At 69.6% G+C, this 56,960-nt stretch carries 50 protein-coding genes and 1 tRNA gene (1 of these 51 running past the window's edge); 25 read left to right on the top strand and 26 right to left on the bottom strand.

Going from position 1 to position 56,960, the window contains the following annotated elements; translation table 11 throughout:
- Positions 1-24, bottom strand: partial view of a DNA helicase RecQ gene (gene recQ, locus ABE487_RS14140; RefSeq protein ID WP_346447237.1) — the 5' end (the start) only. It extends 1,839 nt beyond the left edge of the window; the window shows 24 of its 1,863 coding nt (coding positions 1-24); the start codon lies at positions 22-24; its stop codon lies beyond the left edge, outside the window.
- 79 nt (positions 25-103) lie between these two features.
- Between recQ and ABE487_RS14135 the strand changes: the two genes are divergently transcribed.
- Both ABE487_RS14135 and tkt read left to right on the top strand, forming a co-directional pair.
- Positions 104-1,522: a dicarboxylate/amino acid:cation symporter gene (locus ABE487_RS14135; RefSeq protein WP_346447236.1), complete on the top strand. Its 1,419-nt coding sequence runs from the start codon at positions 104-106 to the stop codon at positions 1,520-1,522.
- A 100-nt stretch (positions 1,523-1,622) separates the two neighbouring features.
- The gene (gene tkt, locus ABE487_RS14130; protein WP_346447235.1) at positions 1,623-3,611 is read left to right on the top strand and encodes a transketolase; all 1,989 of its coding nucleotides are present in this window, start codon (positions 1,623-1,625) and stop codon (positions 3,609-3,611) included.
- Between the two features lie 129 nt (positions 3,612-3,740).
- Here tkt and ABE487_RS14125 read toward each other — a convergent pair whose 3' ends face one another.
- From ABE487_RS14125 to ABE487_RS14110, 4 genes are all read right to left on the bottom strand, one after another.
- Positions 3,741-4,076: a BolA family protein gene (locus ABE487_RS14125; RefSeq protein ID WP_346447234.1), complete on the bottom strand. Its 336-nt coding sequence runs from the start codon at positions 4,074-4,076 to the stop codon at positions 3,741-3,743.
- Between the two features lie 174 nt (positions 4,077-4,250).
- Positions 4,251-6,227, bottom strand: a complete 1,977-nt coding sequence (locus ABE487_RS14120; RefSeq protein ID WP_346452300.1) for an acetyl-CoA hydrolase/transferase C-terminal domain-containing protein — start codon at positions 6,225-6,227, stop codon at positions 4,251-4,253.
- 164 nt (positions 6,228-6,391) lie between these two features.
- A complete protein-coding gene (locus tag ABE487_RS14115) occupies positions 6,392-7,381 on the bottom strand; it encodes a cation transporter (RefSeq protein ID WP_346452299.1) in 990 nt (329 codons plus the stop codon).
- Positions 7,378-7,839 carry a transporter substrate-binding domain-containing protein gene (locus ABE487_RS14110; protein WP_346444536.1) on the bottom strand — a complete coding sequence of 154 codons (462 nt, stop codon included), beginning with the start codon at positions 7,837-7,839 and terminating at the stop codon, positions 7,378-7,380. The genes ABE487_RS14115 and ABE487_RS14110 overlap by 4 nt, the downstream gene beginning before the upstream one ends.
- A gap of 215 nt (positions 7,840-8,054) precedes the next feature.
- Here ABE487_RS14110 and fhuE point away from each other — a divergent pair, with 215 nt between their 5' ends.
- Positions 8,055-10,214: a ferric-rhodotorulic acid/ferric-coprogen receptor FhuE gene (gene fhuE, locus ABE487_RS14105; RefSeq protein WP_346444538.1), complete on the top strand. Its 2,160-nt coding sequence runs from the start codon at positions 8,055-8,057 to the stop codon at positions 10,212-10,214.
- Positions 10,215-10,287: 73 nt separating this feature from the next.
- On the opposite strand, the gene ABE487_RS14100 is transcribed toward fhuE, so the two are convergent.
- The 9 genes from ABE487_RS14100 to ABE487_RS14060 all read right to left on the bottom strand — a co-directional run bounded on the left by ABE487_RS14100 (position 10,288) and on the right by ABE487_RS14060 (position 17,590).
- Positions 10,288-10,845 carry a flavin reductase family protein gene (locus ABE487_RS14100; protein ID WP_346444540.1) on the bottom strand — a complete coding sequence of 186 codons (558 nt, stop codon included), beginning with the start codon at positions 10,843-10,845 and terminating at the stop codon, positions 10,288-10,290.
- Between the two features lie 25 nt (positions 10,846-10,870).
- Complete coding sequence (locus tag ABE487_RS14095) at positions 10,871-12,364, bottom strand: nitrilase-related carbon-nitrogen hydrolase (RefSeq protein WP_346452909.1); 1,494 nt, start codon at positions 12,362-12,364, stop codon at positions 10,871-10,873.
- A 55-nt stretch (positions 12,365-12,419) separates the two neighbouring features.
- Positions 12,420-13,085, bottom strand: a complete 666-nt coding sequence (gene modC / locus ABE487_RS14090) for a molybdenum ABC transporter ATP-binding protein (protein WP_346444544.1) — start codon at positions 13,083-13,085, stop codon at positions 12,420-12,422.
- Entirely contained in the window at positions 13,082-13,789 is a 708-nt protein-coding gene (gene modB / locus ABE487_RS14085; RefSeq protein ID WP_346447229.1) for a molybdate ABC transporter permease subunit, read from the bottom strand. The genes modC and modB overlap by 4 nt, the downstream gene beginning before the upstream one ends.
- Before the next feature lie 8 nt (positions 13,790-13,797).
- Positions 13,798-14,583: a molybdate ABC transporter substrate-binding protein gene (gene modA, locus ABE487_RS14080; RefSeq protein ID WP_346447228.1), complete on the bottom strand. Its 786-nt coding sequence runs from the start codon at positions 14,581-14,583 to the stop codon at positions 13,798-13,800.
- 21 nt (positions 14,584-14,604) lie between these two features.
- Entirely contained in the window at positions 14,605-15,114 is a 510-nt protein-coding gene (locus ABE487_RS14075) for a molybdopterin-dependent oxidoreductase (RefSeq protein WP_346447227.1), read from the bottom strand.
- Positions 15,115-15,190: 76 nt separating this feature from the next.
- Positions 15,191-16,054, bottom strand: a complete 864-nt coding sequence (locus tag ABE487_RS14070; RefSeq protein WP_346447226.1) for an MBL fold metallo-hydrolase — start codon at positions 16,052-16,054, stop codon at positions 15,191-15,193.
- 65 nt (positions 16,055-16,119) lie between these two features.
- A complete protein-coding gene (locus ABE487_RS14065; RefSeq protein ID WP_346447225.1) occupies positions 16,120-16,929 on the bottom strand; it encodes a S1/P1 nuclease in 810 nt (269 codons plus the stop codon).
- Positions 16,930-16,972: 43 nt separating this feature from the next.
- A complete protein-coding gene (locus ABE487_RS14060; protein WP_346444611.1) occupies positions 16,973-17,590 on the bottom strand; it encodes an OmpW family outer membrane protein in 618 nt (205 codons plus the stop codon).
- A 226-nt stretch (positions 17,591-17,816) separates the two neighbouring features.
- Here ABE487_RS14060 and gap point away from each other — a divergent pair, with 226 nt between their 5' ends.
- The 7 genes from gap (at position 17,817) to ABE487_RS14025 (ending at position 27,806) form a co-directional block, all read left to right on the top strand.
- Positions 17,817-18,821, top strand: coding sequence for a type I glyceraldehyde-3-phosphate dehydrogenase (gene gap / locus ABE487_RS14055; RefSeq protein WP_346447224.1), 1,005 nt, complete (start codon positions 17,817-17,819; stop codon positions 18,819-18,821).
- Positions 18,822-18,936: 115 nt separating this feature from the next.
- The gene (locus ABE487_RS14050; RefSeq protein WP_346452297.1) at positions 18,937-21,666 is read left to right on the top strand and encodes a DUF2339 domain-containing protein; all 2,730 of its coding nucleotides are present in this window, start codon (positions 18,937-18,939) and stop codon (positions 21,664-21,666) included.
- Entirely contained in the window at positions 21,663-23,015 is a 1,353-nt protein-coding gene (locus ABE487_RS14045) for a DUF3999 family protein (RefSeq protein ID WP_346452296.1), read from the top strand. The genes ABE487_RS14050 and ABE487_RS14045 overlap by 4 nt, the downstream gene beginning before the upstream one ends.
- 162 nt (positions 23,016-23,177) lie before the next feature.
- On the top strand, positions 23,178-24,353 hold the full coding sequence (locus ABE487_RS14040; RefSeq protein ID WP_346444561.1) for a phosphoglycerate kinase: 1,176 nt from the start codon (positions 23,178-23,180) through the stop codon (positions 24,351-24,353).
- Positions 24,350-24,994, top strand: coding sequence for an HAD hydrolase-like protein (locus ABE487_RS14035; RefSeq protein ID WP_346444563.1), 645 nt, complete (start codon positions 24,350-24,352; stop codon positions 24,992-24,994). The genes ABE487_RS14040 and ABE487_RS14035 overlap by 4 nt, the downstream gene beginning before the upstream one ends.
- A 129-nt stretch (positions 24,995-25,123) precedes the next feature.
- The gene (pyk, locus tag ABE487_RS14030; protein ID WP_346444564.1) at positions 25,124-26,614 is read left to right on the top strand and encodes a pyruvate kinase; all 1,491 of its coding nucleotides are present in this window, start codon (positions 25,124-25,126) and stop codon (positions 26,612-26,614) included.
- Between the two features lie 184 nt (positions 26,615-26,798).
- Positions 26,799-27,806 (top strand): class I fructose-bisphosphate aldolase, encoded by a 1,008-nt coding sequence (locus ABE487_RS14025; protein WP_346444565.1) that lies wholly within the window; start codon positions 26,799-26,801, stop codon positions 27,804-27,806.
- A gap of 190 nt (positions 27,807-27,996) precedes the next feature.
- Here ABE487_RS14025 and ABE487_RS14020 read toward each other — a convergent pair whose 3' ends face one another.
- Entirely contained in the window at positions 27,997-28,515 is a 519-nt protein-coding gene (locus ABE487_RS14020; RefSeq protein WP_346452295.1) for an O-acetyl-ADP-ribose deacetylase, read from the bottom strand.
- A 90-nt stretch (positions 28,516-28,605) separates the two neighbouring features.
- Here ABE487_RS14020 and ABE487_RS14015 point away from each other — a divergent pair, with 90 nt between their 5' ends.
- Positions 28,606-29,064 carry a hypothetical protein gene (locus ABE487_RS14015; RefSeq protein WP_346452294.1) on the top strand — a complete coding sequence of 153 codons (459 nt, stop codon included), beginning with the start codon at positions 28,606-28,608 and terminating at the stop codon, positions 29,062-29,064.
- Positions 29,065-29,077: 13 nt separating this feature from the next.
- On the opposite strand, the gene cysK is transcribed toward ABE487_RS14015, so the two are convergent.
- Entirely contained in the window at positions 29,078-30,037 is a 960-nt protein-coding gene (cysK, locus tag ABE487_RS14010) for a cysteine synthase A (RefSeq protein ID WP_346444571.1), read from the bottom strand.
- 172 nt (positions 30,038-30,209) lie between these two features.
- Here cysK and ABE487_RS14005 point away from each other — a divergent pair, with 172 nt between their 5' ends.
- The 6 genes from ABE487_RS14005 (at position 30,210) to ABE487_RS13980 (ending at position 39,266) form a co-directional block, all read left to right on the top strand.
- On the top strand, positions 30,210-31,325 hold the full coding sequence (locus ABE487_RS14005; RefSeq protein WP_346452293.1) for an efflux RND transporter periplasmic adaptor subunit: 1,116 nt from the start codon (positions 30,210-30,212) through the stop codon (positions 31,323-31,325).
- A complete protein-coding gene (locus ABE487_RS14000; protein ID WP_346444574.1) occupies positions 31,322-34,456 on the top strand; it encodes an efflux RND transporter permease subunit in 3,135 nt (1,044 codons plus the stop codon). The genes ABE487_RS14005 and ABE487_RS14000 overlap by 4 nt, the downstream gene beginning before the upstream one ends.
- Positions 34,457-34,543: 87 nt before the next feature.
- Entirely contained in the window at positions 34,544-35,092 is a 549-nt protein-coding gene (locus ABE487_RS13995) for a GNAT family protein (RefSeq protein ID WP_346444575.1), read from the top strand.
- 129 nt (positions 35,093-35,221) lie between these two features.
- Complete coding sequence (locus tag ABE487_RS13990) at positions 35,222-36,712, top strand: alanine/glycine:cation symporter family protein (protein WP_346444577.1); 1,491 nt, start codon at positions 35,222-35,224, stop codon at positions 36,710-36,712.
- Positions 36,709-37,590, top strand: a complete 882-nt coding sequence (locus ABE487_RS13985; protein WP_346452292.1) for a TrmH family RNA methyltransferase — start codon at positions 36,709-36,711, stop codon at positions 37,588-37,590. Before ABE487_RS13990 ends, ABE487_RS13985 begins: the two co-directional genes overlap by 4 nt.
- Positions 37,569-39,266: a hypothetical protein gene (locus ABE487_RS13980; RefSeq protein ID WP_346452291.1), complete on the top strand. Its 1,698-nt coding sequence runs from the start codon at positions 37,569-37,571 to the stop codon at positions 39,264-39,266. Before ABE487_RS13985 ends, ABE487_RS13980 begins: the two co-directional genes overlap by 22 nt.
- Before the next feature lie 322 nt (positions 39,267-39,588).
- Here ABE487_RS13980 and ABE487_RS13975 read toward each other — a convergent pair whose 3' ends face one another.
- The 4 genes from ABE487_RS13975 to ABE487_RS13960 form a co-directional block, all read right to left on the bottom strand.
- Positions 39,589-41,031: a M28 family peptidase gene (locus tag ABE487_RS13975; RefSeq protein WP_346452290.1), complete on the bottom strand. Its 1,443-nt coding sequence runs from the start codon at positions 41,029-41,031 to the stop codon at positions 39,589-39,591.
- A 95-nt stretch (positions 41,032-41,126) separates the two neighbouring features.
- Positions 41,127-41,564 (bottom strand): large-conductance mechanosensitive channel protein MscL, encoded by a 438-nt coding sequence (mscL, locus tag ABE487_RS13970; RefSeq protein WP_346444584.1) that lies wholly within the window; start codon positions 41,562-41,564, stop codon positions 41,127-41,129.
- A gap of 36 nt (positions 41,565-41,600) precedes the next feature.
- Positions 41,601-42,326 (bottom strand): fumarylacetoacetate hydrolase family protein, encoded by a 726-nt coding sequence (locus ABE487_RS13965; RefSeq protein WP_346452289.1) that lies wholly within the window; start codon positions 42,324-42,326, stop codon positions 41,601-41,603.
- Positions 42,327-42,359: 33 nt separating this feature from the next.
- Positions 42,360-42,656, bottom strand: coding sequence for a hypothetical protein (locus ABE487_RS13960; protein ID WP_346452288.1), 297 nt, complete (start codon positions 42,654-42,656; stop codon positions 42,360-42,362).
- A gap of 78 nt (positions 42,657-42,734) precedes the next feature.
- Between ABE487_RS13960 and ABE487_RS13955 the strand changes: the two genes are divergently transcribed.
- Positions 42,735-43,085 (top strand): Rieske (2Fe-2S) protein, encoded by a 351-nt coding sequence (locus ABE487_RS13955; RefSeq protein ID WP_346452287.1) that lies wholly within the window; start codon positions 42,735-42,737, stop codon positions 43,083-43,085.
- Positions 43,086-43,117: 32 nt separating this feature from the next.
- Here ABE487_RS13955 and ABE487_RS13950 read toward each other — a convergent pair whose 3' ends face one another.
- From ABE487_RS13950 to thiS, 4 genes are all read right to left on the bottom strand, one after another.
- Complete coding sequence (locus tag ABE487_RS13950) at positions 43,118-44,968, bottom strand: SLC13 family permease (protein WP_346444590.1); 1,851 nt, start codon at positions 44,966-44,968, stop codon at positions 43,118-43,120.
- A 161-nt stretch (positions 44,969-45,129) separates the two neighbouring features.
- Positions 45,130-45,867, bottom strand: coding sequence for a tRNA (guanosine(46)-N7)-methyltransferase TrmB (gene trmB, locus ABE487_RS13945; protein WP_346447208.1), 738 nt, complete (start codon positions 45,865-45,867; stop codon positions 45,130-45,132).
- Positions 45,868-45,877: 10 nt separating this feature from the next.
- Positions 45,878-46,678, bottom strand: a complete 801-nt coding sequence (locus ABE487_RS13940) for a thiazole synthase (RefSeq protein ID WP_346447207.1) — start codon at positions 46,676-46,678, stop codon at positions 45,878-45,880.
- A gap of 375 nt (positions 46,679-47,053) precedes the next feature.
- Positions 47,054-47,254, bottom strand: coding sequence for a sulfur carrier protein ThiS (thiS, locus tag ABE487_RS13935; protein ID WP_346444594.1), 201 nt, complete (start codon positions 47,252-47,254; stop codon positions 47,054-47,056).
- A 174-nt stretch (positions 47,255-47,428) separates the two neighbouring features.
- Here thiS and ABE487_RS13930 point away from each other — a divergent pair, with 174 nt between their 5' ends.
- From ABE487_RS13930 to ABE487_RS13910, 5 genes are all read left to right on the top strand, one after another.
- Positions 47,429-49,270, top strand: a complete 1,842-nt coding sequence (locus ABE487_RS13930; RefSeq protein WP_346452286.1) for an autotransporter domain-containing protein — start codon at positions 47,429-47,431, stop codon at positions 49,268-49,270.
- Between the two features lie 79 nt (positions 49,271-49,349).
- Positions 49,350-49,423, top strand: a tRNA-Gly gene (locus tag ABE487_RS13925).
- 106 nt (positions 49,424-49,529) lie between these two features.
- Positions 49,530-50,450 carry a 30S ribosomal protein S6--L-glutamate ligase gene (rimK, locus tag ABE487_RS13920; protein WP_346444597.1) on the top strand — a complete coding sequence of 307 codons (921 nt, stop codon included), beginning with the start codon at positions 49,530-49,532 and terminating at the stop codon, positions 50,448-50,450.
- 261 nt (positions 50,451-50,711) lie between these two features.
- The gene (locus ABE487_RS13915) at positions 50,712-51,395 is read left to right on the top strand and encodes a response regulator transcription factor (protein ID WP_183426700.1); all 684 of its coding nucleotides are present in this window, start codon (positions 50,712-50,714) and stop codon (positions 51,393-51,395) included.
- Positions 51,382-52,722, top strand: a complete 1,341-nt coding sequence (locus tag ABE487_RS13910; protein ID WP_346452285.1) for a HAMP domain-containing sensor histidine kinase — start codon at positions 51,382-51,384, stop codon at positions 52,720-52,722. The genes ABE487_RS13915 and ABE487_RS13910 overlap by 14 nt, the downstream gene beginning before the upstream one ends.
- Before the next feature lie 73 nt (positions 52,723-52,795).
- On the opposite strand, the gene ABE487_RS13905 is transcribed toward ABE487_RS13910, so the two are convergent.
- Entirely contained in the window at positions 52,796-53,371 is a 576-nt protein-coding gene (locus ABE487_RS13905) for a hypothetical protein (RefSeq protein WP_346452284.1), read from the bottom strand.
- A gap of 41 nt (positions 53,372-53,412) precedes the next feature.
- Positions 53,413-54,237 (bottom strand): methylenetetrahydrofolate reductase [NAD(P)H], encoded by an 825-nt coding sequence (gene metF, locus ABE487_RS13900; RefSeq protein WP_346452283.1) that lies wholly within the window; start codon positions 54,235-54,237, stop codon positions 53,413-53,415.
- 192 nt (positions 54,238-54,429) lie between these two features.
- Between metF and mqo the strand changes: the two genes are divergently transcribed.
- Entirely contained in the window at positions 54,430-56,133 is a 1,704-nt protein-coding gene (gene mqo / locus ABE487_RS13895) for a malate dehydrogenase (quinone) (RefSeq protein WP_346452282.1), read from the top strand.
- Between the two features lie 82 nt (positions 56,134-56,215).
- Complete coding sequence (locus tag ABE487_RS13890; RefSeq protein WP_346444606.1) at positions 56,216-56,773, top strand: DUF3228 family protein; 558 nt, start codon at positions 56,216-56,218, stop codon at positions 56,771-56,773.
- The last annotated feature ends 187 nt before the right edge of the window (positions 56,774-56,960 follow it).

The raw sequence follows: 56,960 nt of genomic DNA, 5'->3' as shown, positions 1-56,960 counted from the left end.
GCCGGAATCGGGAAGCGGGAACATCCGCCTAGGATACCGGCTGGCAGGCCGGGGGCCATCGGGCCGCTTTGCTAAGCTCCTGCGTTTTGCACGGGACGGGCGGATGACCTCATCGAGCGGGCGCGGCATGGCGCTGCACACCAAGATGCTGATCGGGTTCGCGATCGGCGCGATCGCGGGACTGTCGATCAACCTGCTGAGCAGCTACGCCGTTGCCAACGACCTGTGGCTGGTGCCCGGGGCCGACGGCCAGCCGGTGCCGGCGTTCCAGCCGTGGGTCCAAGGGCTGATCGTCAATCTCACCGAGCCGGTCGGCCAGCTGTTCCTGCGCTTGTTGTTCATGCTGGTGGTGCCGCTGGTGTTCTCGGCCCTGATCCTGGGCGTGGTGGAGATCGGCGATCCGCGCGCCTTGGGGCGCCTGGGTGGCAAGACCTTGCTGTGGGTGTTCAGTACCACCTGCATCGCGGTGCTGATCGGCCTGGCGATGACCCATCTGCTGCAGCCGGGCTCCGGGATCGATCGGGCCCTCCTGGACGCCGCGATCTCCGACTCGGCGGCTGCCGGGATCGTATCGGGCGACCATAAGCCCGTTGGCGTGATCGAGATGCTGCTCAACATGGTGCCGCGCAACCCCGTGGCGGCTGCGGCCAACACCGATCTGATCGCGGTCATGTGCTTCTCGCTGCTGTTCGGTATCGCAGCTGCCGTGGTCGACTCCCCGGGCACGCGCAGCTTCGTCTCGGCGGTCCAGGGCGTCTACGACATCAGCCTGAAGCTGATCGACTGGGTGATCCGCCTGGCGCCGTACGCCGTCGCAGCCTTGCTGTTCACGCTCACCGCACGGATGGGGCTGGGCCTGATGGTGCAGTTGGGCTGGTTCGTGCTGACCGCCGCCCTGGCGCTCGGGCTGCATTTCTTCGGCGTGTACGGCTTGTTGATCGCGCTGCTGGCCCGGCGCTCGCCGCTTGACGTGCTCCGGGGCGCGCAGCCGGCGCTGCTGACTGCGTTCTCGACCTCGTCGAGCGCGGCCACGCTGCCCACCTCGCTCAAGACCGCCGAGGAGAATCTGGGCGTGCCGCGCCGCGTGGCACGCTTCGTGTGCACGCTCGGCGCCACCGTCAACGCGAACGGCACCGCACTCTACGAAGGCGTGACGGTGCTGTTCCTGGCTCAGCTGTTCGGCGTGGAGCTGACGCTGGTGCAGCAGGTGATGATCCTGGCGATGTGCATCATGGGCGGCATCGGCGCGGCCAGCGTGCCGGGCGGTTCGCTGCCGGTGATCGCGACGATCCTGGTGACCTTCGGCATTCCGGCCGAAGGCATCGCGCTGATCCTGGGCGTCGACCGGTTCCTGGACATGTGCCGGACCACGGTCAACATTGGCGGCGACATGGTGGCCTCGGTCGTGATCGGGCGCAGCGAGGCCGCGCACGACCATGACGACCTCGAAACCGGCGCCGACGGCCAACTGCATGCGCACCACGTGCACGGCGACCCCGAAGCGCGGCAGCGGCCGGGTTGAGTCCCGGCCGGTCGCCGGCGGCCGCGCGATCTGCGCACGGGCCGGCAGCGGAGCGGCGGGCATGGGACAATGGGTGCTTCCGTCCGCCGCTCCCGAGCCCATGACCACGCCGACCCGTCGCGAACTCGCCAACGCCATCCGCTTCCTTGCCATCGACGCGGTCGATGCCGCCAAGTCGGGCCACCCCGGCATGCCGATGGGCATGGCCGACATCGCCGAAGTGCTGTGGAACGACCACCTCAGCCACAACCCGGGCAATCCGGGCTGGATCGACCGCGACCGCTTCGTGCTGTCCAACGGCCACGGTTCGATGCTGCAGTACGCGCTGCTGCACCTGTCGGGCTACGACCTGCCGATCGAGGAGCTGAAGAACTTCCGGCAGCTGCACAGCCGCACCGCCGGCCACCCCGAGCGCTACGAGACGCCGGGCGTCGAGACGACCACCGGGCCGCTGGGGCAGGGATTTGCCAATGCGGTCGGTTTCGCGCTCGCCGAGCGGCTGCTCGCTCAGCAGTTCAACCGCGATGGCTTCGACATCGTTGACCACCGCACCTGGGTGTTCCTGGGCGACGGCTGCTTGATGGAAGGCATCTCGCACGAGGCCGCGTCCCTGGCCGGCACCCTCGGTCTGGGCAAGCTGGTCGCGTTCTGGGATGACAACCGCATCTCGATCGACGGCAACACCGCCGGTTGGTTCACCGACGACACCCCGGCGCGCTTCGAAGCCTACGGCTGGCGCGTGATCCGCGACGTCGACGGCCACGACGCCGAGGCGATCTCGCGCGCGATCGGCGAGGCCGTTGCGCAGGACGACCGTCCGGTGCTGGTGTGCTGCCGTACGACGATCGGCTTCGGCTCGCCGAACCGCGGTGGCAAGGAGTCCTCACACGGCGCGCCGCTCGGCAAGGAAGAGTCGGACGCCACGCGCGCCGCGCTCGGCTGGACGCACGGCCCGTTCGAGATCCCCGAGGCGATCCGCGATGCCTGGCGCGCGAATGCGGCCGGCCAGGCTCGCGAGGACGCCTGGAACCAGCGCTTCGAGGCCTACCAAGCCGCGCATCCCGAACTGGCGGCTGAGCTGCTGCGCCGCACCCGCGGTGAGCTGCCTGCCGATTTCGCCAAGGCCGCGGACGCATTCGTCGCCAAGCTGCAGGCCGATGGCCCGACGATCGCCTCGCGCAAGGCTTCGCAGATGACGATCGAGGCGTTCGCGCCGCTGCTGCCCGAACTCGTCGGCGGCTCGGCCGACCTTGCGCACTCGAACCTGACGCTGTGGAAGGGCTGCAAGACTGCGGCCAGCCACGACGCCGATGCGAACTACGTCTACTACGGCGTGCGCGAGTTCGGCATGAGCGCGATCGCCAACGGCCTGGCGCTGCACGGCGGCTTCGTGCCGTTCGATGCCACCTTCCTGGTGTTCAGCGACTACGCCCGCAACGCGGTGCGCATGAGCGCGCTGATCCCGGCGCATGCGATCCACGTCTACACCCACGATTCGATCGGCCTGGGCGAAGACGGCCCGACGCACCAGCCGGTCGAGCACCTGGCGAGCCTGCGCTACATCCCCAACAACGACGTCTGGCGCCCCTGCGATGCGGTCGAGTCGGCGGTGGCCTGGAAGTCGGCGGTGCTGCGTAGCGACGGCCCGAGTTGCCTGGTGTTCTCCCGTCAGAACCTGCCGCACCAGGCGCGCGAGGCGGCGCAGGTCGCCGATATCGCGCGGGGCGGCTACGTGCTCAAGGACGCCGCCGGCACACCAGAGCTGATCCTGATCGCGACCGGCTCGGAAGTCGGGCTGGCGATGGAGGCGGCCGCGCAGCTCGGCGACGGCGTGCGCGTGGTGTCGATGCCCTCGACCGACGTGTTCGAGCGCCAGGACGCGGCCTATCGCGAATCGGTGCTGCCCAATGCGGTGCGTCGCCGCGTCGCGATCGAGGCCGGCGTCACCGGCTTCTGGCGGGCGTATGTCGGCCTCGACGGCGCGGTCATCGGCATCGACCGCTTCGGCGCCTCGGCCCCGGCGGACAAGCTCTACCCGTACTTCGGCATCACCGTCGAAAAGATCGTCGAGGCAGCCAAGGCGCTCTGAGCGCCGCGGCCGTCCCGATACCCGAAGGCCCGCGCAAGCGGGCCTTTTTTGCGCTCAAAACCGGGGTCAGCGTGCAATTTCGTCCAGTGAAATTGCACTCTGACCCCGGTTTTTGGCCTGCGCCGTGCGTCAGGAGGCTTTGGGCGCGGTTGCGTTCTTCAGGTCGTGCTTGCTGCCGCCACGGCAGGTCGGCGAGTCGGGCACCTGCGCCTCGGCTGCCCACTCCTCGGGTGTGAACGTGTGCAGCGCCAGGGCGTGGATGCGTTGCATCTGCTCGCCCAGCGTGCGGTAGACGAGCTGGTGGCGCTGGATCGCGCGCTTGCCCGTGAACGCCTCGCTGACGACCACCGCCTTGTAGTGCGTCTCAAGCCCGCGGCTGTGCATGTGGCTCTCGTCGTGCACTTCCAGGTGGCTGGGTTGCAAGGCGGCGAGGGCATCGCGCAGGTGGTCGGCTCGCGTGGTCATGGCATCGGCAGGGCAAGGAGGCAATGGTCATGATGGCGGCGATGGGCGGCATTGCAATCCCTGGCGGACTGCACCTCGTCGTCGGAGCGGCGGGCAGTTGGCGTGTTCGGTGCCGGCAGGCCGCATGCCAGCACGGCACCTGTCCGGGGGCGCATGGAGGCTTGCCGGGGCAGGTCAGTCGCCCGACGAGGGGGGCGCGCTGTCGGCCGTCGCGGTGCGGCGCAGCCCCAGTGCGAGCAGGCGCGCGAGCAGGCGCTCTTGCAGCCCGTGAGGCGCATCGAGGGCCATGCGTTGCAGCGCGGCGGTGTCGTCGGTCCTGCCCTCACGTAGCGCCGCGAGCACGGTGCGCAGCTTGCCGGCACGGGTCGCGGAGGCCGATTTGAGCCAGGCCAACGCCTGCAGCAGGCGCTGTTCGACGGCGTCGAAGTCACTGCCCAGCGGATAAGCCGGCAGGGTGCCATCGCGGCGCAGCGGTGCCAGGGCGTCACGCAGGCGTACGGCGGTGTTCCGGTTCCAGGCCGGTGGCCGGACGAAGCGGGGATCGAGCTTGCCGGCCGCACGGGCGCGTTCGAGCAGCGCGGGCTGGTGCTCGGCATCGGCTATGCGCACCATCGCCCGCACGCAGTCCTCGTCGGTCGCGCCGCGCACGTCGGCGATGCCGTACTCGGTGATGTAGAGGTCGCGCAGGTGTCTTGGGATCGTCGTGTGCCCGTACTGCCAGCGGATGTTCGATTCATAGCGGCCGCCGGCCTCGCGCGTGGCGCGCAACAGCAGCGCCGAGCGCGCGTCGGGCAGCGCGTGTGACATCGCGACGAAGTTGTACTGCCCGCCCACGCCCGAGACCACGCGGCCGTCGTCGAGGGCATCGGAGACCGCGGCGCCGAGCGCGGTCGCCATCATGCAACTGTTGAAGAAACGCGCATCGCGGCGCTGCAGGCGCTCGAGCCCTTCGTCGAGTCCGTAGAGCTCGTTGACCTCGCCCACGCGTTTCATGCCGATGCCGCGCCGGGTGTCGTCGTCGAGCCCGCGCAGCCAGGCGTAGAAGTCCGGCGAACCGAGGTAAAACGCGCCGTGCAGAAACTCCCCGTCGCGCTCGATCAGCTCCCGGTCCAGCGCGCTGGCGGTGCCGTCGTTGGCCCGCCGCATCAATGCGGCCTTGTCGACGACCTTGCGGCGGATCACGCCGACCTCGACCAGGCGCTTGAACCCCTCGTTGATCATTTCGCTGCAGCCGTACAGGCCGGTCTCGAACGGGTCGAGTCCACCGCAGGCCACGACGGTGGGATGCGCGATCAGGTCGGGATCGATCGCCTGCAGCACCCGGCGGTAGGCGGCGTTGTCGATGTGGCGCAACGCCAGCGCGTGGCACAGCGCGTCGGCCAGCGCGCCGATGCCGATCTGCAGCGTACCGCCGTCGCGGACCAGCGTGCTGGCGTAGAACCCGATCGCGTAGTCGGCATCGGACACCGGCTGCCGCGGCAGGCCGAACAGGCGCGGGTACGGGGGCGGCGGCGTCACGACGAGGTCGAAGAAACCGGCATCGACCGCGGCCGTCCCGCCGAGCCACGGCAGTTCGGGGTCGATTTCGGCCACCAGCAGCGGCCGCGGGTGACCGGCCTGGACGAGGGCGTCGATGGTGTCGAAGGTCAGGTCGGTGTTCGACGACAGCGACAGGCGGCTGCCGTCCTCGTTGGCCGCAACCTTCTGCACCAGCACGTTGACGCCTCGGTCGACGAGCGCGCGCGCCACGTGCGTGTAGTTGAGGCTGGCGTAGCGGCGCTGCGCCTGGGACGAGCCCAGCATCGCGCCGGACTGCATGTAGAACTCCTCGACGCTGATATGCGGCGGCAGGGCGTCGCGCATCAACGCCTTCACGTAGTCGAGCCGGATGAAGTCCTCGCCGAAGTGGCGTCGCGCGAATGGGCCGAGGAAGCGGCCCTGCAGGTCGCCCCCGCCCGAAGGCGGGTCGAGCGACAGAGCAGTGTAGAGGGTGAGCGGGCGCGACGGGTCCGCGACTGCAGCGGCGTACAGGGCGTTGAGCAGCCGGTGCGGTTTGCCAATGCCCAGCGGGGCCCCGATGTGCAGCGGGCCGTCGACGTGGGCGCGGATGCGGGCAACGGCGGCGTCGAAGTCTTGGAGATGGGACGTCATGCCGGCAAGCCTACCGGACGTGCGCCTGGTCGCGCAGGCGGGCGGCGCTGCGTGTGGTTCGTGATGACGCATTCCCAAACCGGGGGCAGCGTGCTTGATTTCTTTATTCGGTGTGATGGGTTGGGTGATGGTGCTCGAAATTACACTCTGACCCCGGTTTTGGCTCAGGCGGCCGGGGTGCGCGGCGATTGCGCGGCGGTCGCGGTGACGTCATCGATCCGCCAGTGGACGGCGCGGGCGGTCTCGCGCACGGCCTGCGCCATCGCGGTGCTGAGGGTGCCATCTTCGGTCTCCACGAACACCACGCCCGACAGGCGTAGGCCTTCTTCATGGAAGCGCACGCGGCACGTGCGGACGCCGTCGAGGGCGCGAACGGCTTCGCCGACCCGGGCGGGCAGGGGATCGTGATCGCTGCGGTCGGCGTGCTGCGGGCGGGCGTCGTGCATGTCGCGCACGGCGTTGCGCAGGTTGCGCACCCCATCGCGCAGCACCTCGATGGCGATGAAGATCGCGGCCGCGGCGTCTGCCCACCACAGGCCGAAGCCGATGCCGAGCACGCCGGCGATGCCCGCAAGCGCGGTCATCCAGTCGGCCTTGTTCATGTCGGCGTCGGTGTAGAGCGGCTTGGACGACAGTTCGAGCGCCACCTTGAGCTTCAGGCGGCCCAGGATCACCGGCGGGATTGCCGAGACGGCGAGCGCGGCGATCATCAACCAGCCCTGCCAGACCACCGTGTCGCCGATGACGACGGTTCCCACGACCGGACGCGCCCGGGTGATCAGTACGTGCAGGCCGTCGAGCACGAGCAGGGCGCCCATGCCAGTCAGCGCGACCGAGGACGCGAGGAAGGTGATGTCGAACGCGCGCTCGCGACCGTTGATGTAGGTGCGATCGATGCCGCGAGCGCGAAAGCGCAGCGCGATCAGGAACGCGGCCGGCGGCAACAGGCTCAGCAGGTCCTCGACCAGCGCGGTCTGCATCGCCTTCGAGCCGCCCATCGCGACGTACATCACCACCGACACCGCGCCCAGCAGTCCCAGCGACCACCAGCACAAGTGGGCGGCGCGCTGAAGTTCGCGCTGCTGCGCCGGCCCGAGCGGGTCGGGCGTGCGTTCGACGGGCGGCGGTTGCGGACGGTGGGCGTCGGCGCTCATCGCAGCGTCCGCTCGCGGGCGTGGAGATAGCGGTCGATCGACAACTGCCAGGCGTTCTCGGCGGGTGGCAGCGCGAACCGGCGTCGGGCGAAGCCGCCGCCGGGGGCGCGCAGTACGAACGCGCGCGACCAGCCGACATCCGTCCAGGGAGAGTCCGTGCCATGACCGCCGACGACCAAGTGCAAGCGGTTGCCGAGCAGGGCCGTCATCAATGGCTCGTGCCCGTCCTCGACCCACTCGACCGTGTAGCCGTGGTCGCGCGCGAAGGCTTGGATGAGCTCGATCTCACGGCCGGTCGGCGCCTGACCGGCATGCACCTCGACGAACGGCGGGTCGTGACTGACCCCGACGCGCAGGGTCTGGCGCGCGCGCTCGGTACTGCCCTGGGCATCGCGTGGGTAGCCGTCGCAAGCGCTCAGCGACAGCAGAAGCAGGGCGAACCAGGCGCGGATGAACATGGAGGGCGTTATCGGCCAGCCGATGTGCAGGCACGGTGGATGCCAGACCGTCCAGAACCGGGGTCAGAGTGCAATTTCTGGTTCCGATTGCGGGGAAATTGCACTCTGACCCCGGTTTGGCTGGCAGGATTGATTGAGAATCGTTAACATTCGCGTATCGGCGCGATGCGGCTGTGTCGCGCGGTTCCCCTCCCCGCCACAACCAGAAGATCCCCATGCGCCGTCGTCCTTTGCATGTCGCCCCCGTCCGGCGGGCACCGCTCGCCTGTGCGACCTTGGTCGCGCTGTCCACCCTGGGATTCGCGTCGGGCGCGATCGCCGACGACGCCGCGGACCGGGTCACCACCCTCGACGGCCTTCAGGTCAAGGGCGAGCGCGCCGAGGGCTACTCGGTGCGCCGGACGTCGGCCGGTACGCGCTTCGACCTGACTGCGCGCGAGATCCCGCAGTCGGTCAGCATCATCAGCCACGAGCGCATTGCCGACCAGAATCTCGATGACATCATCGACGTGCTGGCCAACACCACCGGTGTCAGCAGCACGCAGTCCGACAGCGAGCGCACCGAGTTCTATGCGCGCGGGTTCTACATCGACAGCTACCAGTTCGACGGGCTGCCGACCCAGATGGTGCAGAACTGGAGCTATGGCGACTCGGGGCTCGACCTGGCGCTGTACGACCGTGTCGAGATCGTGCGTGGGGCGACCGGCCTGCTGAGCGGCGCGGGCAATCCGTCGGCCTCGGTCAATCTGGTCCGCAAGCATGCCGACAGCGCCGAGCTGACGGGTAGCGTGTCGCTCAACATCGGCGAGTGGGGCCGTAACCGCACGACTGTCGACGTGACGACGCCGCTCAACGCCAGCGGCACCGTGCGCGCTCGCGCGATCGGCAGCTATCTCGAGACCGATGCCCAGATGGAGCGCTACAGCCAGCGCAAGCAGTTGGGCTACGTGGTGATCGATGCCGATCTCACGCCCGACACCCAGCTCAGCGTGGGCTACGACTACCAGCACAAGCGCGCCGACGGGGCGACGTGGGGCGGCTTCCCGATGCTGTATTCGGACGGTACTCGAACCCCGTACGGCCCATCGTTCAACGCCAACCCCGAGTGGACCTACTGGGACACCACCAGCAAGCGCGCGTTCGCGACCCTCACGCATGCCTTCGCCAGCGGCTGGAACCTGCGCGTGGGCGCCACCCACGACCGCACCAAGGCCAACGACAAGCTGTTCTACCCGGCATACAACGACTGGGTCACCGGCGGCTCGCTGCTCGACCGCGACACCGGTGCGGGCGTGACGCCGTCGGCGGGCCTGTACAACACCGAGCGCCAGGTCGACGCGGTGGACGGCTATGTCGAAGGCCCCTTCCAGCTGTTCGGCCGCGAGCATCAAGTGATGGGCGGCCTGAGCTACAACAAGCGCGACTTCGCCAACTACGGTGATTACCAGGGCGGCTGGGCACCGATCGTCTATCCGGACGACCTCCGGAACTTCCCGCAGCCGATCTGGAACCCGCTGAGCCTGGCCAGCAAGGGCACCATCACCCAGAAGGCGGCCTACGCGGCCACGCGCCTGTCGCTGGCCGATCCGTTGAAGCTGATCGTCGGCGCGCGCTACACCGAGTGGGAGAGCGAGGGCGAACTGGCCGATCGCAGCCACACCTCGACCACGCCGTATGCCGGCCTGGTGTTCGAGATCAACGACACGTATTCGACCTACGCCAGCTACACCGAAATCTTCCAGCCGCAGGTCGCGCGCGACATCAACTACAACTATCTGGATCCGGTCGACGGCAAGAGTTACGAAGTGGGTGTCAAGGGTGCGTGGTTCGACAACCGCTTGAATGCATCGTTCGCTGTATTCCGGATCGAGCAGGACAACGTGGCCCAGATCACGACCACACCGATTCCGGGCCATCCGAACGAGTTCGCCTCCATCGCCGCGCGCGGCACCGTCAGCCGTGGCTTCGAGTTCGAGGTGAACGGCCAACTGGCACCGGGCTGGAACGCGACGTTCGGTGCATCGCGCTACGTGGCCAAGGACATCAACGGCGCCGACATCAACACGCGCCTGCCGCAGTCCACGCTCAAGGCGTTCACCAGCTACACCCCGCGCAGCCTGCCGGCGCTGACCGTCGGCGGCGGTGTGAACTGGCAGAACCGTATCTACTACCCGGTGCCGGCCTACGACCTGCAGCTCGAGCAGAGCGGCTATGCGCTGGTCAACGCCTTCGTGCGCTATCAGCTGGGTTCGGAGTGGACCGTGCAGGCCAACCTCAACAATCTGCTGGACAAGGAATACTTGGCGCAGGTCAACGGTTACGGCGCCTACGGCGAGAAGCGCAACGGCCAGCTGACCTTCACCTACAGCTTCTGAGCCTGCCCGCAGGCACCCTGCCTGCGGTTGCGCACGGGGCGTCGCGACGACCGCGACGCCCCGTGCGGGTACTTCACTGGTCGAGCATCTCCGGCCGAAACAGCGCGCGCAGCGAGCGCGTCGGGCCGGCGATCATGAAGCGACCGTCGCCCCGGTAGTGCACGGTCCGCGGCCATACCGGCCGCGCCGCGACGTGTGCGCGGACCACGCGCCAGACGAACAGCGGATAGTCGGCGGTGATCCGGGTCTCGTGCAGCCGGCATTCGAAGTTCGCATGGCACTCGGCGATCCGTGGCGCCCCGACGTCGGTCGCCGCCTGCGCGGTCAGCCCGAAACGTTCGAACTTGTCGCCCTCACGGCCGCTGCAATTGCCGATGCCCACGACGGTGTCGAGCAGGGCATCGGTGGGAAGGTTGATCACGCATTCGCGACTGCGCTTGGCCAGTGCGTGGCTGCGATTGGCCTGCCAGATGTAGGTGCCGACCAGGTCGTCGCCCAGCATCATGTGCCAGCCCAGCGTCATGATCCCGCGCTCGCCGCGGTGGGCGGTCGACAGCAGCACGACCGGTCCCGGTTCCAGGTAGCGTCGGGTGTGTTCGACCGGAACCGACTGCTTGCGTGGACGACGCATCGGCGATGCCTTGAGGCGAGAGCGCTCAGTGTGTGCGGCGCGCCGTCGGGGAGGCGTGACCGCGGCGCCATGTCGCCAGCACCAACGTCAGGGTCGCGAGCAGGCAGAGCAGGCCGAACACGTCGCCGACCCGCGTGTAGGGCGTCATACCAGGTGAGGTGCGCGGCAACTGGGCCAGGAGCCGGGCGCCGGGCAGCGGTGCGCTTCGCGCTTCGGCGATAAGCCGGCCCCAGCCGTCGCTGACGCTCATCAGGCCTTCGCGCGCGGGACGAACAACCGCGTAGCCATTCTCCACCCCGCGTACCAGGGTCATGCGCGCGCCCATCCAGGCGTCGACATAGTCGAAGTCCCAGGCCGGCACCAGCATCAGTCCGACAGCATCGCGACCGTAGCGGCGGCCGACGCTGGCGAAGTGCATGTCTTTGCAGATCGCAAGGCCAGTCCGCAGGCCGTCGATCTCCTGCACCGCGATCTCGCTGCCGTGGCGGTAGCCCTGGCGGCGCTCGGGCGGGGCCAGCCGCAGCTTCTCGTAGTCCTGGCGCAGCCGCCCTTCGGGGTCGAACAGCCAGGCCTGGTTGCGCGGCGCGCGGCCATCGTCGATCCCGACGCCCACTTCGAGCCACACGCCGTGCTGGCGGGCGAGCGCGGCGAAGTCGCGTTGCCAGACCGTCGCGGCTGCGGGCGCCAGGATGGCGGCCTTCTCCGGCAGCACGATCAACTCGGCGCCTTCGTCGGCCAGTTGGGCCACCAGGCGGGCATAGCCCTCGCGGACTTCGGTCGCGACGGCCTCGGGCATGCGCGGCAGCACGAGGTCGTCGATCGACGCCAGACCGATGCGCAGGTGGCCGCTGGCCTCCGGGGCAGCTTGCAGTCGGGCGCTGCCGTAGCCGAACGCCGCCAGCGGCACGATTGCGGCCACGGCGAGCGCGAGGATGCGCTGCCGGGCAGGCCAGGAGGTCGCGAGCCACAAGGCGAGCCCGGACGCGGGCAGGCAGAGCACGAACAGCAGGGCCGGCGTGCCGCCCAGCGCGGTGGTCTGCAGCATCGGCAGCCACTCGCTCTGGCTGTAGGCGGCGCTGCCCCACTGGCCGTCGGGCAGCTGTCGGCCCATGACCAGGTCGATGGCGGCCCACGTCAGTGGGTAGGCCAACACGGTCCACCAGCGGGCGAAGCGCAGCACGATGCGCTGCGCCAGCATGATCGCCAGCCACCAGCCCGCTGCGAACCCGCACACGGCGAGCGCCGCGAACGGGGCCGGCATCAGCATGCGCAGATAGCTGGCATAGGTCGTGGCCGCGACCAGCGTGGCGATCAGGACCGCCAGGTGCGCCAGCCCGCGGCGGCGCAGCGACAGCGCGAGCCACAGTGTAGGTACGGGGGCGAACCAGATCAGCCAGGCATTGGGCTCCGGCCCGATGGCCGAGCGCAGCAGCAGGCCGGCCGCCACCGCAAGCAGGACAACGACGATGGGACGCTGAAGCAGCGACGGAGTGCGCGACTGGAGCATGGGTGCCGACACGAGATGCGGGAGCGGCAGGATGGCGATCCCAGGCGACGGCACGCAGTGCCGAAGGTCATCGATGTGTGAGCGCTTCGCCCTCACAGCGCGTCGTCGATGCGACCGGTCCGTCGAGCACATGCACGGTATCGGCCAGCCGCCGGACCTCGTCGGGATGGTGACTGACGTAGAGCATCGGCAGTCGGACTTCGTCGCGGACGCGCTGCAGCCAGGGAATCAATTCCTCCCGGCGCGCCTGGTCGAGCGCCGACAGCGGCTCGTCGAACAGCAGCACCGCCGGCTGCGAAAGCAGGGCGCGGCCGATCGCGACGCGCTGCGCCTCACCGCCCGACAGGTGCGCCGGTCGTCGCGCGAGCAGATGGCCGATGCCGAGCAGCTCGACCACGTCATCCAGCGCAATGGTCTGGGGGCCCGTGTGGCGTCCGTAGCGCAGGTTGCGCCGCACATCCAGGTGCGGGAACAACCGGGCGTCCTGGAACACGTAGCCCACGCGTCGCCGATGCACCGGCAGGTCGATCCGGCGTGCGCTGTCGAACAGCACGCGGCCGTCGATCTCGATGCGCCCGGCGTGGGGGCGCACCAGGCCAGCGATCGCATTGAGCACACTGGTCTTGCCTGCGCCGGATGGCCCGGTCAGCGCAACCACGCGCTGATCGGCGTCGATACGCACCGCGCGCGCGAAGCTGCCCAGGCGCAGCTGGATGTCGATCGCCAGGCTCATGCGTCACGGCCTGTGCGCTGGCGGCGAACCAGCCACTCGGAGGCCAAGAGCGCCGCCAGCGAGATCGCGACCGCGACCAGCGCAAGGCGCCAGATGCCGGCTTCGCCGCCGGGCACCTGCAGCAGGCCATAGATCGCCGAGGACATGGTCTGCGTTTCGCCAGGGATGTTGGAGACGAAGGTGATCGTCGCGCCGAACTCGCCCAGCGCCTTGGCGAATGCGAGGACGGCGCCGGCCACCACGCCCGGCCAGGCCAGCGGCAGCGTGATCGTCAGGAATACGCGCCACGGCCCGGCGCCGAGCGTCGCGGCCGCCTGCTCGAGCCGGCGGTCGACGTTCTCGATCGACAAACGGATCGTGCGCACCATCAGCGGAAAGCCCATCAGCGCGCTGGCGAGCGCGGCACCGGTCCAGCGGAACGCGACGCTGATGCCGAGGGTCTCTTCGAGCCACAGGCCCACCGGGCCGTTGCCACCGAGCATCACCAGCAATGCGTACCCCACCACGACCGGCGGCAGCACCAGCGGCAGATGCACCAGGGCGTCGAGCAGCGCCTTGCCCGGAAAGCGCCGGCGTGCCAGCAGCCAGGCGATCGCGATGCCGAGCGGCAGGCTGCCGAGCGCGGCCGCGGTCGCGACCTTGAGGCTCAGCCCGATCGCGACCAGCTCGTCCGGCGAGAAGGCGTACCAGGCGGTCGACGCCATCGTGCGGCTCAGCGGATCGTGAAGCCGTGGCGGCGGAAGATCTCCGCCGCGGCATCGCCGTCGAGCCAGTGCATGAACGCGTCGGCCTGGCGCGGTTGCGCACTGCCCGCCACCCGCGCGACCGGATAGATGATCTCCGGATGGCTGCCGGCCGGAAACGTCGCCAGCACCTTGACCCGCGGCTCGGCGCGCGCGTCGCTTGCGTAGACCACGCCCAGCGGCGCCTCGCCGCGGGCGACCAGCGCCAGCGCGGCGCGCACGCTGTCGGACTCGGCGACGCGTGGGCGCAGCACGCTCCAGGTGCCGAAGGACTCGAACGCCGCCTTGGCGTACTTGCCGGCCGGCACACTGGCGGTGAGGGCCAGCGACAGCCGGCCGCGCGGGCCCAGCAGCGGCAGCAGGTCGCTGCGCGCGTCCAGCGCGAACGGCTGCGCGGCGCTGTCGGCCGGCGCGATCAGCACCAGGCGGTTACCCAGCAGGTTGCGTCGCGATGCGGCGTCGATCATCCCGCGCTGCGCCAGCCAATCCATCCAGTCCTGGTCGGCGGAGACGAACACGTCGGCCGGCGCGCGCTGCGCGATCTGGCGCGCCAATGCCGAACTGGCCGCGTACGACACACGGACCGGCTGGCCGGTCTGGCGCGTGTACTGCGCGGCGGCGGCATCGAGCGATTCCTTGAGGCTGGCGGCCGCGAACACCGTCAGCGGGGCCTGCGCGGAGGCGGGCACGGCCGCGAACAGGAGCAGGGCGGGCAGCAGCCAGGCACGGAGATGGCTGGAGAACGAGGGGAGCATCGCAAGGCGTCCGGTTCGGGATCAGGGGGCAGCGACCACGACGATCTGCTCGACCTGGCGCACGCTGCGCGCCGCGCGCGTGTCGCCGTCGATCACCAACCGCAGTGGACCGTGGGCCGCATCCAGCGGCTGGCCATCGCAGCGGTCGGCCAGCAGGACGGTGCGGCCACCGAGCGTGGGGTCGAGCTCGGCCAGCGAGAACAGCGCACGGTAGCCGTCGCGCGCGCGCACCAGCACGTAGCGTGTCAGGTCGCCGCCACGCAGCGGGGCGACCGGCATCGCGCCGCTGGCCTGCAGCAGCGCAGCCAGCGACACGCCTTCGCAACGGCGTGCATGGCCGTGGTCGTCGAACGCGAGGTCGCGCCGTTGCAGCGTCGCGCGCGCGCCCTCGTCGAGCGGCACCACGTGCGGCGATGCGGCCACCGGTGCGGACGCGCGCCCGGCGGTCGCATGCCCGCCTGCCTCCTGCGCGCCGGCCCAGGCAGGCAGCATCAGCAACAGCGCTGGCACCAAGCGGCGGGACAGGGGCATCGTCGGACCTCGGCGTTATGTTCGTCCGAGAATAACGATGCGGCGATACCGGGTAAAGCGCGGGGGCATCGCGTCGCTACAACGTGTCGATCGGCAGCTTGAGATAGCGCACGCCGTTGGCTTCGGGCTCGGGCAGCGCCCCGGCGCGCAGATTGGTCTGCACCGCCGGCAGCAGCAGTGCCGGCATCGCCAGTGTCGCATCGCGCGCGGTGCGCATCGCGACGAACGTTGCTTCATCGATGCCCTCGCGCACGTGGATGTTCTCGCGCCGCTGGCAGCCGATCGTCGTCTCGCAGGCCACCGGGCGACCGCCCGGCCCGTAGTCGTGGCAGACGAACACGCGGGTGCTGTCGGGGAGGGCGAACAGCCGCTGGATCGAGCGGTACAGCGTCGCCGCATCGCCACCCGGGAAATCGCAGCGCGCGGTACCGCCGTCGGGCATGAACAACGAGTCGCCGGTGAACAGCGCATCGCCGATCAGATACGCACTGCTGTCGCTGGTGTGTCCGGGCACGGGGATGGCCCGTGCGGTCATCTCGCCGATGGCGAACTCGGCATTGGGCGCGAACAGTCGGTCGAACTGCGAGCCGTCCTCCAGGACGTGTTCGCCGAGGTTGAAGATCGGCCGGAAGGTCTTCTGCACTGTGCGGATGCCCTCGCCGATCGCCAGGCGGGCGGCGGGCAATTGCCGGCGCAGCCAGTCGCCTGCCGAAAGATGATCGGCATGGGCATGGGTTTCCAGGATCCACTGCACGTCGAGCTCGTGGCTGCGCACATGATCGAGCAGGTGGCCGGCCGACACCGTGGCGGTCCTGGCCGATGCGGCGTCGAAGTCGAGCACCGGGTCGATGAGCGCAGCCGCGCGCGAGCGCCGATCGCGGACGACGTAGCTCCACGTGCTGCTGGCGGCGTGGAAGAACGGGGTGACCTCGGGCGGCATGGACGGCTCCTGCGGGCGGGCCAGCGCACTGTAGGAGCCCGCCGTGACGGGAAGGTTCGCGCGATTCAGGGCGCCGCGGGCGCCAGCGCGGCATTGAGCAGGGCGCCGAGCCGGGCGCCGGCGTCGCGCAACTGCCGCTCGGCGGTCGGTAGGTGGACGCTCACATAGTCCTGGCCGAGCCGGCCGCGCGCGGGATACACGCCGGGTGCGACCGCGATGCGGCAGGCGGCTTCGGCCCAGTCCTGCGCGGGCGGTGGCAGCACGCGTGCCGCGGGTGCAGGCGGCGGCAGCGTGCTCAGATGCGCCAGCCAGTCGGCATCGCTGCGCCCGATGCTGTTGAGCATGCCGCTGTCCCAGAACGCGTGCAGGTTGGTGCCGCGTCCGCGGTGATTGATCTGGTGGGTGTTGCCGCCCTTGTCGTGGGCGTAGCCGGCGTGCATCGGCTGGTGCGCGTCGCCGACGAAGTGCACGACGAACTTCAGCGCGGTGACGCGTTGTGCGCGCGGACGCGCGGTGTCGGCCAGGATCGCGGTCTGGGCGACGATCGCCTCGACCACGCAATCGCCGTTCGGGCAGTCGCGCGTGGCCTGGTAGCGGCAGGCCGACTCGCCGATGTTGACGTAATGCCATTTCGCCGAGCGGCGGCCCAGTGCCGGGTCGTGCTCCCGCAGGGCATCGGCCCAGGAGGCGATACCACCCAGGGTTGGATCGGGTTCGCCTGCGAGCAGCGCATCGACCTGCGCCCGCGCCTGCGGCGTGAGGTCGCGCTCGGCAAGCTGGGCGACCAGCCGGTGGCCGAGTTGGCCCCAGGCGAGTGCGGACGAGGAGGTCGCCGCGAGGGCGAGCAGGCAAAACGACAGAACGAAACGGCGCATCCGATCCATTGTATCGGATGCGCCGCCTGTCGGACTCGATGGATCAGAACTTCAGGACGTACGCCGCGCCGTAGACCAGCGGGTCGATGTTCGCGGTGCCCAGCTTGACGCCATCCACGCGGACATCGCTGTCGATGTCCATCCAGCGCGCGTCGACGCGGATCGCACCGTTGCCGACCTTGAAGTCGACGCCGACGTGCGCGGCCAGACCCCAGGAGTTGCTCAGTGCCAGACGCGATCCGGCCAGCGCACCGCGAGTTTCTTCGTCGAAGAAGGTGGTGTAGTTGACGCCGACGCCAACCAGCGGCGAGACCGCGCCGGCGCTGTTGAAGTGGTACTGCAGGCTCACCGTCGGCGGCAGGTGCTTGGTGCTGCCGACCTTGCCCAGGCCCTTGATGTCGATGTCGTGGCGGAAGGGCGTGGCGGCCAGCACTTCGACGCCGAGGTTGTCGCGCACGAAGTACTCGACCGCGATCGTCGGGCGGGTGCTGCTGCCGATCGACAGCGGCAGGGTGCCGTTGGCCAGCGTGCCGTTGTCGGACTTGGGATTGACGTTGTGGGCGCCGATCGCGACGGTCCACTCGCCGGCCGACTGGGCGGCGGCGGGGAGGGCGGGAACAGCGCAGGCGAGGGCAAGCAGGGCAATGGACAGCGGACGCATCGTGGCGGTCTCTTCGTGGGAACTGGCGCCAGTCTCCGCCGCTTGCCAGGTGTGCGCCTTGATCCCGATCAACGCCATGGCGATCGTTCTGCGCTTGGGCCGCGCGACTACGCGCGATCCGGGCTCGCGGTAGAATCGGCGGTGCTGTCTCCGATGCCGGCATCGCCGGCATGGCGTTCCTTCCCTTTCACGTGCCGCACCCGCGCGGCTGCAGGAGTCCGGATTCATGGCGATCAAGGTAGGCATCAACGGCTTCGGCCGCATCGGCCGCAACGTGCTGCGCTCTGCGGTGGAGAATTTCGACGGCGAGATCGAGATCGTCGCGATCAACGATCTGCTCGAGCCCGACTACCTGGCCTACATGCTGCAGTACGACTCGGTGCATGGCCGGTTCCAGGGCGAGGTGTCGGTCGACGGCGACACGCTCGTGGTCAACGGCGCCCGGATCCGCCTGACCCAGGAACGTGACCCGGCGAACCTGAAGTGGGACGCGGTCGGCGCCGAGGTCGTGATTGAGTCCACCGGTCTGTTCCTGACCAAGGACACCGCGCAGAAGCACATCGATGCCGGCGCCAAGAAGGTCATCCTGTCGGCGCCGTCGAAGGACGACACGCCGATGTTCGTCTACGGTGTCAACCACGACAGCTACGCGGGCCAGGCGATCGTCTCCAATGCCTCGTGCACGACCAATTGCCTGGCCCCGCTGGCCAAGGTCATCCACGACAAGTGGGGCATCAAGCGTGGCCTGATGACCACCGTGCACGCGGCGACCGCGACCCAGAAGACCGTCGACGGCCCGTCCAACAAGGACTGGCGCGGCGGTCGCGGCATCCTGGAGAACATCATCCCGTCCTCGACCGGTGCGGCCAAGGCGGTCGGCGTGGTGATCCCCTCGCTCAACAAGAAGCTCACCGGCATGAGCTTCCGCGTGCCGACCTCGGACGTGTCGGTGGTCGACCTGACCGCCGAACTGGAGAAGCCGGCGACCTACGACGAGATCAAGGCCGAGATCAAGGCGCAGAGCGAAGGCGCGCTCAAGGGCGTGCTGGGCTACACCGAGGACAAGGTGGTGGCGACCGATTTCCGCGGCGATGCGCGCACCTCGATCTTCGATGCCGAGGCCGGCATCGCGCTCGACGCCACGTTCGTCAAGCTCGTGGCCTGGTACGACAACGAGTGGGGCTACTCCAACAAGTGCCTGGAACTGGCCCGGGTGGTTGCCGGCAAGTAAGCCGTCGCACGCCCATGCTCGACCCGAAGCCCCGCCTCGTGCGGGGCTTCTCGTTTTCGCGCCCGGCCGGGTAAGGTGCGCCCAGACGCGCCGTCGGCGCGGACGGATAGGCGCCATGGAAGCATTGCTCTTGCTGGGGGTCGCGCTGTTGGTGGCCGTGCCGGTCATGCTGATCGTCACGGCAGTGGCGGTCTCCGACCTGCGTCGCCGGGTGACCGGGCTCGAGTCCCAGCTCGAAGCGCTGCAGGCGCGCGCGAGCGCAACGCCGGGCGCGGCGGTCGCTGCCGCTGCGCCGGCGGCGGACGGGCAGGACGACGCGTTCGACGATGCCTCCAGCCCATGGGCTGATGACGGCCCAATCACAGACCGCAACCAGGCGTCGTCGTTGGCCAACCCCTCGCCGCCGCGGCCTGCCTCGGTGCCACCGCCGTTGCCGTCGGCACCGCCGCGCGCGGCCTGGCGCGATGCCGACCCAGGTCCCGCGCCTGTTCGGTCCGAGACGGCGCCCGGATCGCCGACGCCGCCGGCAGGTCCCGATCCGCTGTCGCGTGCGGCGCGCTGGGTGCGCAGCTGGTTCACCACCGGCAACGTACCGGTGAAGATCGGCATGCTGGTGCTGTTCGCCGGCGTCGCCGCACTGCTCAAGTACGCCAGCGACCAGGGGTACCTGTCGGTGCCGGTGGAGCTGCGGCTGGCCGCGGTCGCGGCCGCGGCGATCGGCGGCCTGGCGTTCGGCTGGCACCGCCGCGACAGCCACCGCACGTTTGCGCTGAGCCTGCAGGGCGGGATGATCGGCATCCTGCTGCTGGTCGTGTTCGCGGCGTACAAGCAGTTCGGCCTGCTGCCCGGCAGCATCGCGTTCGCCGCCAGTGTGGCGCTGGTCGCCGGTGCCGGCGTGCTGGCGGTGCTGCAGAATGCCCGCGCGTTGGCGGTGTTCGCGGTGCTGGCCGGGTTCCTGGCGCCGATCTGGCTGTCGAGCGGCGGCGGCAGCCATGTCGCGCTGTTCGCGTACTACGCGGTGCTCAATGCCGCGATCCTGGGGATCGCCTGGTTCCGGGCTTGGCGGGTGCTCAACCTGCTGGGCTTTGCCTTCACCTTCGGCATCGGCACGATCTGGGGCGTGCTGCGCTACACCCCTTCGGACTTCGCCACGACCCAGCCGTTCCTGGCGCTGTTCTTCGCGTTCTACCTCGCCATCCCACTGCTCTACGCGCGGCGCCGGCCGCCGTCGCGGCGCGATCTCGTCGACGGCTGCCTGGTGTTCGGCACCCCGCTGGTCGCGTTCTCGCTGCAGGCCGGCCTGCTGCAGGGGCGCACGTTCGCGCTCGCGCTGTGCGCGCTGGGCGTGGCCGCGGTCTACGCCGCGCTGGCCTGGGCGCTGCTGCGGCGCCGCCGTGAGGCGGTGCTCGGCCAGGCCTACGCACTGCTCGCGGTCGGCTTCGCCACGCTGGCGGTGCCGCTGGCGCTGTCGGCACGCGCGACCGCCTGCGTGTTCGCACTTGAAGGCGCCGGCTTGGTCTGGCTGGGCCTGCGCCAGCGCCGCCTGCTGCCGCAATTGTCCGGCGTGGGGCTGCAATTGGCCGCGGCGGTGGCCTATGCGCTCGGCGCCACCGCCTGGCCGCGCCCGGTCGAGCCGGTGTTCGCCAACGGCGGCTTCGTCGGTGCGTTGCTGATCGCGCTGTCGGGCCTGGCGATTGCGGCCGCCTACCGGCAGGCCGGGCGCGTGCCGGTCGCGCGCATCGCCTATGTCTGGGCGCTGGCCTGGTGGCTGGGCGCCTGGAGCCAGGAACTGGCACGCGCAGTGCTGTCGACTTGGCTGCCGGACGCGATGCTTGTGCTGGCCGCGGTCACAGGCTGGCTCGCGGCCGAGGTCCATCACCGACGGCCCGACCCGGCGCTCGGTGGGACGCTGTTCGCCGCGCTGTTGGTCGCTGCGCCGTTGGCGTTCTGGCAGATGCATGCACACGTGCAGCCGTTCGCCGGCTACGGCGCCCCCGCCTGGGCGGTGTTCGCCGTGCTTGGCTTCCGCGGCCTGGTGTGCCTGCGCGCGGGCGAGGATCGCCTGGCGCGCGCTGCGCAACTGCTGTGGTGGCTGCTTTGGCCGCTGGTGCTGTCGCTGCTGCTGGCACACGTCGCCGACATGGCCGGGCTGGCCGGCGGCTGGTTCGCGGTCGCGATCGCCTTGCCATGGCTGGTCGTCTCGGCGCTGTCGTTGTGGCGTTGGCCATGGCTGGCGCAGCCGCTGGGCGAGCGCTTCGATCCGGTGCGCACGTTGTTGCGCGGCGTGTTGTTGAGCGTGCTCGCGTTGTGGTGGCTGGTCGCGCTGGGTAATCGTGGCGACAGTGCGCCGCTGCCCTGGATTGCGTTGCTCAATCCGCTCGACCTGGCCCAAATCGCCGTTGTGCTGCTGTTGGCCCGCTGGATGTGGTCGCCCGATGGCACCGCGCCGCCGGGCGCGCCGCGCGTCCCGCTGCTGTCGCTGCTGGCGTTCGTGCTCGTCACCGCGATCACTCTGCGCGCCGCGCACCACTGGGGCGGCGCGCCGTGGAATGCGCGCCTGGCCGGCAGCAGCTTGGCCCAGACCAGCCTGACGGTGGTCTGGAGCATTCTTGGTGTGCTGGGCTGGATCATCGGTTCGCGCCGCGGCCAGCGCGCGCTTTGGCTCGCCGGTGCGGTGCTGATGGCGGTGGTGCTGGCCAAGCTGGTGCTGGTCGATCGCGGCCACCTCGGCAACCTGTGGGGCATCGGCTCGTTCATCGCCTACGGCCTGCTGTGCACGGTCGTGGGCTTCTTCGCGCCGGCGCCGCCGCGCGCCGTCGTTCCCCGCGAGGAGGCGCCCGCATGATCCGATTCCGTCCCGCCATCGCTGCCTGTCTGCTCGGCGCATCCGCGCTCGCCGCCGCGCAAGCGGACTTTGCTGTGCAGTGGCCGCTGACGCTTGAGGAGCCGTCGGCGAGTGCCTATCGCATCACGCTCACACCCGAGGTCTACGCCCAGGTCTGGTCGCCGTCGCTGCGCGACGTGATCGTGGTCGACGGTGACGGACGCCCGGTGCCGGCGGCCTTCGTCGACGCCTCGATGGCGCCGGCGACGCCGACGCGGCGCGAACTGCCGTGGTTCCCGCTGCCCGCCGACACCGGGCGCCGCGATGGCGACATCGCTGCGATCAGCGAGATCGCCGCCGACGGGAGCCTGCGGCGTGTGCAGATGCGCGCGTCGGGCGGCGAGGCCGCCGGTGCGTTCCTGGTCGATGCCAGCGCGATCGAGGGACAGGTGGACGCGCTCGCGCTGCGCTGGGACGACGCGCAGCCGCCGTTCGAGCAGGCCTACCGGATCGAGATGTCGGACGACCTGCGCCAGTGGCGCAGCGTGCACGATGAGGCCCGGGTGCTCGACCTGCGCCGCGACGCCCAGCGGCTGATCGAACGGCGCATCGCGTTGCCCACCCCGATCCATGCGCGCTATCTGCGACTCACGCCGCTGCGTGCGGCCGCCGCGCCGCTCCGGTTGCAGGCGGTCGAGGCCGAACTGGCGCCGGTGCAGGCGCCGGTGGCCTGGCACTGGCAGGTACCGGCACCGCAGCCGGCCGGCGAGCGCGGCGCGATCGTCTATCGCAGCGATGGTCGCTTCCCGGTCGAGCGGATCGAGATCGCGCTGGCCGGCAACGGCACCGGGCGCTGGACGCTCGAGCGACGCGATGCCGACGATGCCCCCTGGCGCGTCGTGGCCGCCGATCACGTGGTGTACCAGGCCGGTAGCGGCCCGGACCTGCGTCGGTCGCCGCCGTTGGCGCTACCGGCGCCGGTTCGCGATCGCCAATGGCGGTTGACGCCGACCACCGCGGCGCCGGGCGCGCCGCCGGCGCTGCGTCTGGGTTACCGGCCCGAGACGCTGGTGTTCGTCGCCGAGGGGCGTGCGCCCTATGCGTTGCAGGCCGGCAGCGCCCGTGCGGCGCGCACCGATGCGCCGGTCACGCCACTGCTCGATGCGCTGCGCGCCCAGCATGGCCCCGGCTGGCGTCCGGCGAACGCCGCGCCCGGTGCGATGGCACCGTTGGCCGGCGCGGCGGCACTGCAGGCGCCGGTGCCCACGCGCGACTGGAAGACCTGGACGCTGTGGGGGGTGCTGCTGCTCGGCGTGCTCGTCGTGGGCGGCTTCGCGCTGAGCCTGCTGCGCGGGCGCAAGGACGTCTGAGGCCACTGCGCCGCGTTTGCCTGTCCGCGACGGCTGCGCCGACAATGCCGGGTGCGCACCGCGTGCCGGGCTGCCTGTCACGCACGATTCCGAAGCCGCAATGCGGCGCCATGGAGGGCATGGCGCGACCCTTTTCCTTCTTTTCAAGCGAGTCCAGTCCCCATGACCATCGTTCGCATGACCGACCTCGACCTTTCCGGAAAGCGTGTGCTGATCCGGCAGGACCTCAATGTCCCCGTCGACGGCGGCAAGGTCACGTCCGATCAGCGCATCCTCGCCTCGCTGCCGACGCTGCGTCAGGCGCTGGCACAGAACGCGGCCGTGATGGTGACCTCGCATCTGGGCCGGCCGAAGGAGGGCAGCTGGAGCGAGGCCGATTCATTGGCGCCGGTCGCCGCGCGCCTGTCCGAGCTGCTCGGCATCGAGGTGCCGCTGGTGCGCGACTGGGTCGACGGCGTCGAGGTCGCCCCCGGCCAGCTGGTGCTGCTGGAGAACTGCCGCATGAATGTCGGCGAGAAGGCCGACGACGAGGCGCTGGCGCGCAAGTACGCAGCGCTGGCCGACGTGTTCGTCATGGACGCGTTCGGCACCGCGCATCGCGCCCAGGCCTCGACGCACGGTGTGATCCGCTTCGCGCCCCAGGCCGCCGGCGGTCCGCTGCTGATGGCCGAGCTCGACGCATTGGCCAAGGCGCTCGACGCGCCGGCGCGTCCGCTGCTGGCGATCGTGGCGGGCAGCAAGGTGTCGACCAAGCTCGAGCTGCTGTCGTCGCTGGTGGGCAAGGTCGATCAGTTGATCGTCGGCGGCGGCATCGCCAACACCTTCATCGCCGCGCTCGGGCACGGGGTGGGCAAGTCGCTGGTCGAGACCGATCTGATCGACACTGCCAAGCAGATCATGGCCGACGCCAAGGCGCGCGGCGCCGAGATTCCGGTGCCGACCGACGTCGTGGTGGCGCCCGCCTTCGCGGCCGATGCGCCGGCGACGGTCAAGGCCGTGGACGCGGTCGAGGCCGACGACATGATTCTCGACATCGGTCCGGACACCGCGAAGCGCTATGCGGCGATGATCGCCGACGCCGGCACCGTGGTCTGGAACGGCCCGGTCGGGGTCTTCGAGTTCGATGCGTTCGGCCACGGCACCGAGGCGCTGGCGCGTGCGATCGCCTCGTCGAAGGCATTCTCGATCGCTGGCGGCGGCGATACGCTGGCCGCGGTCGACAAGTACGGCATCGCCGACGAGGTGTCCTACATCTCGACCGGCGGCGGTGCGTTCCTGGAGTTCCTCGAGGGCAAGACGCTGCCGGCGGTCGCGGCGCTGGAGGCGCGCGGGGCGTGAGCGGGGATGCGCTGTTCTTCGATCTCGACGGCACGCTGATCGATTCGGAGCCCGGCATCCTGGGCGGCATCGCGCATGCGCTCGAGGTACTGGGCCATGCGCCGCTGTCGCGCGAGACGCTGCTGCCGTGGATCGGTCCGCCGCTGCGCGACAGTTTCGACGCGTTGTTTGCCGGGGATGCAGCCCGTACCGAGCGCGCCATCGCGGTCTATCGCGATCGCTACGACACGATCGGATGGCGCGAGCACGCCGTCTATCCCGGTGTGGCGGAGGCGATCGAGACGCTGCGGGCCGATGGCCGCACGCTGGCGGTGGTCACCTCGAAGAACGAACGCTTTGCGCGGCGCATCGTCGAGGGCCTGCCGTTCGGCGATGCATTCGCGACGATCGTCGGCGCAAGCGACGACGGCGTGCGCCGCTACAAACGCGAACTCATCGCCGAGGCACTGTCGCGGCTGGCGTTGTCGGCCGCGTGCTGCACGATGATCGGCGACCGGCGCATGGACATGGAGGGCGCGCGCCAGCACGCGATGCGCGCGATCGGCGTGTCGTGGGGCTTCGGTTCGGCCGACGAACTGCGCAAGGCCGGCGCCGACCAAGTGGTCGATTCGCCGGCTGCGCTGGTCGCACAGGTGGGCTGACCGTAAGCGGTCGCCATGCCGTTGCAAGCGTTTCCAAGTAAGCTCGCAGGCGGCATGCCGTTCCGGGATGCCTCGGGCGCGTCGCCCGCCAGCGCGCGCTTGACCATCGGTGGACACTAAGATCGCGGAATGACTGCCAACGAATTGACTCCCGTCCCGGCGCATCGGCGCCGTACACGTATCCTCGCCACGCTCGGACCTGCCACCGACGCGCCGGGCGTGCTCGACGCGCTGATCGCCGCCGGCGTCAATGCCGTCCGCCTCAACTTCTCGCATGGCGACCCGGCATCGCAGAAGGTGCGCGCCGAGGCTGTCCGCGCCGCGGCCGACCGGGCCGGGGTCGAGATCGGCATCCTGGCCGACCTGCCGGGCCCGAAGATCCGCATCGAAAAGTTCGCCGACGGCAAGGTGACGCTGCGCGCAGGCGCGCGCTTCGACCTGGTCGCCGACCCCGACGCGCCCTTGGGCACGGTCGACGAGGTCGGCGTCAGTTATCTCGGCTTGCCGGACGACGTGGCGGCAGGCGACGTGCTGCTGCTCGACGATGGTCTGATGCAGTTGCAGGTGACCGCGGTGGAGGGCGTGCGCATCGTCACCACCGTACTCAACGACGGCGTGCTGTCGAACCGCAAGGGTCTCAACAAGCAGGGCGGTGGCCTGTCGCTGGGCGCGTTGACCGATCACGACCGTGCGCTGATCAAGATCGCCGCGGAGATCGGTGTCGACTTCATCGCGGTGTCGTTCTGCCGCAATGCGGCCGACATGGAAGAAGCGCGTTCGATCGCGCGTGCGCATGGCAGCGATGCCGCGCTGGTGTCGAAGATCGAACGTACCGAGGCAATCGAGAATCTCGCCGAGATCATCGATGCCAGCGACGTGGTGATGGTCGCGCGCGGCGACCTGGGTGTGGAGATCGGCGACGCCGAGCTGCCGGGCCTGCAGAAGAAAATCATCCGCGAGTCGCTGGCGCGCAACAAGGTGGTGATCACCGCCACCCAGATGCTGCAGTCGATGGTCGAAAGTCCGATGCCCACGCGCGCCGAGGTGCTCGACGTGGCCAACTCGGTCATCGACGGCACCGATGCGGTGATGCTCTCGGCCGAGACTGCCGCCGGTGCGTATCCGGTGCGCGCGGTCGAGGCGATGGCGCGGGTCTGCGTCGGCGCCGAGCGCCAGTTCGCGCAGGACACCGACTTCGAGAAGGCGCAGCGCAACCTCGAACGCGCCGACCACGCGATCGCGATGGCCGCGATGTTCCTGTCCGAGCACGTCGGCGTCGGCGCGATCGTTGCGATGACCGAATCGGGCGGCACCGCGCGCTACCTGTCGCGTTTCCGCGGCGGCGCGTCGATCTACGCGTTCTCGCGCCACGCCGGCGCACGTCGGCGCATGTCACTGATGCGCGATGTGTTCCCATTCAACTACGACAGCCGCGGTCAGACCCCGCGCGAAGCCGCGCGCGGCAGCATCCGCCTGTTGGTCGACGCCGGCCTGCTGGGGCCGGGCGAACGTGTGGTGTTCACCAGTGGCGAGCACATGGAGACACACGGCGCGACCAACACCCTGCGCCTGCTGCAGGTCGGCGGCGACGGTCGGGCCGAGGGCCTGGGCGAGCTGTAGCCGGCCCGTGCGCGGGACCGCCACCGGCTGTCCCGCGCGGCCTGCGCGGATCGCGACGTGCTGTAAACGTTTTCCCCGACGTTGCACGCGATTTCGGCGCGCGGCGGCGCTGGGCGCTGGGCGCTTCGTCGAAGCCGGCGGGCTATAATGGGCGCCTTTCCCCGCCGATGGACGTCACCGCCACATGAGCATCGAACAGCTTGCAGACATCGCCCAGGCCATGGTCGCCCCGGGCAAGGGCATCATCGCGATCGACGAGTCCACCTCCACCATCGCCAAGCGGTTCGAGGGCGTGGGCATTCCGAACAACGAGGAGAACCGTCGCGCCTACCGCGAACTGCTGCTGACCACGCCCAAGCTGTCGGACCACATCAGCGGTGCGATCCTGTTCGACGAGACGATCCGTCAGTCGACCAAGGACGGGGTGCCGTTCGCCAAGTACATGAGCGATCACGGCATGATCCCGGGCATCAAGGTCGACAAGGGCACGCACGCGCTCGCCGGGTTCCCGGGCGAGGTCGTCACCGAGGGCCTGGATGGGCTGCGCGCGCGCCTGGAGGAGTACTACAAGCTTGGCGCCCGCTTCGCCAAGTGGCGCGCGGTGATCAACATCGGCGAGGACATCCCGTCCGGCACCTGCATCGAGGCCAACGCCCACGCGCTTGCCCGCTACGCGGCGCTGTGCCAGGAGCAGGGCCTGGTGCCGATGGTCGAGCCGGAAGTGCTGATGGACGGCAGCCACGACATCGAGACCTGCTATGAGGTCACCGAGGTCACGCTGCGCGCGCTGTTCGACGCGCTGTACAACCAGAACGTCATGCTCGAAGGCACGATCCTCAAGGCGTCGATGGTGCTGCCGGGCAAGGACAGCGGCGAGACTGCCGAGGTCGACGAGGTCGCCGAGGCCACGCTGATGTGCCTGAAGTCGGCGGTGCCGGCGATCCTGCCGGGCATCGTGTTCCTGTCGGGCGGGCAGAGCGACGAGCAGTCGACCGCACATCTGGATGCGATGAACCGCCTTGGGCCGAACCCCTGGCCGCTGTCGTTCTCCTATGGCCGTGCGATGCAGCAGGCCGCCTTGAAGCTGTGGTCGCAGGACCTGGCCAACAACGTCGCCAAGGCGCAGGAGACGGTGTTCGCCCGCGCCCGCGACAACGGCCTGGCCGCGCAGGGCAAGTGGAAGAAGGGCTGAGCCTGATCTCCCGTTCGCTCATCGAAACGCCGGCCTTGCGCCGGCGTTTCGCGTTGTGGGCCCGCCCGTCTGTCCGCTCGCAAAACCGCAAAACCTGGGTCAGAGTGCAATTTCGCGAGGCGAAATTGCACTCTGACCCCGGTTTTCGGGTGCGCACCTGAGTCGGCGGCCTGACCGCGGGTCGTGCGGCTCAGGCCGCCAGCGCCGCGGTGTAGCGCGCCAGCATCACGGGGTCGTGGCAGCAGAACAACACGTCCAATGGGTCCTCGGCCAGGCTGTCGCGCACTTGCGCCACGGCGATCGCGACCGCGGCATCGGGCGGGTAGCCGTAGACACCGCAGCTGATCGCCGGGAACGCGATCGATGCCAGTCCACGCGTTCGCGCCAATGCCAGCGCGTTGCGGTAGCAGGCAGCGAGCAACGCCGGCTCACCGTACTGACCGCCTTGCCAGACCGGGCCGACGGTGTGGATCACATAGCGCGCCGGCAACGCGAAGCCAGGCGTGATCCGGGCTTCGCCGGTCGGGCAACGGATACCCGGCCGCGATTCGGGCAGGGCGCGGCAGGCATGCAGCAGCGCCGGGCCGGCCGCGCGATGGATGGCGCCATCGACGCCGCCGCCGCCGAGCAAGGACGGATTGGCGGCGTTGACGATCGCGTCGACCTCACAGCGGGTGATGTCGGCATGCAGGGCGCGGAGATGGTCCATCGGCGCAGCATATCGACGGCGGCTGGATGGTGGCATCACGCCGTCTGCGCGATGCTGGCGGCCGATCCTGTCCTTGAGAGCGACTTTTCGATGAGCGATCGCGCGCCATTGCACGTCCCGTCCCCCGTCCACGATCTGCTGCGCCGCGGGCGCAAGGTGGAGGCGATCAAGATTCTGCGCGATGCCAATCCGGGGCTGTCGCTGCGGGCCGCCAAAGACTCGGTCGACGCACTTGACGGGCGCGACGACCGGTACCGCCCGTCATCGCAGGCGCGCCCCGTGAGCGAGGCGACGCTGCCCACCGAGGTCGCGGCGCGGATCGCGACGGGCAACACCGAGGACGCGGCGCGGCGCTTGCGCGAGCTCGACCCGGCACTCGACGACGAGGCGGCGCGGCAGACCGTGTCCCGGCACGCCTCGCCGCTGCTGCGCGAGGCGCGCCAGGAGACCGTGGTCGCCGGCGATAGTGGCCGCTACGGCTGGCTGCTCTGGGTGGCGCTGCTGTTGGCGCTCAGCGTCGGCCTGGCGCTGTGGATGGCGCGAGGCTAGCGCCGGGTCGCGCTCAGGGCAGGCCCGCCAGCCAGTCGTCGTCCGAGCCTTCGTTGACGTCGGCAAACAGCGGCGTGGAGAAGTAGCGCTCGCCGGTGTCGGGCAGCATCGTCAGGATCACCTCGCCGTCGCTGGCGGTCTTGGCGACCTCGAGCGCGGCGGCGGCGGTGGCGCCGGCCGAGATGCCGACGAAGATGCCTTCTTCGGCCGCGAGCCGGCGCGCGGTCTCGATCGCCAGCCCGTCGTCGACCGAGAGTACCTGCGCGGCGATGTCGCGATTGAGCACCTCGGGTACGAAGTCCGGGGTCCAGCCCTGGATCTTGTGCGGCGCCCAGTCCTTGCCTTGCAGCATGGCCGCGCCCGCAGGTTCGGCCGCGGTGACCTTGACCTCGGGCCGCGCGACCTTGAGGACCTCGCCCACGCCGGTCAGCGTGCCGCCGGTGCCCCAGCCGGTGACGAAGTGGTCGAGCCGGCGGCCGGCGAAGTCGCGCAGGATCTCGGCCGCGGTGGTGTTGCGGTGGTAGGCGGGATTGGCGGGGTTGGCGAATTGGCTGGCGAGGAACCAGCCGTGTTGCTCGGCCAGTTCCTTGGCCTTGCGGACCATGCCCGAGCCGCGCTCGGCGGCCGGGGTCAGGATCACCTTGGCGCCGTATGCGCGCATCAGCTTGCGGCGCTCGATCGAGAACGTCTCGACCATCGTGGCGACGAACTTGTAGCCGCGCGCGGCCGCGACCATCGCCAGAGCGACGCCGGTGTTGCCGGAGGTGGCCTCGACGATCGTGTCGCCAGGCTTGAGCAGGCCGCGGCGCTCGGCGTCGAGGACGATGGCCAGGGCCAAGCGGTCCTTGACCGAACCGCCAGGATTGAAGGATTCGACCTTGGCGTAGAGTGTGACGTTGGCCGGCGCCAGCCTGTTCAGCCGGACGATGGGCGTGTTGCCGACGGTGTCGAGGATGCTGTCGTACAGGGCCATGGGGAACTCGCGGGGGCAGGCGCGGTGCGCGGTCGTCCCAGACTGCGACAAAACGCACCGGCGGACCATGCGTTGACATGGAACGCTGTTTTTTCGACACCATCCGATGGCACGGTCGGCGTCACGGGCCAGCGGGTACACTCCGGCGCTTTCACCGTCTCAGGGTCCTCCCTTGTCCGAGCAAGCCCCAGGCCGCCGCGGCACCGTGTCGTGCGCGCTCGTCGCCCTCCTCGCATCGATGCTGGCCGCCTGTGGCAGCCCCGAAAGCGCGGCCCGCCCCGAGGGCGGTGCAGCGGTTCCGGTGACGACGACGGTGACCGCGCTGCGGGACTGGAACGACACGGTCGCGGCGTTGGGCACGGTCAAGGCACGCGAGTCGATCATGCTCACGGCCAAGGTCAGCGAGACCGTGCAGCGGGTGCATTTCGACAGCGGCGACGATGTCGATGCCGGCATGGTGCTGGTCACGCTGACCGGCGGCCAGCAGCAGGCGGCGCTCGAGGCGGCAGAGGCGGCGGCGATCGAGGCCGAGCAGCAGTATCGTCGCGGCGCCGGCCTGGTGGACCAGCAGTTGATCGCGCGTGCATCGCTCGACACCCTGCGGGCGACCCGCGATGCCGCCCGTGCGAACGTCGCCGAGATGCGGGCCAATGTCGGCGACCGCACCATCCGCGCGCCGTTCGCTGGCGTGCTGGGCATCCGCCAGGTCAGCCCGGGCGCGCTGGTGACGCCCGGCACCGCGATCGCGACGCTCGACGACATCTCGACGGTCTATGTCGACTTCCCCGTGCCCGAGACCCGGCTGGCGGCCATTGCGCCGGGTCAGCGGGTGTTCGGGCGCAGTGCCGCGTATCCGGCCGACGAGTTCGAGGGCGTGGTGCAGACGATCGACGCCCGCGTCGATGCCAACACCCGCGCGGTGACGGTGCGGGGCGCCTTCGGCAATCCCGATCGCCGGCTGCGGCCGGGCATGCTGATCCAGGTGCGGCTGCAGCAGCGCACGCGGCAAGCGCTGATGGTGCCGGAGATCGCGGTGATCCAGGTCGGCCGCGACACGTTCGTCTACCGTGTTCGCGAGGATGAGACGGTCGAGCAGGCGCCGGTCGAGATCGGTGTGCGCCAGGATGGCCTGGCCGAACTGGTCGAGGGTCTGACGCCAGGCGAGCGCATCGTGCTCGACGGCACGGGCAAACTGCGGCCGGGCATGAAGATCGTCGAAGGCACGGTGCAGGAGGCCAAGGCGCAGCCGGCCGAGGACGCCGACGCGCCAGGAGACGAGGTGCGATGAAACTGTCGGATGTCTCCATCCGCCGGCCGGTGTTCGCGGCCGTCATGAGCCTGTTGCTGGTGGCGCTGGGCATCATGGCCTTCACCCGGCTGACGCTGCGCGAGTTGCCGAACATCGATCCGCCGATCGTTTCGGTCGACGTCAGCTATCCCGGGGCATCGGCTGCCGTGGTCGAGACCCGCATCACGCAGATTCTCGAGGACGCGCTGTCGGGTATCGAGGGCATCCGCACGATTGAGTCGCGCAGCCGCAACGGTCGATCCGATGTCACCATCGAGTTCAACCTGAGCCGCGATATCGAGGCCGCCGCCAACGACGTGCGCGATGCGATCAGCCGGGTCATGGATCGGATGCCGGTCGAGGCCGACCCGCCCGAGATCTCCAAGGTCGAAGCCGACGCCGACGCGATCGTCTGGCTGAACCTGCGCTCGAGCACGATGAACACGCTCGAGCTGACCGACTACACCGACCGTTACATTCTCGATCGTTTGTCCTCGCTCGACGGCGTGGCGCGTGTGCATCTGAGCGGTGGGCACCGCTATGCGATGCGGATCTGGCTCGACCGCGACGAGATGGCTGCGCGCAACATCACCGCCGCCGATGTCGAGAACGCGTTGCGCACCGAGAACGTCGAACTGCCGGCCGGCCGGATCGAGTCGCAGACCCGCGACTTCACGTTGCGCGTGGAGCGGGGCTTCCGCGAGCCGTCGCAATTTGCACAGATCCCGGTGCGCCGCGGCAGCGACGGCTACGTCGTGCGTCTGGGCGATGTCGCGCAGATCGAACTGGGCTCGGCCGAGCGGCGCTCCTACATGCGCAGCAACTCGGTGCCCAATGTGGGCCTGGGCATCGTGCGCACCTCGACCGCCAATGCACTCGATGTCGCACGCGCCGCGCGCGCCGAGGCCGAGCGCATCCAGCAGACGCTGCCCGAAGGCACCGAGATTTTCGTCGCCTCCGACAACACCGTGTTCATCGACGCGGCGATCACCCGCGTCTACTGGACGCTGGGCGAGGCGATGGCGCTAGTGTTCCTGGTGATCTGGTTGTTCCTGGGCAGCCTGCGCGCGGCGTTGATCCCGGCGCTGACCGTGCCGGTGTGCTTGATCGCCGCGTTCATCGCGCTGTACGTGTTCGGCTTCTCGATCAACCTGCTCACGCTGCTGGCGCTGGTGCTGTGCATCGGCCTGGTCGTGGACGATGCGATCATCGTGCTGGAGAACGTGCAGCGCCGCGCCGATCTGGGCGAGCCGCCGCTGGTGGCCGCGCGCCGCGGCACCGCGCAAGTCGCCTTCGCGGTGATCTCCACGACCGCGGTGCTGGTCGCGGTGTTCCTGCCGGTCGGCTTCATGGAGGGCAATTCGGGGCGGCTGTTCCGCGAGTTGTCGGTCGCGCTGGCCGGCGCGGTCGCGCTGTCGGCGTTCATCGCGCTCACGCTCACGCCGATGATGTGCTCCAAGCTGGTGCGGCCGCACACCAAGCAGCGCGGCTTCAATGCGTGGATGAACCGGCAACTGGCGCGGCTGGGCAGCGGCTACGGCCGCCGCGTGGACACGCTGGTCGCGTTGCCGGCCGGGCGCCTGTTGTTGCTGCTCGTGGCGGCGATCGCGGTGTGCGTGGCGGCCGCGGTGCTGCTGTTTGCGCGCGTGCCCAGCGAACTGTCGCCGGCCGAGGACCGCGGGCGGTTCTTCGTCGGCGTCGACGGCCCCGAGGGCGCGGGCTTCGACTACACCGTCGGGCAGATGCAGCACGTCGAGGCGATCTTCGCGCCACTGGTCGGCGACGACCAGCCGATCGCCCGCGCCAACTCCCGCGTGCCGCGCGGCTGGGGCGGCAGCGAGGACATGCACACCGGCCAGGTGATCGTGTTCTTGCAGGACTGGAAGCACCGCAAGGAAAGCACGGTCGACGTCGTCGAGACGTTGCGCGCCGAGTTCGCCAAGCTGCCCGGCGTGCAGGTGCGCGCCAATGTACCGGGCGGTCTGGTCGGCAGCCGCGGTCAGCGCTACCAGTTGGTGCTCGGCGGGCCGGACTACGCGGAGATCGCGCAATGGCGCGATCGCATGCTCGCGCGCATGCGCGAGAATCCGGGCATCCAGGACCCCGACTCGGACTACAAGGAAACGCGGCCGCAGATGCGCGTGGACATCGACCGCCAGCGCGCGGCCGACCTGGGCGTGTCGGTGCAGGAGATCGGACGCACGCTCGAGACGATGATGGGCTCGCGCCAGGTCACCACGTTCGTCGACAACGGCGAGGAGTACGACGTGCTGCTGCAAGCCGGACGCAAGCGGCGCATGAATCCGGCCGATCTCGCCGACACCTATGTGCGCGGTCGCGACCAGGCGCTGGTGCCGTTGGCCAATCTGGTCACGCTCAGCGAGATCGCCGAACCGGGCAGCTTCAACCGCTTCAACCGGCTGCGTGCGATCACCATCAGTGCCGGGCTGGCGCCCGGCTATTCGATGGGCGAGGCGCTGGAGTGGACGCGTCAGGTCGCTGCCGAGGAACTGCCCGACTATGCGCAGATCGACTGGAAGGGCGAGAGCCGCGAGTTCCAGGAAGCCGGTGGCGCGGTGCTGCTGACGTTCGCGATGGCATTGATGATCGTCTACCTGGTGCTGGCCGCGCAGTTCGAGAGCTTCATCCACCCGCTGGTGATCATGTTGACCGTGCCGCTGGCGGTACTCGGTGCGTTGCTGGGCCTGTGGGCGACAGGGGGGACGCTGAACCTCTTCAGCCAGATCGGGATCGTCATGCTGATCGGCCTGGCGGCCAAGAACGGCATCCTGATCGTCGAGTTCGCCAACCAGTTGCGGGACGAGGGGCGGAGCGTCCGCGAGGCGATCGCCGAGGCCTCGGCGGTGCGCCTGCGTCCGATCCTGATGACGTCCACCGCGACGATCGTCGGCGCGATCCCGCTGGTCGTGGCCGGCGGTCCCGGTTCGGCGAGTCGGGCGACGATCGGCATCGTGATCATCTTCGGCGTCGCATTCTCGACCCTGCTGTCGCTGTTCGTGGTCCCGGCGTTCTACGCCCTGCTCGCGCCGTTCACGCGCTCCCCCGAAGCCCTGGCCCAGGAACTCGAGCGCCTGGAAGCCGAAACCCCCGCCGTCGGCGGCCACGCCTGACCCCAGAACCGGGGTCAGAGTGCATTTTTAGGTGCAATCGGGCGCGCGAAATTGCACTCTGACCCCGGTTCTGGGGGGAGGCGGGCGATGCGTTGGGACGACGTGCGGCTCGAAGGCGATGGCTTCGTGCTGCGGCGCTGGCGCGACGCCGATCTCGAGGCGTTGCTGCGCTATGCCGACGATCCGCTGGTCGTGCGCGGGCTCAGCGACCGCTTTCCCCATCCCTATACGCGCGCCGACGGCGCGGCGTTCCTGGCTGGTGAGGTCGTCGACCTGTCGGGGCCGGTGCTGGCGATCGACATTGACGGCGAGGCCTGCGGCAGCATCGATGCCCGCCAGGGCGCGGGCGAACGCGCGCATTCGGCCGAACTCGGCTACTGGCTGGCGCGCGTGCACTGGAACCGCCGCATCATGCGCCGGGTGGTCGCGGCCTATGTGCCCTGGGTGATGGACGCGCTGGACCTGAGGCGCCTGCAAGCCAACGTGCTCGACCTCAACCCGGCCTCGGCGCGGGTGCTCGTCTGCAATGGCTTCGTGGAGGAGGGCCGGCTGCGCGGCGCAGTGCGCAAGGCCGATGGGCTGCACGATCTCCGGCTGTTCGGGCTGGTGCGCGAGGGTCCGCCTTCCTCGGGCTGACCCGAGGCGTGGGAAGGCGCAATGTCCGCAGCTGCGACAGTGCGTCGCATTCGACCCCCTGATCGTGGAAAATCGATCCTTCGTGTGTCGTCCGCGTCATCCGCCCCCGTCCAGCCCGGAGCCAGACCGATGGATCAACTGCTCACCGCCCTCAATGGTCTGATCTGGAGCAAGGCGCTGATTGCGCTGTGCCTGGGCGCCGGCCTGTGGTTCACGCTTCGCACGCGCTTCATGCAGGTGCGCGGCTTCGTCGAGATGACCCGACTCACTTTCACCGGCCAGAAATCCGATGCCGGCGTGTCTTCGTTCCAGGCACTGGCGATGTCGATGGCCGGGCGCATCGGCATCGGCAACATCGCCGGCGTCGCCACCGCGATTGCGTTTGGCGGCCCGGGCGCGGTGTTCTGGATGTGGGTGATGGGGTTCCTCGGCGCCTCCACCTCCTACGTCGAGTGCACCCTGGCGCAGATCTACAAGGAAAAGGATGCAGAGGGCCGCTACCGCGGTGGCCCGGCCTACTACATCGAAAAGGCGATGGGCCTGAAGTGGTATGCGCTGGCGTTCGCATTCGCGACCCTGGTGGCAGCGGGCCTGCTGATGCCGGGTGTGCAGGCCAATGCGATCGCCGACAGCATCGCCAACGTCTGCGCTGGCAGCACGGTCTGCGGCGACCTGTCCGGCCAGTGGATGGGCATCGATGCGCGGATCGCGCTCAAGGCGGGCATCGGCATCACCGTGGCGCTGCTGCTGGCGGTCATCATCTTCGGTGGCGTCAAGCGCATCGCCGCGTTCGCCGAACTGGTGGTCCCGTTCATGGCGATCGCCTACATCCTCACCGCAGTCACGGTGATGGTCATCAACTACGATTTCGTGCCGACGATGTTCCGCATCATCTTCGAGAGCGCGTTCGGCGTGCATGCCGGGTTCGGCGCAATGCTCGGGTTGGCCGTGGAATGGGGCGTCAAGCGCGGCATCTACGCCAACGAGGCCGGTCAGGGCACCGGGCCCCATGCCGCCGCGGCGGCCGAGGTGTCGCACCCGGCCAAGCAGGGCTATGTGCAGGCCTGGGCGATCTACTTCGACACGATGCTGGTCTGTACCTCGACCGCATTCCTGATCCTGGCGACGGGGATGTACAACGTGGTCGGCCCCGAGGGGGCGATGCTGCACGAGGCGCTTCCGGGGGTGGAGGCCGGATCGGGCTTTGCGCAGGCGGGTATCGAGTCGATTCTGCCCGGCTGGGGCGCCCTCTTTGTTGCAATCGCGTTGTTCTTTTTCGCGTTCACCACGATCATGGCCTATTACTACATGGCCGAGACCAACCTGACCTACCTCAACAAGCACGTGGCGCGGCCGGGGCGGACGCTGCTGCTGCGGGTAGCGCTGCTGGGCATGGTGATCTTTGGTGCGATCCGCAGCGCCGAGATGGCGTGGATGCTCGGCGACATCGGCGTCGGCGTGATGGCCTGGCTCAACATCGTTGCGATCCTGATCCTGCAAAAGCCGGCGTTGCAGGCGCTGCGCGATTACGAAAGCCAGAAGAAGCAGGGGCTCGATCCGGTCTTCGACCCCGATAAGCTGGGCATCCGCAATGCCGACTTCTGGAAACGCACACCATGACCGATGCAGGACGTCGCCCGCCACGCGGGCCGGCAGGACGGGGCGAGGTCGGTCCCAGGCAGGCCAGCCCGTGGGGCGCACGCGCAGTCTCGCCGGCCGGTCCGCGAATCGCGGCCGTGGCGCCCGGCGGTGACGGCGACGGCGGCGAGCGCCGGGAAATGCGTCTGTATGGACGCAATGCCATCGATGCGGTGTTCGCCAAGCGGCCCGAGGCGATCCGCAAGCTATATCTGCTCGAGGCGCGCATCCCGCAGTTGCAGCCCATGCTCAAGTGGTGCGCTGCCCATCGTGTGGGCTACCGCGTCGTCGGCGAGGACGATCTGCGCAAGCTGGCGGCGAGCACGCATCACGAGGGCATCGTCGCCGACGTGCTGCGCGAGGCGCCGCTGTCGCTCGGCGATTGGCTGCAGGCGTTGCCCGCGGGGCCGGCCTGCGCGCTGTGGCTCGATGGCGTCGGCAACCCGCACAACCTCGGCGCGATCCTGCGTTCGGCCGCGCACTTTGGCGTCGGTGCCGTGTTGCTGCCCAGGGACGCCTCGCTCGCGCTGTCGGGCGCGGCCGCGCGTGTCGCCGAAGGCGGCGCGGAGGCCGTGCGCTTCGTCCGCCTGGGCCGGGAGGATAACGCGTTGGCGCAGTTGCGCAGTGCCGGCTTCAAGCTGGCCGCCACGGTCGTGCGCGGCGGCGAGGATCTTTTCAAAGCCGCGTTGCCGTCGCGGCTGGTCTACGTGCTCGGCGCCGAAGGAGAGGGCATGGACGCGGCACTCGCCGACGCCTGCGATCGCAAGCTCGGCATCCCGGGCAGCGGCGCGGTCGAAAGTCTCAACGTCGCCTCGGCTACCGCCGTGCTGCTGGCCCAGTGGGCCGCCCTCCGGACGTGAGGGCGGCGCTGCGCGCACGCGCGCGCCACGGCGTCGCTCCGCTCGCGTACGCACTCGCGGCGCTCTATCTGCTGGCCGGTCTATGGGCGATGTGGCGACTTGCACCGCGGGTGCCCTATGCAGACGGCTGGCGCTACATCGCGGTCTTGGCGGACGCGCGGTTCGTCGACGGCGTGCTGATGGTCAGCAACGGCCACCGCGAGGTGCTCCCCAACATGGTCCGCTGGCTTGACTTGCGGCTGTTCGGCGCCTCGCAGGGACTGCAGATCCTGGTCGGCATCGGACTGCTGCTGGCGACGCTCGCGGCGCTGTGGCGGCCGCTGGCGACGGCCAGGCCTGCAGTGCGCGCGGTCGCCTTCCTATGGGCGGTGGTCGGGCTGTGCTGGCTCGGCAACGCGCGTGCGCTGGTCCACGCGCAGGAAAGCGTGCACGCCTATCTGGTCACGCTGGCGCTCGCGCTGGGCGTGGGTCTGCTCGCCGCGCGGCCGCGCAATGCTGCGCAGGCGAGGTGCCACGGCTGGCTCGCCGGTACTTGCGGGCTCGTGGCCACGTTCTCGTTCGGATCGGGCATCGCATGCTTCGGCGCGTTTGGAGCGGTGCTGTGGCTGCGCCGCGCGGCCTGGCGTGACGCCGTCCCGGTGCTGCTCTGCGCGGGCGTGGCCGTAGGGATGACCATACTCGCCGGCGTCGGCGGCGAGCGGATCGGCGTTGCGCCGGTCGTGCAGGCCGATCGCCTGTTGCGCTGGCTTGCCGCCCCGTCGCTGTACGCGGCGTGGCCGCTGCTTGACCCAGAGATGGCGGCACGGCTTCCAGTCGCGCCGGTTCGTAGCGTTGCCGTGGCAGTGTCGGAGTGCATTGCGGCGATGGCCGGTTCGGCGCTGACCGCGCGCTGGCCGCATCTGCTCACCGGTGCGCTTGGCGCGGCCTGGCTTCTGGTCGCGAGCTTGCACTGCCGTCGTGCGCCGGCCGTGCAGGTGGTTGTGGGTCTCGGGATTGCTTGGTTCGCACTGGGCGTGGGCGTGCTGATCGCGCTGGCGCGGCTGGAGTACTTCACATTGTTCCCGGACCAGTTGCTGGCGACCCGCTACGTCGTCTGGTCGAGCCTGTTCTGGGCGGGCCTGGCGTACGCGGCTGTCGCGGGTGCGCGCACGGCGATTGGACCGTTTGCCGCGCTCGTCGTTGCGGCACTGCTGCTGCCCAGCCAGCTCTGGATGTGGCGGTACGCCGAACGCATCGCGCAGGTCGCGACCCCGATTGCTGCTTCGGTGGCGGTCGGTGTGCTCGATCCCGAGTTGACGCTGGGCGAGAACGTGGTCGAAGAACTCCGCGCGGCCGCCGGGCCGCTTGCGCGACGCGGCGCTGCGATGCATGCCTGGCCTGAGGCCCGCTGGCTTGGGCGCGCGCCGGGCACCGACGTTGTGCGCGAGAACGACGTCGGCACCGTGACGGTTGCTGTATTCGACGACGACCTCGTGCCCGACCGCGTGGCGCAGCGGGTCACATTCGCCGCGCCGCAGGAGGGCTTGGATCGCTGGCTGCTGCTCGATGCTGACGGCGTCGCGCGCGGTCTCGCGCTTCGTGATCCGCTCGATCGCACGCGCGCGATCGGCTGGATGCAGGACGCGAGCGCCGCATCACCTCGCGTGGCGGCGCTACGGGGCGACGCCGACAGATAAGCCCGCGCCGGCGATCGTGATCCGCGGCGTGGCTCTGCTGCAAGAGGCAAGTGTCATTGCGTGCCGATGCGATGCGGGACGTGGCGACTGCGCCGCTGTGCCGTGTGGGCGACCGGCATCACACGGACGACGAGTGCGCGACCCGCGTCCACACGGCGCGCGATCACGCGCGTCGGCGTGAGGCGGGCCGGCGCAGCGCCCCAAGGAGGGGGCAGAGAGGCAAGCTGATCGAGACGCGAGCCGCGTGGTGACGGCCCATCAGCGCCCGCCGCCTGTTCATCCTCCGGAACCGGCCCGGCCAGGGCGTCGCCGCGACTGCCGATCAGTGCGCGGGGGAGTCGTGCGCCTTGGGCGCGCTGCCGAAGCTTTCGTCGGACTCTGCGGCCAGCCACGCGAACACCGCATAGGCGGCCGTGTTCTGCGCGACCGCGTCGGGGTCGACCTTGTCGAACGTATCGTCGGCGTTGTGGTGCAGATCGAAGTAGTCGGTGCCGTCCTGGCCCAGCCAGCCCCAGGCGCCGCCCTTGGCCGCCAGCGGCGAGATGTCCGGGCCCGGGCTGCCCTTGTCCTGCAGGTAGTCGATCCCGAGCGGGCGCAGTACCTCGGCGATCGCATCGCTGGTCGCACGCTGCCCCGCCGGGGCGCTGGTGTTGAAGCCGTAGATGCGACCGGCGCCGAAGTCGCTCTCGGCGCCGATCACATGCCGGGCGATCACATCGGCGCCGCCGTGCGCCTCGGCATAGGCGCGCGCGCCGAGTAGGCCCTGCTCTTCGTTCGCGAACGCGACCATGCGCACGCTGCGACGCGGGCGCTGCGGCTGCTGCGCGATCAGGTGCCCGGCGGCCATCGTGATGCCCACGCCCGAGGCGTCGTCGACCGCGCCGGTGCCCAGCTCCCAGGAATCGAGATGGCCGGCGATCAGGACGATCTCCTCCGGTCGCTCGCGGCCGGTGAGTTCGGCGATCACGTTCTGCGACGTGTACTCGCCGTTCCAGCCGCAATCGAGTGCAAGCGCGACTTCCACCGGTCCCAGCCGCAACAGGCGCGCGAGCTGGTCGGCGTCGGGCAGCGACAACGCCGCCGACGGGATCGGGGTCACGTCGGCATCGAAACGGGTGATGCCGGTGTTAGCGACCCGATGCGGACTGGTGCCGATCGAGCGCATCAAGTACGCGGCGGCGCCCTTGCGCGCGGCGATCGACGGCCCGCGACTGCGGATCGCACCGGCGGCGCTGTACCCGCTGCCGTCGCGCGAGCGCGCCATCGGAATATCGACGAACACGATGCGCCCCCGCAGCGTCGCCGCGTCGGCGGCCTCGAGCGCGGCCAGGCTGTCGAAGCGCACGATCTGTGCCGACACCTCGCCCCCGGGACTGCCGCCCAGTGCGGTGAGCACCAGCGGCTGGGCATGGGCGCCGACGACCGCCGCGCGCTCGCTGCGCCGTTCCCACTTCGGGAAGGTCACCGGCTCGGTCCATACCCGGTCGTAGCCGAGTTCGACGAACCGCGCCTTGGCCCATTCGACCGCGCGCCCGTCGGCCGCGCTACCGGGCAGGCGCGGTCCGATCTGCGTGGTCAGCGACTCGATCAGCCGGTAGGCAGTGCCGTCCTGCAATGCGCGCTCGCGCAACTGCGCTGCGGCGTCCAGTGACGTCTGTGCCACCGGCGCGGATGCGGTCTCGCGCGCGGTTCCGGTGCCCGGAACCAGCAAGGCGCCCGACAGCAGGGCCAGGGCGAGAGCGTTGAGAAGGGGGGCAGGGCGCATGCGCGATCTCCGGCTGCAATAGGAACGGGCCGCGCGCATTGTCGCGCGCGGCCCGCTCGAGGCGATGTGCCGGAGGTCCCGGCGCAGGATGCGGATCAGGCGAGCGGCGCGTCGGGCTTGCGCAGGCAATCGCGGATCTCGCGCAACAGCTTGACTTCCTCGCTGGGCTCGGCCGGCTTCTCTTCGACCGGCGCCTCGGCCTGCTTGCGCTTGAGACGGTTGATGAAGCGCACTGCGATGAAGATCGCGAACGCGACGATGACGAACTGCACGATGGTGTTGACGACGTTGCCGATGCCCAGCACCAGCGCCGGGATCTCCTCGCCGGCCGCGTCGACCTGGGCCGCGCGCAATGTGATCGCCCATCGGGAAAAATCGATGCCGCCGGTCAGCAGGCCGATGAACGGCATGATGAGGTTTTCGACGAGTGCGGTAACGATCTTGCCGAACGCCGCGCCGATGACGACGCCGACCGCGAGGTCGATGACGTTGCCGCGGACGGCGAATTCCCTGAACTCGGCGAGTATGCCCATGATGTCTCCTGCGCGGTAAGTGAGATGCGCACGGGACTATAGCGGGGCCGAAGTCACCTTGCAGTGGAGGTCGAGCACGTCGTCGAGCCGGGCGACACAGACATCGCCCGGCTGCAGCGCAGCGACGCCGGCCGGGGTCCCCATGAACACCAGATCGCCGGCGCGCAACGCGAACAGCTTGGACAGTTCGTGCAGGATCTCGGGCACGTCCCAGATCAGCTGCGCGAGCGTCGACGATTGCCGCAGCACCCCGTTGACTTCGAGCGACAACGTCCGCGGCGACAGCGCGCCGACGGCGGCGGCCGGCACCAGTTCGCCGACCGGTGCCGAGGCGTCGAAGCCCTTGGCCACGTCCCAGGGCAGGCCCTTGGCCTTGGCGGCGGCCTGCAGGTCGCGACGGGTGAGGTCCAGGCCGACCGCGTAGCCGTAGACAAGCTCGGCGGCGCTGTCGACCGGCAATTCGCCCGGCGGCGCGTCGCGGCCGATGGCCACGACCAGTTCGACCTCGTGATGCAACTCACGCGTGGCGCTGGGGTAGGGCACCTCGCCGGAGGTGACGACCGCATCGGCAGGTTTGGAGAAGAACACCGGCGTGCCGCGCTCGGCCTTCGACGCCGGGGCCTGGGCGCCCATTTCGCGGGCGTGGTCGGCGAAATTGCGGCCTACGCAGTAGACGCGCCGGACCGGGAACTGGCCGCCACCGCGCACCGCCAGGCGGGTCGGCGCCGCGGCGGGCACCACGTCGTACGACGGATCGGTCATCGGCTCAGCTCTGGCGTTCGGGCGCCGCTGCATTCAGCGCAGCAGGGGCTGGTCGCGATTGCGCACGACGCGGTACTCGGCCTCGACGATGCGCTCGTCACGGGCCGGCGTCGCATCGCCGCGCACCAGCAAGCGGCGGGCAAGCCCGAACAGCAGCATTGCGGCGCCGACGAACAGGCCGGCCACCAGCAACACCGCGAGCAGGGCGACGCCGACCAGGCCCAGCAACACCCGCAACGCCGGGTGCCGCGGCTTGCGCGGCGCGAACACCGCACGGACACCGGAGGCATCGAAACGGGCGTGGAGATCGCGGAAGAAGGCGTTGGACATGGCGGCTGCAATGCTCGTGACACAATGGCCGGGTTGGCCGAGGGGTCCAGTATCGGTCGCTCGCCTCCTGGAGTTGTAATGCCTTCGTTAAATCCATGTGACGACGCCCGCTTGCTCGCGCTCGATGCGATCGCCGATGGCGGCTTTGCGGAGGTCGAAGGTGTGGTCGACGGGGAGGCCGAGTCGCTGGTGTTGCACCGCCACGGCAGTGAGGTGCGCGCCTGGCTCAATATCTGTCCGCATGCCGGCCGTCGTCTCGACTGGGCGCCCGGTCAGTTCCTGGCCTCCAAGGACGGCCATCTGGTCTGCGCCGCGCATGGCGCGAGTTTCAGTACCGCCGATGGCGTGTGCGTCGCCGGGCCGTGCAAGGGCGAAGCGCTGCGTGCCGTGCCGGTGCAGGTGCGCGAAGGGCAGGTGCTGCTGGGCTGATTGCCGTCGGCGCCGGGGGGGGGGCGGCCGCGTCAGTGGAACAGCAGGTTGACCATCAGCACCACGATCGCGGTGTACATCAGCGAGATCGGCAATCCGATCCGCCACAGTTGCTTGGCCGTGTAGCCGGCCGGGCCGATGATCATCGACATCACCGGATTGGACTGGGTGACGAAGTTGTTGGAGGCCGACAGTGCGACGATCAGTGCAAATGCGGTCGGGTTGCCGCCGGCGGCCAGCGCCAGATTGATCGCCAGCGGCACCACGACGATCGTCGCGCCGACGTGGCTGATGACCAGCGAGAACGCGGTGGTCAGCAGCGCGACCGCGATCTCGAGCAGCCAGACCGGCAGGCCGGTCGGCAGCCGCTCGATGCTGTGGCCGGCGACCCAGGCTGCCGCGCCGCTGGAGTCCATCGCCCAGCCCAGCGGGATCAGGCAGGCCATCAGGAACACGGTCTTCCAGTTGATCGCGCTGTAGGCCTCGTCCATCTTCAGCACGCCGAACACCAGCATGCCCGCCACGCCAGTCATCAGCGCCACCGAGGTGGGAATGCGCGAGGACAGCGCGATCAGCATCGTCACGGCGAAGATCGCCATCGCGATCTTGAACTTGTGCGGCCGCTGCTCGCCCTTGGGATAGTCGGTCACGATCAGGAAATCGAGCGACTTGGCGGTGCGCGCCAGGTCCTGCCAGATGCTGTGCAGCACCAGCATGTCACCGGCGCGCAGGGTCATCTTGCGCACGTTCTCGCGCAGCACCGTCTTATCGCGATTGATCGCCAGCAGGCGGACGCCGTACTTCCTGCCCAGGCTCAGTTCGGCGGCCGACTTGCCGATGAACTTCGAGGTCGGCGGGATCACCGCCTCGGCGATGCCGGCGCGACTGGGATTGAACAGGTCGCCGAAGTGCCGCAGGCGCGAACTCATGCGCAGGAACTGGTTCTGCGCAAAGTCGGCCACCTGCTGCCGGGGGCCCATCGCGCCGAGCACGCTGCCCACCCAGATGCGTGAGTCGGCCGGCGGTGCCAGGCGCGACTCGTTCTCCGACTTGAGCGCCAGCAGCAGCGGCGCGTGGTGGATCGCCTCGGCCTCGGCAAACGTCATCCCCACCAGCGGACTTTCTGCAGTGACCACGAGCTCGAAGACGTCGCCTTCGATGCCGTAGGCACTGGCGAAGTAGCTCTGGGTGCGTGCCGGGGTCACCGGGCCGTCGCCGCCGTCGCTCAGTTCGCCCAACTGCCGGTTGCCGAAGAAATGGAAGTAGGCGAGCCCGGCGATCAGCAGCGCCAGGCCGATCGGCAACGGCGCGAACATGTTCAGCGATTCCAGTGTCGCCGCGCCGGAGGGCATGTTCGCGTTGGCCGCGGTCAGCAGGTCGTTGAGCAGGATCAGCGGCGAGGTGCCGACCATGGTCAGCGCGCCGCCCATGACGATAGCCACGCAGACCGGCAGCAGGATCTGCGCCAGGCGTAGCCCTGAGCGCGAGGCCAGCCGGGCCGCGACCGGCATGTACAGCGCCATCACCGATGGGTTCTGCATGACCGACGAATTGAGGCCGGCGGTGGCTGCGGTCAGCAGCAACAGGCGGTTCTCCATGCCGCGTGCCCGTCGCAACAGCCAGCCGGCGAGGCGGTTGAGGGCGCCGGTCCGGTCCAGCCCCATGCCCAGAATCATGGTCGCGATGACACTGATCACCGCGTTGGAGGAAAAGCCGTTGAAGACGTCCTCGGGCGCCACCAGGCCGGTCAGTCCCAGCATCACCAGCACCACCAGGGCGACCAGGTCGGCGCGTACGCGCTGGAACAGGAACAGCACCATCGTCAGGCCCACCAGGGCCAGGACGATCTTCATGTCGGTGGTGAGCGCGAGTCCGGTATCCATCAGCGCGGTGACGGGGCCGTGGCGGCGGGTGATTGGATGCGCACCGTTCCCGGCGGGCCCGGGCGCCGGTGACGCGCTTTCCGACGCGAAGAGGAACGGCGGAAGCCGGTGTGCTTCCGTGCCGGGGGCGCGCCCTGCTGGTCCCAGTCACCCATCACCGATTACGGATCCCGGTCGTAGATCAGATCCCAGACCCCGTGGCCCAGCTTCAGGCCGCGGCTCTCGAAATGCGTCTGCGGGCGCCACGGCGGACGCGGCACGTGGCCGCGCGGGCCGGCGCGGTTGCGCAGGCCGGGCGTGGCGTCGAGCACGTCCCACATCTGCTCGGCGTAGTCCTGCCAGTCGGTCGCCAGATGCAGGCGGCCGCCCGCGCGCAGCTTGGACACCAGCAGCGCGGCGAACGTCGGCTGCACCAGCCGGCGCTTGTTGTGGCGCTTCTTGTGCCAGGGGTCGGGGAAGTAGATCCGGATCTCGTCGAGCGCGCCGTCGGCGATCTCGTTGCGCAGCACCTCGACCGCGTCGTGGTGGTACACACGCACGTGGTCGCTGCCGTCCTCGGCCAGGCCGTTGAGCACACGGCCGACGCCCGGTGCATGCACTTCGATGCCGATGTGGTCGCGTGCCGCATCCATCCGCGCCGAATGGCGCAGCGCTTCGCCGTTGCCGAAGCCGATCTCCAGGATCCGCAAGGCCTGCCGTCCGAACACGGCGTCGAGGTCGCGCGGCGTGCCGGTGTAGTCCAGGCCGAAGCGCGGCCAGGCCTCGTCGAATGCGCGCTGCTGCGCGGGCGTGAACCGGCCCTGGCGCAACACGAAGCTGCGCACCTCGCGACGGCCTTCGGTCACCGTGAACGGCTTGGGCGGCGCCTTGGCCCCTTCGCTGGAGAACGGGTCTGTCATCGCGCAGGCGTCAGCCGACCAGGCCGTCGACCGGCGACGAGGCGCTGGCGAAGCGCTTGCGCGGGATGCGTCCGGCCAGGAAGGCTTCGCGGCCGGCCTCGACGGCCTTGCGCATTGCCGAGGCCATCAGCACCGGGTCGCGGGCCCCGGCGATCGCCGTGTTCATCAGCACGCCGTCGCAGCCCAGTTCCATCGCGATCGCCGCATCCGAGGCGGTGCCGACACCGGCGTCGACGATGATCGGCACCTTCGCGTTCTCGACGATCTCCAGCAGGTTGTAGCGGTTTTGGATGCCTAGGCCCGAGCCGATCGGCGCGGCCAACGGCATCACCGCAACGCAGCCGATCTCCTCCAGGCGCTTGGCCAGGATCGGATCGTCGGAGGTGTAGACCATGACCTCGAAGCCGTCGGCGACCAGTTGCTCGGCGGCCTTGAGCGTCTGCACCACGTCGGGGAACAGCGTGCGCTGGTCACCCAGCACCTCGAGCTTGGTCAGGTTGTGGCCGTCGAGGAGTTCGCGGGCCAGGCGGCAGGTGCGCACGGCTTCTTCGGCGGTGTAGCAACCGGCGGTATTGGGCAGGATCGTGTAGCGGTCGGGCGGCAGCACGTCGAGCAGGTTGGGCTCGCCGGGATTCTGGCCGATGTTGGTGCGGCGGATCGCGACGGTGACGATCTGTGCGCCGGCCGCCTCGGTGGCGCGGCGGGTCTGCTCGAGGTCCTGGAACTTGCCGGTGCCGGTCAGCAGGCGGGAACGGTAGGTCTTGCCGGCGACGACGAGGCCGGCGTCGTGCGAGGGGGAAGGAATGCTCATGCCGGGATTATCGCCCAAGCGGCGTGGGTGTGCCGGAGACGACCGCGGCGCGTTCGCGAGCGGTTCTTAGAAAGGCGTTCGCCCCCGCATCCGATGCCTGATGGCATCGGATCGGCGCCACGGCGCGAGATGCGCTGTGGCTGCTGTCCATGGCGCGGTCGTGCTGGCGCCGGGCTGTCCGGCCCGCACATCCCTGTGCGGGCGTTCGCAAGTGCGTCCGAGCCGGATGGCTCGGACAAGCGCTCATGGCACTTGTAACAGGGCGTCTGCCATCCATGGCGTTGCGGTGTCGGCGCCGGGTTGTCCGGCCCGCACATCCGTGTGCGGGCGTTCGCGAATGCGTCCGAGCCGGATGGCTCGGACAAGCGCATTCGCTCACCCCCCGCCCAGGGCGTGGACGATCTCGACGTGGTCGCCGTCGGTCAGGACGTGGGCGTCATGGCGACCACGTGGGACGATCTCGCCGTTGACCTCCACCGCCACGCGGCGCCCGCCCAGTCCCTGGGCCTGCAGCAGGGCGGCGATCGTGCTGCCCGGATCGATGTCGGCGTTTTCGCCGTTGAGTCGGATGTTCATGCCGCGATTGTCCCCGTTCGCAGGGCGCGGCGCACGTTGCCCCCGCGAGCCGGCATGACGCAGTGCGGCGTGCTGCGCCCGCAGTGTGGCAGGATCATCGCGGCAATGCGGTCCCGTACGGGGCCCGGTCGCCAACGGGCGGATAATCGCCGCCCTTTTTCAGGAGAGTCCCCCATGTCGTCGTCCAGGCCGATCCGTGCCGCCCTTGCCGTCGCGCTTGCCGCAGCGGCCGTTCCGGCGCTCGCCGCCGACACCTTTTCCCGCACCGTGTTTTTCGGCGACAGCCTGACCGATTCCGGCTACTTCCGGCCGGTGCTGGTGCGCGAGGTCGGGCCACAGACTGCGATCCTCGGCCGGTTCACGACCAACCCGGGCCTGACCTGGGCCGAGCACGTGGCCGATCGCTACGGCACCAACGCCAGTGCCAATGGCAACGGCCAGACCGGCGACAACTATGCCGTCGGCGGTGCCCGCGTCGCGATCGATACCGAGGGCGCCCTCGGTGCGACGCCTTCGCTGGCGACCCAGATGCGCACGTACCTGTCGGCCAATGGCGGCCGCGCCGATGCCGACGCGCTGTATTCGGTCTGGGGCGGCGCCAACGATCTGTTCGCGGTGGCGGCCAACCCCGGCCAGGCGCAGCAGATCATCGGCGCGGCGGTGACCGCGCAGGTCGGCCTGGTCGGCGCCCTGCAGGGCGCGGGCGCGCGTTATGTGCTGGTGCCGTCGATCCCGGACGTCGGGCTGACCCCGCAGTTCCGGGCCGGTGGCGCTGCGGCGATGGCGCAGGGCACCGCGCTGTCGGCGGCCTACAACGATGCGCTGTACGGCGGCCTCGCTTCCCAGGGCCTGCGGGTGATCCCGGTCGACACCTTCCACTTCCTGCAGGAAGTGGTCGCCGATCCCGCGCGCTACGGCTTCACCAACGTCACGTCGGTCGCCTGCGCCCCTGCAGGTGCCTCGTCGCTGTTCTGCAATCCGAACTCGCTGGTTGCGCCCGACGCGGCCGACACCTATCTGTTCGCGGACGGCGTGCACCCGGCCAGCCGCGCGCAGGCGATGATCGCCGATCTGGCCGTGTCGATGATCGACGGCCCGCAGCAGATCGCCGTGCTGCCGCAGTCGGCGTCGATGACCGGCCGCGCGCGTGCCGATCGCGTCGCCAACCGGATGAGCCTGGCCGCCGTGCCGGTCGAGGGCCGCCGCTGGTGGGCCGACGTGCGCGCCGACATGCAGCGTTACGACCATGGCGACACCTACGATGGCGTCGGCCCGGCACTGACCGCCGGTCTGGACTGGACGATGGGCACCGCGACCTTCGGCGGCTTCGTCGGCTACGGCCGGCAAGGCAACGACTGGGGCCTGCGCCGCGGCAGCTGGGACCAGAGCGAGGCGACCGTCGGCGGCTTCGCGCATTGGCGCAGCGCGGCCGGCGGCTGGGTGAACCTGCAGCTGAGCTACAGCTGGCTGGACTTCGACACCGACCGCGCCGTGCAGATCGGGCCGGCCACGCGAGTGCACAGCGGCCAGGCCGACGGCAGCAACACGACCGCCGCGCTGTATGCCGGCTGGACCTTCGGCAATGGCCCGCTGGAGCATGGGCCGGTGCTGTCGCTGGTGGGGCAGCGCATCGAGGTCGACGGCTTCGCCGAGAGCGATCCGGCGATGTCCACTTCGCTGGCCTACCCCTCGCAGGACATCGACTCGCTGATCGGCAGCGCCGGTTGGCAGTTCGCCTATGCCGGTGACAGTGGCGTGCGGCCGTACGCGCGGCTGACGGTCGATCGTGAGTTCGAGGACGCGCCGACCCAGGCCTGGGCCCGCGCGCAGTCGCTGCCTTCGACGCTGGACTATGCGGTGCCGGCCCGCGGCTACGACCGCAGCTATGGCACCGCGACGCTCGGCACCCAGGCGCGCCTGTTCGGCCTGGATGCCAATGTCGGCGCCACCCTGACGGTCGGCCAGAAGGCCGGCAGCCACACCACGGTGTTCGCGACCCTGGGCGCTGGCTTCTGACCGCCGCGCGGCCGGCACGCCGCCGCCCGCGCGGCGGCGTTGCCAAGCCGCGCCGCGGCGGCATAGACTGAGGCCCTGCGCGGGTGTAGTTCAATGGTAGAACTGCAGCTTCCCAAGCTGCTAGCGTGGGTTCGATTCCCATCACCCGCTCCAGTTCCAGCGGCGGCACCATCGGCGATGGTGCCGCCGTTTTCGTTGCAGCTGTTCCCGTCGATCCTCGATGCGGCCCGTCGGCGCCGCGTGCTTGCCCGGTCCTGCGATGAAGCTTGCGATCCTGTCCCGCAACACCAAGCTCTATTCCACGCGCCGGCTGGTCGAGGCCGCACGGACGCGCGGGCACACCGTGCGCGTGCTCGATCCGCTGCGCTGCTACATGCGCATCAGCAGCGAAGGCTTTTCGCTGCGCTACAAGGGGCGCCCGATCGAGGCCTTCGATGCGGTAATCCCGCGCTTCGGCACCTCGGTGGCGCGCTATGGCAACGCGGTGCTGCACCAGCTCGAGTTAATGGGCAGCTTTGCGCCCAATCCCTCGGCGGCATTCGCACGCGCGCGCGACAAGCTGCGCTGCCAGCAACTGCTGGCTGCCGAGGGCATCGGCCTGCCGGTCACGGTGTTCGGCGACAACCCCGACGACACCGACGACCTGCTGGCGATGCTCGGCCCGCCGCCGCACGTGATCAAGCTCAACGAAGGCATGCAGGGCGCCGGTGTCATGCTGACCGAAAAGCCCTCGGCGTCGCGTGGCGCGGTCGAGGCCCTGCGCGGCCTGTACGCCAACTTCCTGGTGCAGGAATTCATCGCCGAAGCCCAGGGCGCGGACCTGCGTTGCTTTGTGGTCGGCGACCGGGTCATCGGCGCGATGCAGCGGCAGGCACCGGCGGGGGACTTCCGCTCCAACCTCCATCGCGGCGGCAGCGCGAGTGCGGTGGCGGCGACTGAGGAAGAGCAGGCGGTCGCGGTGCGGGCCGCGCAGGTGGTCGGTCTGGGGATCGCCGGGGTCGACTTGATCCGTTCGGACCGGGGGCCGCTGGTGCTCGAGGTCAACGCCTCGCCGGGCCTGGAAGGCATCGAGGCGGTAACCGGGCAGGATATCGCCGGAGGCATCGTCGAACATCTGGCCGCACGGGTCGGGGCGGGACGCCCGCGACGGACACGTCGCAGCGGCTCCAACGGAACCTGAACGTTTTTTTTCCGTATTTCGACGGATCCCACCCCTAATCTGAGCATCCGGAATGCGCTTGCGCTCTCTCTCTCCCGGCTTCGGCCGGGCGCAGCGGATAACGGCAATCGGGGCAACACTCCTTTGACCCGGGCGGCCAACGTCCGGGTCTTTTTGTATGCGTGGTCCTGACAACCGGCATGGAACCATATGGGGCTGTGCCATCATCCCTGCGCGGCGCTGATGCGACGCGTCACTCACGAGCCGAGAATCCGAATCGACATGCATATCCTCGTCATCGAAGACAACCAGGACATCGCCGCGAATCTCGGGGATTACCTCGAGGACCGCGGCCACACCGTCGACTTCGCCGCCGACGGCGTCACCGGCCTGCATCTGGCGGTGGTCCACGATTTCGATGCGATCGTGCTCGACCTCAACCTGCCGGGCATGGATGGGCTGGAGGTCTGCCGCAAGCTGCGCAACGATGCGCGCAAGCAGACGCCGGTCCTGATGCTCACCGCGCGCGACAGCCTCGACAACAAGCTCGCCGGGTTCGACTCGGGCGCCGACGATTATCTGGTCAAGCCGTTCGCGCTGCAGGAGGTCGAGGTCCGGCTCAATGCGCTGTCGCGGCGCGGCAAGGGCGCGCACACGCGCGTGCTGGAGGTCGGTGAGCTCGAGTACAACCTCGACACGCTCGAGGTGCGCCGCCAGGGCAAGCTGCTGCAGCTCAACCCCACCGCGCTCAAGATCCTGCAGTCGCTGATGGAGGCTTCGCCGGCAGTGGTCACGCGCCAGGAGCTCGAGACCCGTGTCTGGGGCGAGGAATTGCCGGACTCCGACTCGCTGCGCGTGCACATCCATGGCCTGCGCGCGGTCGTCGACAAGCCGTTCGATCCGCCCTACATCCAGACACGGCACGGTATCGGCTACCGGATCGCCGTGCCCGATGCCGCCAACTGAGGCCGCGGGGGGCCGCCCGGCCCGGGTCCGCGAGCGCCGCTACCGGCGGCGCCTGCGCAGCCGCATCATCCTGTCGTTCGTGTTGCTCGGGCTCGGGCTCACGACCCTGTTCGCGTTCCTGACCCAGGAAGCCCGAGATCGTGTCGAGACGGCGCTGGTCGAGGACCTGATGAATCGCAATATCGACGAGTACGCGCGGCGCTACTACGTCGATCCGACACGCAATCCGGCAGCGCCAGTGCAGCAGATCCAGGGCCGGGTGATTCGCCGTGACCGCTTCGAGCAACTGCGCCAGGAGCAGCCCGACTGGTACGACCTGGGTGATGGCATCCACAACCTCAGCGGCATCGACGAGGACGGTACGCCGTTCGCCTACAAGCTCGCCGTGCGCAAGATGCCCGACGAGTGGTTCTTCCTCGCCTACGACATGACCGAGACCATGCGTGGCGCGACCCAGTTCCAGCGGGCGATCTTCGGCTCGGTGGTGCTGGTCTCGCTGCTGTCGCTGCTGATCGGCTGGTGGTCGGCAGCGCGCGTGATGAGCCCGGTCTCGGAACTGGCCAAGCGGCTCAGCCGCTCGGGCGACAGTTCGCGGCCGCAAGCGCTGGCGCCGCATTTTCCCGACGACGAGGTCGGGCAACTGGCCAGCGCGCTGGACGACTACGCGTTCCGGCTGACCGAAGTGGTGCAGCGCGACCGCGAGTTCAACGCTGACGTCAGCCATGAACTGCGCACGCCATTGGCGGTCATCAAGGGCGCAGTGGAGTTGTTGCTGTCAAGGCCGGACCTGGACGAGAAGACCCGGACACGGCTGCTGCGCATCCAGCGTGCCGAGCAGCAGTGCACCGATCTGATCAGTGCGTTGTTGCTGCTCTCGCGCGAGGAGCGCGGTCACGGCGCGACCGACATCGGCCGCGTCGTCGAGCAGTTGTTCGATGCCCACCGGCCGCAACTGGTCGGCAAGCCGCTGGTGCTGCGCCTGGAGGCTGAGCAACCGCTCGTCGTCGATGCGCCCGAGGCCGCCGTCACCGTGGCCCTGGGCAACCTGGTCGGCAATGCGATCAAGTACACCCAGGAAGGCGAAGTGGTCGTGCGCGTCCATGCGCACACCGTGGAGGTTGCCGACAGTGGTCCGGGCCTGAGCGCGGAGGACGCGGCCCGGCTGTTCGAGCGCGGGTATCGCGGTACGCACGCCGAGCACTCGCAGGGCGGCGGGATCGGCCTGTCGATCGTACGCCGGCTGTGCGATCTCTACGGCTGGCAGGTGCGGGTGGTGCCCGGGGTGGTCCGCGGGGTCGTGGCGACCCTGTCGTTCCGGCCCGACTGAGCTGCGTCGCATAGGGATCGCCTCCTGCCGCCTCCGGGGCTGTCGACGAGCATGCGTGCTGCGGCGCGTGACGCTAGAGCCGGATCCACCAGCAGTCGAAATGGCGGTGCAGCGAGAACACGGTCTGCGACGCACCGGTGCCGCCGCGGCCGGTCTGGGTCAAGCGCAGCGAGGACGGGGGCTGTACGCGCGTGCTGGCTGGCAGGTCCTGCACGCCGGTCCAGCCTGCGAACCCCCCCGGCGTGCGCGTTGTGGGGGCGGGTCGCTGCGCGACGATGTCCACCAGCGGCTGCTGCGCGATCGCGTCCAGCCGGTCGAGGATCCGATCGCTGCCGACGCTGCTGATGCCGCGCCAGTGGTAGAGCGATGCCAGGCGGTTGGTGTCGCGGCTGTCGATCGCGTAGCTCAATTCCTGGATCAGGCCGCGCAGGTGGCGCTGGCACCCGCTGCGGTAGGCGGTGACTGCGGCCGTGCCTGCGCCCCGCTTGGGACCGGTCGTCGCACCGACCGCGCTGCAGGCCCGGTCGGTGTAGACGGTGCCGCCGTCGGGCGCGACACAGCGCCGGATCTGGGCATGCGCCATCTTGCCCGGCGTCGCGGCGACGACGGCGAGCAGCGGAAGCAGCAGCGTGACGGCGTGGCGCGGCATCGGCGCAGCCTAGCGCCTGGTCGGTGACCGCAACAGTGGCCTCAGGCCAGGCGGGAGAGGATGGCCTGGGTCGGCTTGGCCAGGTTGAGCGTGTAGAAATGCAGCGCCGGCGCGCCGCCGGCGATCAGCCGTTCGCACAGGCGGGAGACGATGTCCGCGCCGAGCGCGCGAATCGCTGCCACGTCGTCGCCGTGGGCCGCCATGCTGCGCTGCATCCAGCGCGGGATCTCCGCGCCGCAGGCTTCCGAGAATCTGCGCAGCTGGCTGAAGTTGGAGATCGGCATGATGCCCGGCACGATCGGGACTTCGACCCCCGCGCGGCGCGCGTTGTCGACGAAGTGGAAGTAGGCGTCGGCGTTGTAGAAGTACTGGGTGATCGCCGCATCGGCGCCGGCATCGATCTTGGCCTTGAAGTGCGCCAGGTCCCGGCGGGCGTCCTCGGCCTGCGGATGCACTTCCGGGTAGCAGCCAACCTCGATGCGGAAGCGGTCGCCGAACTCGCTGCGGATGAACGCGACCAGGTCCGAGGCATGGCGCAGGTCGCCGGGTTGGCCCATGCCCGAGGGCAGGTCGCCGCGCAGCGCGACGATGCGGGTGCAGCCGATCGCGCGATAGAGCTTGAGCAGCTCGCGGATCTCCTCGCGGCTGCCACCGACGCACGACAGATGCGGGGCCGCCTCCAGCCCGTGTTGCTGCTTGAGCCGGCGCACGGTCTCGGGCGTGTGGCTCAGGGTCGAGCCGCCGGCGCCGAAGGTGCAGGACACGTATTCGGGACCATACGCGGCGAGCTTCCCGGCCGTCCTGTGCAACTGCTGGCGTTGCTCGTCGGTCTTGGGCGGGTAGAACTCGAAGCTGATCGGGATCATGCGCGACCTGAAACGGAGGTGAGGCAAAAAGCATATCTCTTTATCGCGATGGATATAAGAGATTGTGGCAAGGAGGGGCGGGCGGGGGCGTTCCCATCGGCTTGACGCGGAGCTCACTAGGCTCCCGCCAGGACGTCGCACGCGGCGACCCGGTCCGGGCGCGTCCGATGCCTGTCGTTCGAGGAGTCCGAAATGAAAAAGTTCTTCAGGGTGGCCGTCGGCATTGTCGTCGTGCTCGCGATCGCAGTCGGCGTGTTCCTGTACTGGCCGCTGTTCGAACGCGCGCCGCCGGAACCTGAGAATGCCGAGCCGGTCGATGTGGTGCTGATCGGCGCCGGGATCATGAGCGTCACCCTGGCCACCTACCTGCAGGAACTCGAACCCGACTGGCGGATTGAGATCTACGAACGTCTGGACGGCGTCGCGCTGGAGAGCTCGGACGGTTGGAACAATGCCGGCACCGGCCACTCGGGGTTCGCTGAACTCAACTACACGCCCGAGCGCGAGGACGGCTCGATCGAGACCGCGCGTGCGGTCGACATCGCTGAACAGTTCGAGATCTCGCGCCAGTTCTGGTCCCATCAGGTCGAGGCCGGGCGATTGGGGACGCCCACCGATTTCATCAATCCGACCCCGCACATGAGCTTCGTCTGGGGCGACGCCAACATCGACTATCTGCGTCGCCGCCACGCGGCGCTGTCCAAGGAGCCGTTGTTCCACGGCATGGCCTATTCGGAGGACCCGGCGCAGATCGCGCGCTGGGCACCGCTGATGATGGAAGGGCGGGACCCGGCCCAGCGGATCGCCGCGACCTGGATGCCGCTGGGTACCGACGTCAACTTCGGCGTGATCACCCGGCAGCTGACGCAGGCGCTGGCGCGCAGTCCCCGGTTCGGCCTGCACCTGCGCCACGAGGTGCGCAAGCTGCAACGGGAGGACGATGGCAATTGGACGGTCGCCGTGCACGACCTGGCGAGCGACCGGGCGCGTTCGATCCGCACCCGGTTCGTGTTCGTCGGCGCCGGCGGCGCGGCACTGACGCTGTTGCAGCATTCGGGCATCCCCGAAGCCGCCAACTATGGCGGCTTCCCGGTCGGCGGCCAGTTCCTGGCAACCGACAATCCCGCGGTCACCGCACGCCACGACGTGAAGGCCTACGGCAAGGCCGACGAGGGCTCGCCGCCGATGTCGGTGCCGCACTTGGATGCACGCAGGCTCGACGGCAAGCCGGTACTGCTGTTCGGCCCGTTCGCGTTGCAGAGCACGCGGTTTCTCAAACACGGCTCGTGGTTCGACCTGTTCTCGTCGGTCAACAATCACAACGTGACCGGCATGCTGCGCGTCGGCGCCGAGAATCGCGACCTGGTGGGCTATCTGATCCAGCAGGCGCGGTTGTCGGATGCCGACCGGTTCGCGGAGTTGCAGAAGTACTACCCCGATGCCGCGCCGGCCGATTGGCGTCTGGTCACTGCAGGGCAGCGCGTGCAGGTCATCAAGCGCGATCCGCACAAGGGCGCGATCCTGCAGTTCGGCACCGAGATCGTGACCGACGCCGACGGCAGCATCGCGGCGTTGCTGGGGGCCTCGCCCGGCGCATCGACCTCGCCCAAGATCATGCTCGACGTGCTGCGGCGTGCCTATCCCGAGCGCATGGACGGGGCGTGGCGCGATCGGATCCAGGCCATCGTGCCTTCGTACGGGCAGTCGCTGAACACCGATGTGGCGCTGACCAACCGCATTCGCGGCATGACCAGTCGCGTGTTGCATCTGCCCTACCTCGAAGTCCCGCCGGCCGCGGTCGGCGACGGGCAGCCGCCCGCCGCGAACGACGAACTGCACGGCCCGGACGAAGGGCCGGACGAGGCCGCGCTCGATCGGCGCATGCAGGCACTGTGACCGGATGGGGGCGGCGCCTGTGGCCGCCTCCTCTTTCGCGGCGTGCGGCGGTACGCTGTCGCACCGCCAGCGTCATGCCCCGATGTCCATCGTTCTCACACCTTTCGCCCGTCCCCGTCTGTTTCCCCGCGTTCCGCGCGCCAACACGATCCAGGACACGACGCCCGAGGCCTTCGAGGCGCATCTCAACGCGCAGGCGCCGGTCGCGGTGCTCGACGGCTATGCGCCGTTCTGCAAGCTGCATGTGCATCGCAACTGGACGTCGACGCGTTGCCTGACCGTGCCGATCACCGAGGCGAACCGGCATCTGCTGCGCTCGGCCTACGAAGCGCGCAATACGGCCGAGTTGCCGGTGCTGGTGCGCTGGTTCGAGGGGGTGACCCCGCCGCGCGCGGCGTATCTGGTGGTGATCCTCTACAGCGCCGAGCAAGTGGCGAAGGAGGGCGCGCCGATCGACGCCGACTGGGGCGTGGTCGGCTGTCTGTACACCGCCGAGCCGGCGGAGATCCCGATGGCGCCGATCACGATGATGCGCAACGCGCTTGGGGTCGAAGAGGGCGGTTCGGGTGTGCCGCTGGACCCGGAGGCCTATCGGCGCAGCGTCGCGTTCTGGGAGCGCAACGCCAACTGGCGTCCCTGATCGCGCGGGCGCCGAGGCTGCCATCGCGTCGTGGCATCGCGCCCGCACCCCCAAGGACTTACGGCAGCGGGTACAGGCGCACGCCCTGGACGACGCGGTTCACCGTGCCCTGCGCATTCGGGCTGTCGGGCCGCACGCCCAGCGCCCGCGAGGCGTGGAACGCGAACAGCTGCGCCACCGCGACATA

Source organism: Luteimonas sp. TWI596 (assembly GCF_039674105.1).
Lineage (GTDB): Bacteria > Pseudomonadota > Gammaproteobacteria > Xanthomonadales > Xanthomonadaceae > Luteimonas.
This window is presented reverse-complemented; position numbering and strand designations above follow the sequence as displayed.

Bases quoted from the DNA above. Each gene is read 5' to 3' on its own strand.
- rimK (WP_346444597.1), top strand. From the start codon at position 49,530: ATGAAGCTTGCGATCCTGTCCCGCAACACCAAGCTCTATTCCACGCGC.
- ABE487_RS14115 (WP_346452299.1), bottom strand. From the start codon at position 7,381: ATGAGCGCCGACGCCCACCGTCCGCAACCGCCGCCCGTCGAACGCACG.
- thiS (WP_346444594.1), bottom strand. From the start codon at position 47,254: ATGAACATCCGACTCAACGGCGAAAACGCCGACATCGATCCGGGCAGC.
- ABE487_RS14125 (WP_346447234.1), bottom strand. From the start codon at position 4,076: ATGACCACGCGAGCCGACCACCTGCGCGATGCCCTCGCCGCCTTGCAA.
- ABE487_RS13990 (WP_346444577.1), top strand. From the start codon at position 35,222: ATGGATCAACTGCTCACCGCCCTCAATGGTCTGATCTGGAGCAAGGCG.
- mqo (WP_346452282.1), top strand. From the start codon at position 54,430: ATGAAAAAGTTCTTCAGGGTGGCCGTCGGCATTGTCGTCGTGCTCGCG.
- ABE487_RS14100 (WP_346444540.1), bottom strand. From the start codon at position 10,845: ATGCGTCGTCCACGCAAGCAGTCGGTTCCGGTCGAACACACCCGACGC.
- modB (WP_346447229.1), bottom strand. From the start codon at position 13,789: ATGGCGTCGACCGCCTGGTACGCCTTCTCGCCGGACGAGCTGGTCGCG.
- ABE487_RS14040 (WP_346444561.1), top strand. From the start codon at position 23,178: ATGACCATCGTTCGCATGACCGACCTCGACCTTTCCGGAAAGCGTGTG.
- ABE487_RS14075 (WP_346447227.1), bottom strand. From the start codon at position 15,114: ATGCCCCTGTCCCGCCGCTTGGTGCCAGCGCTGTTGCTGATGCTGCCT.
- ABE487_RS14060 (WP_346444611.1), bottom strand. From the start codon at position 17,590: ATGCGTCCGCTGTCCATTGCCCTGCTTGCCCTCGCCTGCGCTGTTCCC.
- ABE487_RS13890 (WP_346444606.1), top strand. From the start codon at position 56,216: ATGTCCATCGTTCTCACACCTTTCGCCCGTCCCCGTCTGTTTCCCCGC.
- ABE487_RS14020 (WP_346452295.1), bottom strand. From the start codon at position 28,515: ATGGACCATCTCCGCGCCCTGCATGCCGACATCACCCGCTGTGAGGTC.
- ABE487_RS13930 (WP_346452286.1), top strand. From the start codon at position 47,429: ATGTCGTCGTCCAGGCCGATCCGTGCCGCCCTTGCCGTCGCGCTTGCC.
- ABE487_RS14015 (WP_346452294.1), top strand. From the start codon at position 28,606: ATGAGCGATCGCGCGCCATTGCACGTCCCGTCCCCCGTCCACGATCTG.
- ABE487_RS14045 (WP_346452296.1), top strand. From the start codon at position 21,663: ATGATCCGATTCCGTCCCGCCATCGCTGCCTGTCTGCTCGGCGCATCC.
- ABE487_RS13995 (WP_346444575.1), top strand. From the start codon at position 34,544: ATGCGTTGGGACGACGTGCGGCTCGAAGGCGATGGCTTCGTGCTGCGG.
- cysK (WP_346444571.1), bottom strand. From the start codon at position 30,037: ATGGCCCTGTACGACAGCATCCTCGACACCGTCGGCAACACGCCCATC.
- modC (WP_346444544.1), bottom strand. From the start codon at position 13,085: ATGAGCCTGGCGATCGACATCCAGCTGCGCCTGGGCAGCTTCGCGCGC.
- ABE487_RS13975 (WP_346452290.1), bottom strand. From the start codon at position 41,031: ATGCGCCCTGCCCCCCTTCTCAACGCTCTCGCCCTGGCCCTGCTGTCG.
- ABE487_RS14110 (WP_346444536.1), bottom strand. From the start codon at position 7,839: ATGTTCATCCGCGCCTGGTTCGCCCTGCTTCTGCTGTCGCTGAGCGCT.
- pyk (WP_346444564.1), top strand. From the start codon at position 25,124: ATGACTGCCAACGAATTGACTCCCGTCCCGGCGCATCGGCGCCGTACA.
- metF (WP_346452283.1), bottom strand. From the start codon at position 54,237: ATGATCCCGATCAGCTTCGAGTTCTACCCGCCCAAGACCGACGAGCAA.
- ABE487_RS13960 (WP_346452288.1), bottom strand. From the start codon at position 42,656: ATGTCCAACGCCTTCTTCCGCGATCTCCACGCCCGTTTCGATGCCTCC.
- ABE487_RS14050 (WP_346452297.1), top strand. From the start codon at position 18,937: ATGGAAGCATTGCTCTTGCTGGGGGTCGCGCTGTTGGTGGCCGTGCCG.
- ABE487_RS13985 (WP_346452292.1), top strand. From the start codon at position 36,709: ATGACCGATGCAGGACGTCGCCCGCCACGCGGGCCGGCAGGACGGGGC.
- ABE487_RS14000 (WP_346444574.1), top strand. From the start codon at position 31,322: ATGAAACTGTCGGATGTCTCCATCCGCCGGCCGGTGTTCGCGGCCGTC.
- ABE487_RS14070 (WP_346447226.1), bottom strand. From the start codon at position 16,054: ATGCCGCCCGAGGTCACCCCGTTCTTCCACGCCGCCAGCAGCACGTGG.
- modA (WP_346447228.1), bottom strand. From the start codon at position 14,583: ATGCTCCCCTCGTTCTCCAGCCATCTCCGTGCCTGGCTGCTGCCCGCC.
- ABE487_RS13910 (WP_346452285.1), top strand. From the start codon at position 51,382: ATGCCGCCAACTGAGGCCGCGGGGGGCCGCCCGGCCCGGGTCCGCGAG.
- ABE487_RS14120 (WP_346452300.1), bottom strand. From the start codon at position 6,227: ATGACGTCCCATCTCCAAGACTTCGACGCCGCCGTTGCCCGCATCCGC.
- ABE487_RS13950 (WP_346444590.1), bottom strand. From the start codon at position 44,968: ATGGATACCGGACTCGCGCTCACCACCGACATGAAGATCGTCCTGGCC.
- trmB (WP_346447208.1), bottom strand. From the start codon at position 45,867: ATGACAGACCCGTTCTCCAGCGAAGGGGCCAAGGCGCCGCCCAAGCCG.
- ABE487_RS13965 (WP_346452289.1), bottom strand. From the start codon at position 42,326: ATGACCGATCCGTCGTACGACGTGGTGCCCGCCGCGGCGCCGACCCGC.
- ABE487_RS13940 (WP_346447207.1), bottom strand. From the start codon at position 46,678: ATGAGCATTCCTTCCCCCTCGCACGACGCCGGCCTCGTCGTCGCCGGC.
- tkt (WP_346447235.1), top strand. From the start codon at position 1,623: ATGACCACGCCGACCCGTCGCGAACTCGCCAACGCCATCCGCTTCCTT.
- mscL (WP_346444584.1), bottom strand. From the start codon at position 41,564: ATGGGCATACTCGCCGAGTTCAGGGAATTCGCCGTCCGCGGCAACGTC.
- fhuE (WP_346444538.1), top strand. From the start codon at position 8,055: ATGCGCCGTCGTCCTTTGCATGTCGCCCCCGTCCGGCGGGCACCGCTC.
- ABE487_RS14135 (WP_346447236.1), top strand. From the start codon at position 104: ATGACCTCATCGAGCGGGCGCGGCATGGCGCTGCACACCAAGATGCTG.
- ABE487_RS14025 (WP_346444565.1), top strand. From the start codon at position 26,799: ATGAGCATCGAACAGCTTGCAGACATCGCCCAGGCCATGGTCGCCCCG.
- gap (WP_346447224.1), top strand. From the start codon at position 17,817: ATGGCGATCAAGGTAGGCATCAACGGCTTCGGCCGCATCGGCCGCAAC.
- ABE487_RS13955 (WP_346452287.1), top strand. From the start codon at position 42,735: ATGCCTTCGTTAAATCCATGTGACGACGCCCGCTTGCTCGCGCTCGAT.
- ABE487_RS14065 (WP_346447225.1), bottom strand. From the start codon at position 16,929: ATGCGCCGTTTCGTTCTGTCGTTTTGCCTGCTCGCCCTCGCGGCGACC.
- ABE487_RS13905 (WP_346452284.1), bottom strand. From the start codon at position 53,371: ATGCCGCGCCACGCCGTCACGCTGCTGCTTCCGCTGCTCGCCGTCGTC.
- ABE487_RS13915 (WP_183426700.1), top strand. From the start codon at position 50,712: ATGCATATCCTCGTCATCGAAGACAACCAGGACATCGCCGCGAATCTC.